This is a genomic window from Streptomyces griseorubiginosus, assembly GCF_017614965.1.
Lineage (GTDB): Bacteria > Actinomycetota > Actinomycetes > Streptomycetales > Streptomycetaceae > Streptomyces > Streptomyces griseorubiginosus_B.
In genome coordinates this window covers 1-57671 of sequence record NZ_WVUG01000017.1, presented here as the reverse complement: position 1 = coordinate 57671, position 57671 = coordinate 1, and the positions used below count along the sequence as shown (strand labels likewise).

Sequence of the window (57671 nt, the reverse complement as noted above, 5' to 3'; positions counted from 1 at the left end):
CTGACCGGGGTGGACGCCGCGTACTGGTGCGAGACGCCGGAGAAGAACCACCTGCGCTGGGTCATGCCGCACGAGGAGGAGCGGCTTCTGGACGCTCTCGCGCGGCTGCACGCGGCGGGCCGGTCGAACCTCGGTGACGGCACCCGCCTCGTGGGTTCCTTCCGCGCTCACGGGCTCACCGTGCCGGTCTGGGACCTGCCGAGTTCGGTCACCGCTGAGGACATCGAGAAGCCGGCCGCGGAGTTCGCCGAGCGGCTCGCCGGTGCCCTGGCCTCGGACGCGCCGCTGACCGCCGACGAGCGCCGCGCGCGCGGCGGCCTCACCAACCGGCAGGTCACGCTCAGTTGACAGGCGGTGACGAAATCGGACGGGGCTGAACGGCGGATCAGCCCCGCCGGGTCGCGGCGACCGGCGACCGTGCGCACAAGTCCCGCCAGGGGCAAGGCACATGGGTGACCGGAAAGCCCGGATCGAATTTGCGAACCGCCGATCTCTTGTTACCGTTCGAGTAGCCCGGTTGCTGGTGCATCCCCCGTCGCCAGCAACCGGGTCTTTTTCATGCCGCGCTTCCTTTACGGAATGCGGCCGCTCGTCAACTTCCCGCGGTGTCCCCGGAGTTGCTCCCGGACCGCAGCAGCAGCGGCCCGCTCCCGGCGCGCTCAGCGAATTCCGACACGGCCGTGTAGCCGTCCAGTGGGCCCCGGGTGCGCTCCCGTGGCGTCTCACAGGTCCCCGGCTCGTCCCCGCCGTCCACGGCGCAGTTCGTCTGCACGGTGCGGCCGCCGGGGCCCATGAGGCTCAGGACGGAGTCCAGGGCCCGGCCGGTGGCGTTGCGGTAGTAGGTGCGCGCCCAGGTGTCCTGACCCTGCGTGAGCACACAGGTCTGCGCCTCGACGCCCTCGGGGGAGGTGAGCTGGGGACCGCAGCGGGCCGCGGTGGCCAGGCCCAGGCCGAGCAGGAAGGGGGAGCGGCTGGGCTCGGCGGCGGGCAGCTTGGGGTCGTCGTGGGTCAGGGTGCGTACGACGGCCCGGCCCTGGTCGCCCACCGGGCCCGCGGACGCCACGGCCAGCGGCAGCGCGACCGCGCACACCACGACGGCGGTGAGGGCGAGCAGACGGGTTCGGGGGTCCGTGGGGTGCCCACCAGAATGACGCGGCATAGAGCGGAAGATAACGACCACGCGCGCGTGTGCCGTCCCACGCGCGCTCGACACCCCTACAACTCGGGCGCGCTCACACCCGTACGAGTGAGGACCTCCACCGCCGCGTCCACCACGGGCGCGACGTCCGGGACCCAGGGGGAGGCGGAACCGGGCAGCGGCGCGCGCTCCCAGCGGATCTCGCCCTCACCGGTCTCGGACGGCGGCAGCGCGAGGTAGCCGCCCTCGCCGTGGAAGCGCAGGGAGCCGGGGACGAAGTCCTTGGCGTAGAGCAGTTCTCCCAGTTGCTCCAGGGAGTACGGCTTCACCAGGATCGCCCAGCGGCCGGGCGAGGCCACGACCGGGCCCAGGCGCAGGCCCATGCGGTCCAGGGCGGTGAGGGTGTGCGCTGCGGCCAGGGCCGGCAGGCTCACCGCACAGGGCGCTGAGCCGCCGGTGGCCAGGACGATCGGCGCCGCGGGCCGGTTGGTCCACCACCAGCGCACCATCCGGGCGTCGGTGGTGGCGGCGAGGAGACCGGGGTCGAAGGGATGCGCGCCGGGCACCGTGCACTCGGGGTCGGGGCAGGCGCAGCGGGAACGTCCCTGCGGATCCGCCGCCACACCCGGGAGTACGGGCCACTGCCATTCCGTCGCGAAGGTCAGGGCCGCGCTGATCAACTCAGGCCTTCCGTCACTGCGCTGGGACAGGAGCCTGCGTCGCCTTCCGAGGATCTCGCGCATGAGCGCTCGTTCCTTTCCGTTGCACCGCTGGCAACACCGTGGGCCACATCACACCATGTGTCGATCACTTCACTGTGCGTACCTGTTGGCGCATCACACCCCTGCTGGAGGCAAGGGGAACCCCTATGGGTAGAACGTGGGCTGCTTCCGTGGCAGCCTCGCCACCCATACTGCGTCAGTCAAAAGCATGGGCATGGCGGGGGGTGGCGAAGTCTGGCGTTTTGCCGTCCCGCGTATTTCTCTTCGCCTCCGCCACGGGAGGATGGGGCACGGTCGTCGGTGGATAGGACGCCCGGGTCGGTCACCAGGTTCCGGGTGGCTGTCAACCGCCCCTGGTCTTCTCCGAGTACGTACCCATCACGACCGCTGTGACGCTCCGTGGAGCAAGGCCAGTCGACCGCAATACCCCGTTACCCGAGGCAGTTTTAGGCCAACTTTGCTTTATGGCAGGCGAGGCACTCGCTTACCACGGACACCAGGAATCCCAGCAGGACAATGCTGGACATCCCCTTACGAGTGCGTGTACATGTGGAGACACTGCTAGCGGCGCAGAATGACATGGGGGTTTGCGATGCTTTTGAGCAGTACGCACCGGTCGGAAAGCCGGACACCATGAACGCCCCTCACCCTCCGAAAGTGGCTGGAATCGATTCAACGGTTCCCGCGCCCGCACACACTGTCGCGCCCGCGCCCGTCGCCCCGGGAACCACTCCGGTCCCCTCGCCGAACGCACCGGGAGCACTGCTCCAGGACCGCCTCGCCGGCTGGGTCTCGGACCTCACGACCCTCCATGAACTGACCGAACGGCTGGTCCGCACGGACGCACTCGCGGACGCCCTGACCGAACTGCTGCGCGCCGGAGCCGCCCTGGTGGGCGCCCGGCGCGGTCTCGTCGTACTGGAGCCGGCCGACGGACTCGGCCCGGCCACGACGATCGGCCTGGGCCTCGGCCGGGCCGACCTCGGTCACATCGAGACCGTGCCGCGCAGCGCGATGCCGTACGGCCGCATCCTGGACGGACTGCCGGGCGCGGACGGCGAGATCGCCGAACCCGACCTGCTCTCCGAGGACGGCCTCGACCCGCGTCACCGCGAGGTGGCCGCCCGGCTCGGCTACGCCGCGAGCTACTCCCTCCCCCTGTCCGCCGAGGCCACGGGCCGCATGGGCGCCGCCGTGTGGCTGTACGACGAGCCCGCCGAGCCGGTCGAGCGCCAGCGCCACCTCGTCGGCCTGTACGCGCGGTACGCCGGTGAACATCTGGGCCGGCTGGTCGAAGTGGAGCGCACGCGCGCGTGCATGGCGACGATGACCGAGGAGCTGTTGCCGTCCCGGCTCCCCCGCGTCGCCGGCGTCCAGCTCGCCGCCCGGCACCGCACCGGCCCGCGTGGCGGCGGCGACTGGTACGACGCGCTGCCGCTGCCGGACGCCGCCCTCGGCCTCGCGGTCGGCTCGGTCACCGGTTCCGGGCCGAGCGCCGTCGCCGCGATGGGCCGGCTGCGGGCCTCCCTGCGCGCGTACGCCGTGATGGAGGGCGAGGACCCGGTGGCCGTCCTGTCGGACCTGGAGCTGCTGCTGCGGCTCACCGAGCCCGCCCGCTCCGCGACCGCCCTGTTCGCCTACTGCGAACCCGCGCTCCGCAAGGTCACCCTGGCCGGCGCCGGCCACTGCCCGCCGCTGCTGGTCGGCGAGCGGCGCACCGAGTACGTGGAGACGTCGGTGTCCGCGCCGCTGGGCATGCTCGCCTGCTGGGAGGCGCCCAGCGTGGAACTCGAGGCCCAGCCCGGCGAGACGGTGCTGCTCTACACCGACGGCCTGCTGCACCGCACCGGGGACCCCACCGACCGCGCCTTCGCCCGGCTGCACGCTGCGGCGGCCGGCGTGCCGAGGGCGCTGCGGCACGACCCTGACGCGATCGCCGACCACGTGCTGCGCACGGTGCTGCCGGAGGGGCTGGACGCGGCGGACGGCGAGGAGGACGTCGTCCTGCTGGCGGCGCGGTTCGAGTGAGCCGGAGGTGTGTTCTTCCGTACGCGCGCCGCTTCCCTCGGTAACAGGCCTTTCGTCCCTGGGCCCCCTTCCGTACGACCGTACGATGGAGGGGGTCCAGTGCCGTATCGAGGAGGATGACCGTGGCCGAAGAGCTCAATCCGGCTGAGACATCCGCTGCTGCCGCAGCGGACCCGGAGACTGAGTCTGAGGAGCCGATCAAGCAGCGCAAGAACGGCCTGTACCCGGGTGTGTCCGACGAGCTGGCCGAGAACATGAAGTCCGGCTGGGCCGACACGGAGCTGCGCGACCTGGAGCCGATCGCCCAGGCCGCCGAGACCGCGGCCCGCCGCGCGGCGCTGTCCGAGCGCTTCCCGGGCGAGCGTCTGGTGATCCCCGCGGGCAACCTGAAGACCCGTTCGAACGACACGGACTACCCCTTCCGGGCTTCGGTCGAGTACGCGTACCTCACGGGCAACCAGACCGAGGACGGCGTGCTCGTGCTCGAGCCGACCGCCGAGGGCCACCGGGCGACGATCTACCTCCTGCCGCGCTCCGACCGCGAGAACGGCGAGTTCTGGCTCTCCGGCCAGGGCGAGCTGTGGGTCGGCCGCCGGCACTCGCTGACCGAGGCGGAGAAGCTGTACGGCATCCCGGCCTCCGACGTGCGCGAGCTGCCCGACGCGCTGCGCGAGGCGACCGGCCCGGTGCGCGTCGTGCGCGGGTACGACGCCGGGATCGAGGCGGCGCTGACCGACAAGGTCACCGCCGAGCGCGACGAGGAGCTGCGGGTCTTCCTCTCCGAGGCGCGGCTGGTCAAGGACGAGTTCGAGATCGGCGAGCTGCAGAAGGCCGTCGACTCGACGGTGCGCGGCTTCGAGGACGTCGTACGCGTGCTCGACAAGGCCGAGGCGACCAGCGAGCGGTACATCGAGGGCACGTTCTTCCTCCGCGCTCGGGTGGAGGGCAACGACGTCGGCTACGGCACGATCGCCGCGGCCGGGCCGCACGCGTGCACGCTGCACTGGGTGCGCAACGACGGTCCCGTGCGCTCCGGTGACCTGCTGCTGCTGGACGCGGGCGTCGAGACGCACACGTACTACACCGCCGACGTCACGCGGACGCTGCCGGTGCGCGGGCGGTTCAGCGAGATCCAGAAGAAGATCTACGACGCCGTGTACGACGCCCAGGAGGCCGGTATCGCGGCCGTGCAGCCGGGCGGCAAGTACCGGGACTTCCACGACGCCGCGCAGCGCGTGCTCGCCGAGCGGCTCGTCGAGTGGGGGCTGGTCGAGGGCCCCGTGGAGCGGGTGCTGGAGCTGGGGCTGCAGCGGCGCTGGACGCTGCACGGGACGGGCCACATGCTCGGCATGGACGTGCACGACTGCGCCGCCGCGCGCGTGGAGTCGTACGTCGACGGCACGCTGGAGCCGGGCATGTGCCTCACCGTCGAGCCGGGGCTGTACTTCCAGGCCGACGACCTGACGGTGCCCGAGGAGTACCGGGGCATCGGTGTCCGCATCGAGGACGACATCCTGGTGACCGAGGACGGGAACCGGAACCTGTCGGCGGGCCTGCCCCGGCGATCGGACGAGGTCGAGGCCTGGATGGCTTCGCTCAAGGGCTGATACGGGACGGATGGCCGGGTACCAGTGAGGTGCCCGGCCATCGACGTGCCCGGACACACGTACCTAGGGGGAGGGTTTTCGTGAACGACTTCTTGGCCGGTGTCGGGGTCGACCTGCATCTGGAGCCCGATGCCGGTGACGGCCGGCGGGTCGGGCTGGAGCGGGCCCTGCGGGACGCCGTGCGGGACGGGCGGCTGGCGCCCGGCACACGGCTGCCCGCCACCCGGCGGCTCGCGAGTGAGCTCGGGATCTCCCGGGGGACCGCGAAGGCGGCTTACGACCAGTTGGTCGCCGAGGGGTATCTGACCGCTCGGCAGGGGTCGGGGACGCAGGTCGCGCAGCTGCCCTCGGCCGACCAGGAGGCGCCCGACGCGGCCACGCACGCGCGTACCCCGCGTTTCGATCTGCGGCCGGGCAGCCCGGACGTCGGGGCGTTCCCGGCGGCGGCCTGGCTGCGGGCGCTCAGGCGCGCCATCGCCACGGCTCCCCTGCTGGCGTACGACTACGGGGACCCGCGCGGCCGCACGGAGCTGCGGCAGGCGCTGTCGGGATACCTGGGGCGCGCGCGAGGGGTCATCGCGCCCCCGGAGCGCATCGTGATCACCTCCGGGTACGTGCAGGGGCTCGCGCTCCTCACGCGCGTGCTGGAAGGCGGCGAGATCGCCATGGAGGATCCGGGGCTGCCGTTCCACCGGGAGGTGGTACGGCACAACGGCGGCACCGTGGTGCCGGTGCCGGTCGACGAGCGCGGGGTGTGCGCCGACGCGTTGGCGGACGCGAAGGCCGTCGTCGTCACCCCCGCCCACCAGTACCCGACCGGCGTCACACTGCGCCCCGAGCGGCGGCGGGCGCTGACGGACTGGGCACGCGCGCGTGGCGGGCTGATCGTCGAGGACGACTACGACGGGGAGTTCCGCTACGACCGCCAGCCGGTGGGCGCGTTGCAGGGGATGGCTCCCGGGCAGGTCGTCTATCTGGGCACCGCCTCCAAGACGCTCGGGCCGGCGCTGCGGCTCGGCTGGATGGTGCTGCCGCCGCACCTGGTCGACGCGGTCGCCGACGCCAAGCTGCACAGCGACCACCACACCGAGTCCATCGGCCAGCTGGCGCTCGCGGAGCTCATCGACAGCCATGCCTACGACCGGCACGTACGCGCGTGCCGGCTCAGATACCGCAGGCGCAGGGACCAGCTCCTGGACCGGCTCGGCGGGCGACGGAACGTCCGCGGGATCGCCGCCGGGCTGCACGCGCTCGTGGAGGTCGCCGACGAGGCGGAGGTACTGAAGCGCGCCGAGGCGGAGGGGCTCGCGCTGGGGCGGCTCGGCGACCACTGGCACACGCCGGGCGAGGACCGGGCCCAGGGCGTGATCGTGGGGTACGGGACGCCTCGGGAGCGGGTGTATCCGGAGGCGTTGGAGGTGCTGGGCAAGGTACTGGACGGCGGCTGAATTGGGCCAGCGAGACGGCGGGCGATTGGGCCTGTCCGAGGGTCCATTGGCTTCGTAGTGTCGCTGGCATGACCTCTCGACTCGTTCCGCCCGCCGGTCCGCGGCGCGTGCTGGCGCTGGCCCAGCTGGCCAACTCGATCGGCGACGGCGCCTACTACGTGACCTCCGCGCTGTACTTCACGCATGTCGTCGGTCTGGCGCCCGCGCGCGTGGGGCTCGGGCTGACCGTCGCCTGGGCGGTCGGGTCGCTGGCCGGGGTGCCGCTCGGGAGGGTCGCCGACCGGCGCGGGGCGCGGGGTGCGGCCGTGCTGCTGGCGGTGGGAACCGCGGCCGCTGTCGGTTCGTTCCTGGTGGTGCGGGGGTTCCTTCCGTTCGTCCTCGCCGCCTGTGCGTACGCGACGGCGCAGTCGGGCATGGCGGCGGCCCGGCAGGCGCTGCTCGCGGGACTGGTGACGGCCGGGGAGCGGACGGGGCTGCTCGCGCACCTGCAGGCGACGCTGAACGCCGGGCTGGCGGTGGGCGCGGGGCTGGGCGGACTGGCGTTGCAGGCGGGGACCCGGGCGGCGTACCTCGGGGTGTTCGCCCTGGACGCGGCGAGCTTCCTGGTGTGCGCGGCCCTTCTGCTCCGGCTGCCGACCGTGGCACCGGTCACGGTGGGCGAGGGGCGGGAGCAGGGCGTGCTCCGGGGGCGGCCGACGCGGGAACGGGACGGGCTCGGTGTGGTGCGGGACCGGCCGTATGTGGTGGTCGCGTTGCTCAACACCGTGCTGCTGTTGCGGATGCCGCTGCTCAGTCTGGGGCTGCCGCTGTGGATCGCCGAGCGGACGACCGCGCCCGCCTGGCTGGTCTCGGCGCTGTTCGTGCTCAACACCGGCGCGGTGATGGCGTTCCAGGTACGGATGGCGCGCGGTGTCACGGGGCTCGGGTCCGCCACGCGCGCGGTGCGGCGCTCGGGCTGGGTGATGCTGGCGGCGTGCGCGGTGTTCGCGCTCTCGGCAGGGGTGCCGCGCCGGCCGGCGGTGGGGTTCCTGGCCGTCGGGGCCGTGCTGCAGGTCGTCGCCGAGATGGGGCAGTCGGCCGGTTCCTGGCAGCTGTCCTTCGATCTCGCGCCGGTGGACCGGGTCGGCGAGTACCAGGGCTTCTTCGGCACCGGCGTGACGGTGGCCCGCACCCTGGGCCCACTGGTGCTGACCTCGCTGCTGGTGGGGTGGGGCACGCCCGGGTGGCTGCTGCTGGGCGGGGCTACGGTGGTGGCGTCGCACGCGATGGGGCCGGCTGCACGGTGGGCCGCCGACCGGATGACACGGCCGGGTGTGGACGCGGGGCGCGAGGGTGCACGGACCGGGTGGGTGACGGGCCCAGTGCGCCGGGGCCAATGGATCTCAAACTCACCCCCCAAGTAAATCCTTGGTAAAAAATCGCCGAGGTCGGAGCTGGTCAGGTATTCCTTGGACTCCTATCGGAGGAGCCGTCGAGCGCGTTTCCGCCACTCCGACCCTTCTGAGGCGGGGGTCTGAATGGGATTTTCTTACTGCTCAACTCCATTACAGGTGCTGGCAGTTGGGGCGCGACCAGGCGCGTCGCGATCCTTTCCGGCCGTATGGTTTCATGGCTCCCCCAGACTCACGAGCGTGTTCGCCAAGCGGTGCGCTCCAGGTATCCGTAATATCCGCTTCGTGTGGATTGTGTCTTCTGGCCGGTCCAGCGGACACACGGAAGATCGAGGTTCGCCCATGAGCACGTCCACCAACGCCTCGGCCGAAGAGCCGGGGAAGCCGTCGACCGACGGGCCCGAGCGGGTCCCGCTGGTACGGCTCGCCGCCCGCCCGGACGGTGTCGCGTCCGGTGCCCTGACCCGGGTGGTGTCGCACGGTGCTCCTGAGCGAGGTCCCGCCCGCGTCTCGGTCGCGGCGTTCCAGTCGGCCGTCTGACCCCCCGCCCCTCGGGCAGGAATCGAACAGTGCGCTCATGGACCCCTCGCCTCACCCCCTGAGCCAGTTCGTGCTGAAGATGCACAGCCGCTGCGATCTCGCATGCGATCACTGCTACGTCTTCGAACACGCGGACCAGAGTTGGCGAGGTCGCCCCAAGGTGATCTCCGACGCGGTACTGGACATCACCGCCGAGCGCATCGCCGAGCACGCCCGAACCCATCGGCTCGACACCGTCCACGTGGTCCTGCACGGCGGGGAACCCCTCCTCGCCGGCCGGGCCAGACTGCGTCGTGCGGCGGAGGGGTTACGCGCCGCCCTCGCCGACGTCTGCGGCCTCGACCTGCGCATCCACACGAACGGCGTCACACTCGACGAGAAGTTCTGCGACCTGTTCGCCGAGCTCGACATCAAGGTCGGTGTCTCGCTCGACGGCGACAGGGCCGCCAACGATCTGCATCGCCGCTACCGCGACGGACGCAGCAGCCACGACCGTGTCCTGCGCGCGATCGCCCTTCTGCGGCAGCCGCGCTACCGGCACCTCTTCGCCGGCATTCTCTGCACGATCGACCTGCGCAACGATCCGGACACCGTCTACAGCGCCCTCGCCGCACTCTCGCCGCCCCGCATCGACTTCCTGCTCCCGCACGCCACCTGGGACGACCCCCCGCCGCGTCCGTCCGCATCCGCGACGGCGTACGGCGACTGGCTGCTCCGGATCTTCGAACGCTGGACGGCCGACGGCCGCCCGATGGGCGTGCGTGTGCTCGACTCCGTCCTGCGCACACTGCGCGGAGCGAGCAGCCTCACCGAGTCCCTGGGGCTGGCGCCCGTGGAACTGGCGGTGATCGAGACGGACGGGGCGCTGGAGCTGGCGGACAGCCTCAAGACGGCGTACGACGGCGCTCCCGCGACCGGAATGCGCGTGCAGGCCAACTCACTGGACGAGATGGCGACGCATCCCGGCATCGTCGCCCGGCAGCGGGGGCTGGACGGGCTGAGCGACACCTGCCGCGCCTGTCCGGTCGTCCGTTCCTGCGGCGGCGGTCTGTACGCGCACCGCTACCGCACCGGGAGCGACGCGAACGGGTTCATGAACCCGTCGGTGTTCTGCGCCGACCTCAAGCAGCTGATCCTCGGCGTCCGCGACAGGGAAACCCAGAAGATGTCCATGCCACCCTCGCTCAGGAACGGCGTGCACCTCGCCGAGCTCGCCTCCGGCTTCGGTGGCCACGAGGCCGTCGAACTGCTGGCCCGGCACGAACTCACCGTCAACCGTGAGCTCCTGGCCGCCGTCTGGCACGAGGTCCCGCACAGTGCGACGGGGACGGCCGCCTGGGAGACCTTGACGGTCCTCGACGCGGAGGCTCCCGGATCGGTCGACGCCGTGCTGGCCCACCCTTATCTCAGGCCCTGGGCGCTGCGCTCCCTCGGGGGTGACGAGGAGGCCGGCCCGGTCGCGATGCGCGGCGTCGCCGAACTGGCCGCCGCGGCGCTGGTGCGAGCCGGCCGGCCGGGCACGGTGACGGTTCCCGCCCACTCCGGGGTGCTGCGGCTGCCGACCCTCGGGGCACTCAGGGTGGGCGACGCCGCCGAGGGACGGGTGACCGGGAACATCGACGACGGTTTCGCCGTGCGTGTCGGGAGCCGGGAGCATCGGATCGGGCACAAGCAGGGGACGGATCCCTCGTGGCTCGACCGGCACCTCTTCGAACTGCCCGACTGGACGATCGCTTTGGAGGACACCGACCCCTGGCGCGACGTCCACGGGTACGCCGTGCAACCGCGGCTGTCCGACGCGGCGGCCGAGAAGTGGCGCGCCCGGCTCACGGCCGCCTGGGAGTGGATCCGGCGTGAACTGCCCGCCTACGCCCCCGGACTCGCCGCGGGGCTGAGCGTTGTCACCCCGTTGCGGGCGGGCGTCTCCGGCGCGGACATCAGTTCGGCCGCGCGAGACGCCTTCGGTGCGGTCGCCGTCGCCCGACCCGATGCGCCGGAGACCCTGGCCTGTCTGCTGGTGCACGAGTTCCAGCACGTCAAGCTGGGCGCCCTCCTCGATCTGACCGACCTCTACGACCCCACGTGCGAGCAGTTGTTCTACGCGCCCTGGCGCCCCGATCCGCGCCCCCTGGAAGGGCTGCTGCAGGGGACGTACGCGCACATCGCCGTCGTCGACTTCTGGCGCGCGCGTCACAGGACCACGGACGGTGCCGAGGCGCGCGCCGCCGAAGCGCAGTTCGCGCGGTGGCGCGAGCAGACCGCGCAGGCCGTGGACACACTGGCCGCCTCGGGAGCCCTGACGGAAGAGGGCGAGCGGTTCGTGACGGCCATGGGGGAGACCCTGGCGAGCAGGCTGACGGCGCCTCTGAGCCCGGACGCGCTGGCCGAGGCACGCAGGGCGGCGACGGACCACAAACGGCGCACGGCGTCCTGAGCGCACTGCCGCTTTCCTCGCCCTCCGCGCCGGAAGCCCTTCCGCCCTCGCACAACTCCCGGATTTCGCGGCCCCGTTCCGCGAAGGGAGCCTGGTTCCTACACTGAAGCTCCGTCGGCGGCTCATCGGGGGGCATTCGTGCGAGTGGACGCAGAGGACCCCAGGAACAGACGGCCGTACTTCTTCCTGAGCTACGCCCACACCCCGCGCAACGACTCCGAGGTCGCCGGTCCCAACGCATGGGTGAAGAAGCTCTACGACGGCCTGTGCGCCCACATCCTGGAGATGACGTCGTTACCGGTGGGGGCGAGGGCCGGGTTTCTGGACCAGGGAATGGCGCTGGGAACGCGGTGGACGGACGAGTTGTCGGAGAACCTGGCCCGGTGTCAGGTGTTCGTTCCGCTCTATTCGCCGCGCTACTTCATCAGCGAGCAGTGCGGCCGCGAGTGGTGGGCCTTCTCCCAGCGGGAGATATACCGCCACACCCGGCGCGGGGATTCCCGGGAGAGCGCCATCGTCCCCGCGTTATGGGTGCCCGTCGAAGTCGCGCAACTGCCCCAGGTGGCCAAGGACCTGCAGTTCCAGCACGCGGACTTCGGTGAGGACTATGCGGCCGAGGGGTTCTACGGACTGACCAAACTCAGCTATCTGAAGGACCAGTACGAACTCGCCGTCTACCGGCTGGCGCAGCGGATCGTGCGGGCGAGCCGGGCCGTGGATCTGGAAGAGGGGCAGATCTACCGGGACTACGAGTCGCTGCCCAGCGCGTTCGGCGACACCGCTCATCCACCCGGGTTCGACGTCACCGTGCTCGCCCGCTGCCGCGCGGACCTGCCGGACGGCCGGGTGCCGGACTACTACGGCGAGACCCCGACCGAATGGAACCCGTACTTCCCCGTCTCGACCCGTTCACTGGTGGAACACGCCGCCGATCTCGTCCGGGCCATGAACTTCCGCGTCACCGTGAGCGACTTCGAGAACGAGGCCGACCGTCTCCTGTCCTCCGGGCCGCCCACCGCGCCCGCCTTGCTGCTGCTCGACCGGTGGGCCCTTGACTCCCCGCGCGTCAAGGAGCTGATGGCACAGCTGGCCGAGCGCCGTCGGCCGTGGATCAGCGTCATGATCCCCCAGCACAGGGACGACACGATCCCGCCCGAGCGGGACCGGCAGCTGCAGGAGCTCACCGACCGGCTGCTGGCCACGCGACAGGCGGCGGGGTCGGGCCATCGGTCCCCGGGCGGCGGCATCCGAACCCTGGAGGGGTTCGCCGTCGAGTTGCAGAAGGCCGTACGACAGGCCGTCAGTTACTTCGAGGCCCACGCGATGACGTATCCGCCGAAGGGGCCGGCGGCCGATCCCCCCTGGCTGCCCAGGCAGGTGTACCCCGTCTAGGCGGGCGCCGAGCACCCGCGGGACGCACTCGGGCAGCACACGGACAGGCACGGCACAGGGAAGGGCAGGCCGAGACAGTGGAGGGCTCCATGACCGAGAACCGCAAGGGCTCAGTGATCACCTTCTACTCGTACAAGGGCGGGACCGGCCGCACGATGGCTCTCGCCAACGTGGCCTGGATCCTGGCCGCCAACGGCTATCGCGTCCTCGCCGTCGACTGGGACCTGGAGGCCCCGGGACTGCACAGGTTCTTCCACCCGTTCCTGAGGCCCTCCCTGCTGCGGGCCACGCCGGGCCTGATCAACCTGATCGACGACTACCGCCGCGAGGCGCTGCGCGACCTTCCCGACCGCGAGCCCGACTGGCACCGCCGCTACGCCCGGGTCCGGCCGCACGCCATCTCTCTGGACTGGCCGTTCCAGGCCCCCGGCAGCCTGGACTTCCTGTCGGCCGGCATGCGGCACCGCGACTATCCGATCGTCGGCAACATGGACTGGGACCGCTTCTACAGCAGTTATGGCGGCGGGCAGTTCTTCGACGCGATGCGCGCGGACATGGAGCGCTACTACGACTACACGCTGATCGACAGCCGCACCGGTCACAGCGATCTCGCCGACATCTGCACCGTCCAGATGCCCAGCACGCTGGTGGTCTGCTACACCCTCAGCGACCAGAGCATCGACGGTGCCGCCTCGGTCGCCCGGGACATCGAGGAGCGCTACGGCGAGAAGGGGATCCGCATCCTCCCGGTCGCCATGCGCATCGACGACGGCGAGAAGGACAAGGTCGACGCGGGCCGGGCCCTCGCCCGTGAGCGTTTCGACGGTCTGCCCAGTGGCATGAGCCCCGACGAACTCGTCGCCTACTGGGGTTCGGTGGAGATCCCGTACCGTCCGTACTACGCCTACGAGGAGATCCTCGCCCCCTTCGGCGACCCGCCCAAGGTGGCCAGTTCCATGCTGACAGCCTGCGAACGGCTGACCGCGGTCATCACCGAGAACCGGGTGACCGGCCTGCCGCCCATCAGCGAGGTCAAGCGCGCCCAGTACGTCGCGGCCTACACCCGCCGCCGCCCCCTGCCGCCCTCGAAGCTGCTGCTGCAGTACGTCTCCGAGGACCGGATGTGGGTGGACTGGCTGGAGACCGTGCTGCGCGAGTCCCGGTTCGACGTCTCCTCCCAGGACGTGCGGTCGATGACGACCCTGGAGGTCGGCGCCGGATCCACCGGTGGCTCTCAGCGAGTGCTCGCGGTCGTCTCCTCCGCGTTCCTCGGCTCACGGACGGCTCGCGCGGCCTGGGAGGCCGCGATGCACTCGGACGGTTCGCAGCAGCACCAGCCCGTCGCACTGCGCGTCGGGGACGTACCGCAGATTCCCCACGCCGGCCGGAACGGCACCATCGATCTGGTGCGGCTGGACGAGGACTCGGCGGCCGCCGCGCTGCTCATGGGTCTGGGCCGGCCGAGTTCGCCGGGAGCGGTCGGCAACATGCACGGCGTGCGGTTCCCGAACGCCAGCACGAGCGTGTCCAACGTCCAGCCCCGCTACCCGTTCTTCACGGGCCGCTCGTCGATCCTGGACCAGGTGCGGCGGCAGTTCGTCGCCGGCGCCTCCGGCCAGCGGCTGCCGCAGGTGCTGCACGGGCTCGGCGGGGTGGGCAAGACCCAGCTGGCACGCGAGTACGCCAACCGCTTCAAGGCCGACTACGACCTGGTGTGGTGGGTCGACGCCGAGCAGCCCGACCTGGTCCCGCCCAAGCTCGCCGACCTGGGCCGCCGGCTCGATCCCGGCATCGGCGACGACGTCAACGAGGCAGCCCTGGCCGCCCTGCAGGCGCTGCGGGCCGGACGGCCGTACAAGCGCTGGCTGCTGGTGTTCGACAACGTCGAGGACCTGGACCAGGTGCTGACCCGGTTCGCCGACCTGACCGCCCCGATCCCGGACGACCTCTACGGCCATCTCCTGGTCACCACCCGGACCAAGCCGACGTCGACCCAGGTGCAGCCGGTGGAGGTGGAGGTGTTCACGCGCGAGGAGAGCGTCGAGCACCTGTCCCGGCGGGTGCCGGGACTGCGCGACGAGGATGCGATCCGGGTCGCCGAGGCGGTCGGCGACCTTCCGCTGGCGATCGAGGTCGCCGCGGCCTGGCTGGAGACCACGGCGACACCGGTCGGCGAGTACATCGAACAACTCAGCGAGCAGAGCACCCGGGTGCTGTCGGTCCCGGCCGCCGTCGACGCCGTGGAGTACCCGTCCTCCGTGGGCGCCACCTGGAACATCTCCATCAACCGGCTGCGCCAGGAATCCCCCGCGGCCGCCCGGTTGCTCGAACTCTGCAGCTTCCTGTCCGCCGAACCGATCTCGATGACGCTGGTCGGCAGCGACGCGATGATCAGGGCGTTGCTGCCGTACGACAAGGATCTGCGTGCCCGGTACATGCTCGGCAAGGTCACCCAGGCGCTGAACAGGTTCGCGCTGGCCAAGGTCGACTCCACCGACAACTCCATCCAGGTGCACCGCCTGGTGCAGGCCGCGGTCCGCGACAGCATGGAGCCGGAGGCGTTCAACGACACCATTCACGAGGTGCACCGCATCCTCGCCGCGGCGCGGCCGCCCGAGGGCGCGGTGGACGACCCCGCCCAGTGGCCCGGGTTCGAGGTGATCTGGCCGCACCTCGTGCCCTCCCAGATCCGCGAGTGCGCGGAGGAGGAGCCGCGGCAGCTGATGGTGGACCGGATGCGCTACCTGTGGAAGCGCGGCGAACTGCACGTCGCCCGTACCCTCGGCACCCAGCTGAACGAGTTCTGGAGCACCGAGTTCCCCGACTCCAACGACGAGCAGATACTCAACCTCCGCTTCGAACTGGCCAACATCGTCCGCTCCCAGGGCGAGTACCAGACCGCCCGTGAGATGGACGAGGACACCCTGGAGCGGCAGCGCCGACTCCTCGGTGAGGGCCACCCGTCCCTGCTCATCACCTCCGGCAGCGTGGCCGCGGACCTGAGGGCGCTCGGCCGCTTCAACGAGGCGCTCGAACTGGACCAGCGCATCTACAGCGGCTTCCGCGAGATCTTCGGCGAGGACCACCCGCGCACCCTCAGCTCGGCCAACAACCTCGCCATCGACTACCGCCTGACCGGGGAGAGCAAGGCCGCCCGACGGCTGGACGAGGACACCGTCCGACGCCGTACCGCGCTCCTGGGTCCCCTGCACCCCTACACGCTGACCACGCGCAGCCACTACGCCCGCGACCTTCGGGAGCTCGGCGAGTACGACGAGTCCGTGCGGATCCTGCAGGAGGTGCGCGAGTTGTTCGGGCAGGTCCTCAACCCGTACGTGCCCGAGGTGCTGCGGGTCGACAAGAGCCTCGCCGTGTCCTTGCGCAGGGCCGGGCGGCACCAGGAGGCGCTGCGGCTGAGCGAGCAGACCTGGGAGACCCATGCCCGCTCCCGTGACCGGTACGGCCGCTCCATCCCCGAGGAACTCGCCTGCGGGCTCAACCTCGCCGCCGACTACCTGGCCACCGACCCGGGTCAGGGACCTGAGCGGGCCGTGCAGCAGGTCACGGACGTGCTGGAGGGATACCGGAACTCCTTCGGCGCCGATCATCCGTTCACGATGTTCTGCATCAACAACCTGGCCGTCTACCACCGGGCCAAGGGCGACGCGCGGACGGCCGCCGACCTGGCCGAACAGGCCCGCTCCGCGCTGGCGGGAGCCCTCGGCAACCTCCATCCGGCCGTCCTCAGCGCGGGGACCAGCCTGGCCAACACCCTGGCCGACCTCGGCCGGCACGAGGAGGCGGAACACTGGGAGCGACTGACCATGACCGGCCTGCGTAAACGGCTCGGTCCCACCCATCCCGACACCGTGAGCAGCATGGCCAACCTCGCGATCACGCTGCGCGACCTGGGCCGGGGAACGGAGGCCACGGAACTCCACCACGAGGCGGAGTCCGAACTGATCCAGCGTCTGGGTGAGACACACCCGCTGAGCGAGGCGGCGGTGGCCTGGCGGCGCATCGACCGGGACCTGGAGCCGCAGCAGGTGTGACAGGGCGCGCCGGCTGCCCCGCACGCCGGGCCTCGGCCACCCCCGAGCTACCCCCAGTGCCAGGCCCGCCGCTGTTCCTGCCCCTTGTGCTGCGAGGCCCAGCCGATGACGCGGGTCATCACACGCAGCGCGCCGAAGTGGGCCGCGTCGCGTTCGACCTCGACCCGCGCGCCGGGGATGTTGCGGCCGAGCCAGCGCGTGTGGGCCACCGGGGCGAAGATGTCCTCCTCCCCGTGCCAGAGGTAGACGGGGGCCGTGATGCCCGAGAGGTCGAAGCCCCAACTCGTGCTGAACGCCATGACGTCGTCCACCCAGCCGTCCGCGGAACTGCGCAGCCCCTCGGCGAAGTTGCGCTCCAGCATGGCCTGGATGCCGGCGTCCGCGACGATCCAGCGGTCGGACTCGGGCAGTTCGCTGCGCATCTCGGCGACGGAGGCCGCCGGGTCCGCGCGGATCGTCAGCGACCGGCGCCCCAGCGCGGCGGTGAGCCGCTGCCGGCCCGCGGCCGCGTTGACGTACGCGTGGACGTTGGCCTCGGTCATGCCGTCGAACCAGTCCAGGTCGGCGGCGTCCGGAGGTGCGAGGCCCACGAGCGCCCCGGCCCGTGCCGTACGGTCCGGGAGCAGGGCCGCGCAGGCGAGGGCGTGCGGGGCGCCGCCGGAGCGGCCCACGACGCCGAACCGGTCGATCCCCAGGGCGTCGGCGATCAGGCTCACGTCCTCGGCCGCGGCGCGTACGGTGCGTCCCGGCCTGCGGTCGGAGTCGCCGTATCCCGGCCGGTCGAACGTGATCAGGCGGACGCCCATGCGGTAGAGCACCGACGGCCGCGGCGCGGGCCCCAGCCTGCTGCCGGGAGTGCCGTGCAGCAGGAACACCGGGCGGCCCCGCGGATCACCGCGCTCCTCCACAGAGAGCCGCCGCCCGTCCCCCGCGCATACCGTCCACGCCATTGACAGTCCCCCCGCAGCCCGGCGTTGCCCTGACTCCGACAGCGGACCGACCGGCGTCGGCCCCGGTGGTGCGCGGCGCACCGCGGATGCCGTCAGCGCGGTACGTCCGCCCGTGCGAGGGCCGGGCCGGACCGTGTGTGCCGGACGGGCACCGACTCCGCCGTCTGGCCAGTATGCAGACCGGTCCCCCCGCAGTCATGCCGTCGGATGCTCACACCGCCATCAACGGCGCGTCCTCTCGCCACTTGAGGATCTTGTCGAAGCTCACCACCGTGCCCCCGCGGCCCGGCTTGTCGCCGATGTGGACGTGGTCGGCGAGTTCCTGGATGAGGCAGAGGCCCCGGCCGTGCTCGGCGTCGGTGCGGGCCGGACGGACGGGGACGGTGCCGGAGATGCCGGGCCCGGAGTCGGTGACCTCGATGCGGCACTTCTCGCCGTCGAGATAGGCGGTGACCCGGTACGCCTCCGAGGACGCGCCCCGGGCCGCGTCGCCGCCGTGCTCCACGGCGTTCGCGCAGGCCTCGCTCAGCGCGACCGAGAGGTCGTAGGAGACGTCCGGGTCGACGCCCGCCGTCTCCATCGTGCCGAGCAGCAGCCGTCGCGCGAGAGGAACGCTCGCAGCTTCCCGCCGCAAGTGGAGTGACCACCAGATGCTCATGCTCCAGCCTCCCGGCCGCGGCTCGACATACCGTTTCTTATTGCCGCGCGTGCCCGTGTGTAAGCACGGAGTTGACGTGATACCGCCCATATGGTCGATGCATCCAGGTCGGAATCGGTGTATGTGTGGGCAGCCCCCATCGACTAGCGCCAGAGGGTGATCTTCCCGGCCGGACACGACCTTGCGGACCTGCCGTACGGCGGCCGTACGGCCAATGGGATGATGAGCGCGCCATGACCGACCCCCACCAGCGCACGGCGCGCTCCGGACGAGACATCCGGATGCTGCGGGCCGCGGTGTTCGCCGCGGTCTGCGTCGTGCTGGCCGCGGGCGGTCACACGCTGGCCTCCTGCGCCACCGTTCCGCTGTGGACGCTGGGCGCGGGGTTCCTGGGGGTTCTCCTGGTCGCGGCGCCGCTCGCCGGACGCGAGCGCTCGCTGCCCGGCATCGCCGCGCTGCTGGCGCTCGGCCAGACCGTGCTGCACACGCTGTTCGGGCTGGGACAGAGCGCCTCGGCCGCCGGCGGGATGGCGATGACGTCGACCGACGCCTCGCTGGTCGAACGCGCGGCACGGCTGGTGTGCGGGACGACGACGGCGGCGATCACCCCGGAGCACGCCCGGCGGATCCTCGCCGACGCCCGGCTGTCCACCACTCCGGCCATGGACATGAGTTCCATGCGCCATCCGACGGACGCGCTGTCCGCGACGACTTCACTGCTGCCGTCCCTGCCGATGCTGCTCGGTCACGTCCTCGCGGCCGTCGCCGCCGGCTGGCTGCTGCGCCGCGGCGACCTCGCGCTGCTCCGGCTCATGGCCCTGTCCGCCGGCTCCCTGGCCGACGGGGCGCTCGTACGGTCGCTGCGCGCCGCCCTCGCCCTGGTGCGCGCCCTGCGCGCCGGGCTGCCGACCACACCCGGGGCGGGCCCGCGACCGCCACGCACCGCGCTGCTCGCGCCGTCGAAGCCCCGTACCACCGCACTCCAGCACTCGGTGATCCGGCGCGGCCCACCGGCCGTCGCGTACGCCCTCACCGCCTGACGCGACGCGACCGCCCTTCTGGTTTCGGGTTCCTGGTTCCTGGTCTCCGGTTTCGGTTTCCGTTTTCCGGTTTCCGTTCTTTCTCCGGTTTCCGTTTTCGGATGACGGGCCGCCGTCGCGCGGCGCACACGCGCGTGCCCGCGTTGCCGAGTTCTTCGACCACCGCGACGGCCACGCGCGCGTACCCCTCGTCATCACCGGAACCTCACTCGAAGTGGAGTGCTCCCTGCCATGAAGGCTTCTCGTCTCGCCGCCACCGGCGCCCTCGCCGGTGCCGCGGTGCTCGCCCTGTCCGCCCCCGCGTTCGCGCACGTCACCGTGCAGCCGGAGGGCACGGCCGCCAAGGGCGGCTACGCGGTGATCGACTTCAAGGTCCCCAACGAGCGCGACGACGCCTCGACCACCAGCCTCGAGGTCACCTTCCCGACCGACCACCCCCTGGCCTCCGCCCTGCCGCAGCCGATGGCCGGCTGGAAGATCCAGGTCACCAAGTCCAAGCTGGCCAAGCCGGTCGAGATGCACGGCGAGAAGATCAACGAAGCCGTCTCCAAGATCACCTGGACCGCCGAGGGCAAGGGCGTCGAGCCCGGCTACTTCCAGAAGTTCCCGGTCTCCGTGGGCGCCCTGCCCGAGGACACCGGCGAACTCGTCTTCAAGGCCCTGCAGACGTACTCCGACAACGAGGTCGTGCGCTGGATCGAGGTGCCGCAGGACGGCCAGAAGGAGCCCGAGAACCCGGCTCCCGTGCTCACCCTGTCCGCCGCCTCCGGGGACGGTCATCACGGCACGGCCACGGCCGAGGACGCCTCCGACAAGACCACCACGGCCGCTGCGGACTCCTCCGGCGACACGGACGACGGCACCGACACCACCGCGCGCGTGCTCGGCGTCGTCGGCATCGCCGTGGGTGCGCTGGGCGTCGCCTACGGCGTCCTCGCCGGCCGCCGGCGCACCGACGCCTGAAGCCCTCGATCCGCCGTGTGCACCGGGGGCGTACGACCCCCGGTGCACACCGGGACTCTCACATCTGGGACATTTTTCTATGCGCAAGAAGACGTTCGCCGCGGCCGCGCTGCTCGCCGCCGCCACCCTGACCCTCTCCGCCTGCGGCAGTGGTGACAGCGGCGACTCACCCGTCGCCGTGGTCTCCGAGGACTCCTCGCAGAAGGCCGCGACGGTCCTCGACCAGCCGTTCGAGAAGCCGGATCTGGTGCTCACCGACACCAAGGGGCAGAAGTACGACTTCCGCCAGGAGACGGCGGGCCGGCCCACGCTGATCTACTTCGGCTACACCCACTGCCCCGACATCTGCCCGCTGACGATGAACAACATCGCCGTCGCCAAGAAGCAGCTGCCCAAGGCCGAGCAGGACAAGCTGCGGGTCGTGTTCGTCACCACCGACCCGGCCCGCGACACCCCGTCGGAGCTGGGCAAGTGGCTCAAGGGCATCGACCCGCAGTTCATCGGCCTGACCGGCGACTTCGCCACCATCCAGGCCGGCGCCCGCACCCTCGGCATCTCGATCGAGCCGACCCACAAGGACAAGAAGACCGGCAAGGTCGTCTCGGTCCACGGCACCCAGGTCATCGCGTTCTCGCCGAAGACCGACGGCGGTTACGTCCTGTACGGCGAGGACGCCACCGTCGACGACTACACCAAGGACCTACCCAAGATCATCAAGGGGCAGAACCCGTGAACCGGCTCGCCCCCACGGCCCTGCTGATAACCGGGACGCTGGCCCTGGCCCTGGCCGGCTGCGGCGGCTCCGGCGACACCAAGCCCGAACTGTCCGTCGGCTCCGCCTACATGCCCCAGCCGGTCACCGGTGACATGGCCGCGGGCTACTTCACCGTCGTCAACAAGGGCGGCGCCAAGGACGAGCTGACCTCCGTCACCAGCGGCGCCTCCGCCCGTGTCACCCTCCACGAGACCGTGGGGCAGTCCATGGAGCAGGTCACGTCCCTGGATGTGCCCGCGCACGGTCAACTCGTGTTCAAGAGCGGCGGCAACCACCTGATGTTCGAGAACCTGAAGCGGAAGCCGGTGCAGGGCGAGAAGGTGACCGTCGAACTGCACTTCGCCACATCCGGTCCGATCACGATCGAGATGCCGGTGAAGTCGGCGACGTACAACCCTGCGACCGGCCACTGAGGGAAGGCACGACCGTGACACCGACCATCACCCCCCGCCGACTGCGGGCCCTGGTGCTGCTGTTCCTGGCCGTCGCCGGCGCGCTGCTCGCCGGTGCCGGACCGGCCTCGGCGCACGCCGCGCTGACCGGAAGCGACCCCGCGCAGGGGGTGGTGGTCGACAAGGCTCCCACCGAGGTCGCGTTGACCTTCTCCGAGAAGGTCGCCACCAACTCCGACTCGCTGCGCGTGCTCGATCCCAAGGGCAAGCGGGTCGACACCGCCAAGCCGTCGAACATCAGCGGCACCACGTACGCCGTGCCCCTGCACAGCGGACTGGCCGACGGCACCTACACGGTGTCCTGGCAGGTCGTGTCGGCGGACAGCCACCCCGTCGCCGGTGCCTTCACCTTCTCCATCGGCGCCCCGTCCAAGACCTCCGTCAAGGCGGTCGGCCAGGAGATCGGCGGTGGGGTCGTCGGCTGGCTGTACGGCTTCGGGCGGTACATGTCGTACGCCGGCTTCATCGTGATGGTCGGCGGCGCGGCCTTCGTCCTCGGCTGCTGGCAGCGCGGATCGGGCGTACGGCCGCTGCAGCGGCTCGTGGTCTCGGGGTGGCTCTCGCTCACCGCGGCGACCCTCCTGCTGCTGCTCCTGCGCGGCTCGTACACCAGCACCGGCAAGGTCGGCGACATCTTCGACCTGAGCCTGCTGGGGCAGGTGCTGCAGACCAAGACGGGCGCGGCGCTGGTGTCCCGGCTGCTGCTGCTCGCCGCGGCGGCCCTGTTCATCGCCGTGCTGTTCGGTGCGTACGACAAGCGCGAGGACGACGAGAAGCGGGACCTGACGTTCGGGCTCGCGATCGGCGGGGTCGTGGTGGCCGCCGGGCTCGCGGCGAGCTGGGCGATGGCCGAGCACGCCTCGACCGGACTGCAGCCGGGCATCGCCATGCCGGTCGACGTGGTCCATCTGCTGGCCGTCGCGGCCTGGCTGGGCGGGCTCACCGCCCTGCTGGTCGCCCTGTACCGCGCGGAGACTCCGATCGAGGCCTCCGCGGTACGGCGCTTCTCGACCGTCGCCTTCGGCAGTGTCCTCGCGCTGGTGGCGACCGGCGTCTACCAGTCCTGGCGCCAGCTCGGCTCCTGGTCGGCGTTCACCGACACCGCGTACGGACAGCTGCTGCTCGTCAAGATCGGGCTCGTGGCGCTGCTCGTCGGCATCGCCTCGATCTCGCGGCGCTGGACGGCCCGGCTGGTGGACACCGTGCCCGCCAAGGCGGGCAAGCGGGAGAAGGAGCACGTCAGCGCGGGCGCCGGAGGGAAGAAGGGGGCCGCGGGCGGGACGAAGGCCACCGGCGACTCCAAGCGGGCCGCTCAGCTCGCCCGCCAGCAGGCGGCCATGGACACGGCACGGCAGAAGCGGCAGCGCGACGCCGACCCCCACCGGTTCGGGCTGCGGCGCTCCGTGCTCGCCGAGGCGGGGGTGGCCGTCGTCCTGCTCGCCGTCACCACGGTGCTGACGCAGACCGAGCCGGGCCGTACCGAGCAGGACGCCAAGGCGGCCGCCGACTCCACGTCGGCCTCTTCCTCCGCGTCTGACGCCTCCTCCGGCGCGCTCACACTGACCATGCCCTTCGACACGGGCGGCACCGACGGCAAGGGCGTGGTGTCCGTCGACCTCGATCCCGCGGGCGTGGGCGCCAACGAGATGCACGTCTACGTCACCCGGCCCAACGGCCGCGCCTTCGACGTCCCCGAGGTGAAGGTCGCCTTCACCCTCGACGCCAAGAAGATCGGGCCGTTGCCCGTCTCTCCCGACCACATCACCACCGGGCACTGGGCGGCGGACGGGGTGCAGATCCCGATGGCCGGCGACTGGAAGGTCGCCGTCACCGTGCGCACCTCCGACATCGACCAGGTGACCGTCTCCAAGAACGCGCAGATCGGCTGAACCGCACCATGGCTGACCAGACCAGTCCGCAGGCCCGGACACCGCTCGACACGGGTGTCCCTCCGCAGACCCCCGCCCGGGACGGCATCTCGCGCCGCGCCCTGCTCGGCACGGCCGGCGCCACCGGGCTCGTGCTCGGCGCGGCAGGGGGTGCGGTGGGGTACGCAGCGGCACCCTCCGAGGCCACGCCGCTCACCTCCGTCGGCGCGAACATGGCAATGTTTCACGGGAAACATCAGCCCGGCATCACCGACGGTCTCCAGGCGCGCGGCCACCTCGTGGCCTTCGACCTGGCGGCGGGCGCCGGCCGCAAGGAGGCGGCCGCACTGCTGCGCCGCTGGTCGGCGACGGCCGAGCGGTTCATGGCGGGCGAACCGGCGGCGAGCGACGACACCGACGTGGCCCGCGACGCCGGGCCCTCGTCGCTGACGATCACCTTCGGCTTCGGGCACAGCTTCTTCGCCCGGACCGGCCTGGAGAAGCAGCGGCCCGTCTCCCTCGACCCGCTGCCCGACTTCTCCTCCGACCAGCTCGACAAGGCCCGCAGCGACGGCGATCTGTGGGTGCAGATCGGCGCCGACGACGCCCTGGTCGCCTTCCACGCCCTGCGCGCGATCCAGAAGGACGCCGGGAGCGCGGCGAAGGTCCGCTGGCAGATGAACGGCTTCAACCGCACCCCGGGCGCCACGGCCCACCCCATGACGGCACGCAACCTCATGGGCCAGCTCGACGGCACGCGCAATCCCAAGCCGACGGACGCCGACTTCGACCAGCGCGTCTTCGTGCCGGCGTCCGGCTCGAAGGACCCGTCCTGGATGGCGAACGGCTCCTACGCCGTCGTACGGCGCATCCGGATGCTGCTGGACGACTGGGAGAAGCTCTCGCTCGCCGCCCAGGAGAACGTCATCGGGCGCCGCAAGTCCAACGGTGCGCCGCTGTCGGGCGGCTCGGAGACGACGGCGATGGACCTGGAGAAGACGGACGCCAAGGGCGAGTACGTCGTCCCCGTCAACGCCCATGCCCGCATCACCCGGCCCGACCAGAACGGCGGGGCGGCGATCCTGCGGCGGCCGTTCTCCTACCACGACGGCATCGACGCCGACGGGGTGCCGGACGCGGGCCTGCTCTTCGTCTGCTGGCAGGCCGACCCGCTGCGCGGCTTCGTCACCATCCAGCGCAAGCTCGACCGCGGGGACGCCCTGTCGAAGTACATCCGCCACGAGTCCAGCGGCCTGTTCGCGGTGCCGGGCGGCGCGGCGAAGGGCGAGTACGTGGGTCAGGCGCTGCTGGAGGGCTGACGGGCCGGGGCCGTGTATGAAGGGCTTGGCGGAGACGCGTGAGCCGTACGGAGGGGCTTGGCGGAGACGCGTGAGCCGTCTTCCACAAGGGCCATTAGGGTGAGGTCATGCCTGCGAGCTACGCCTATCTCGGTCCTGAGGGCACCTTCACCGAGGCCGCCCTGCGCACGCTGCCCGAGGCGGCCACGCGGGAGCTGGTCCCGTACGTGTCCGTCCAGTCCGCGCTCGACGCGGTCCGCTCCGGCGAGGCCGAGGCCGCGTTCGTGCCGATCGAGAACTCCGTCGAGGGCGGGATCACCACCACCCTCGACGAGCTGGTGGCGGGCGCACCGCTGATGATCTACCGCGAGGTGCTGCTGTCGATCACCTTCGCGCTGCTGGTCAGGCCCGCCACGAAGCTGACGGACATCAAGACCGTCTCCGCGCACCCGGCCGCCCAGCCGCAGGTGCGCAACTGGCTGCGCGCGAACCTCCCGGACGCGCACTGGGAGTCGGCCGCCTCGAACGCGGACGCGGCCCGGCTGGTCCAGGAGGGTCAGTACGACGCCGCCTTCGCCGGTGAGTTCGCCGCCGCCCTGTACGGGCTGGACGCGCTGGAGACCGGCATCCACGACGCCGAGAACGCCCAGACCCGTTTCGTGCTGGTCGGCCGGCCCGCCCGTCCGGCGGCCCCGACCGGGGCGGACAAGACCTCGGTCGTGCTGTGGCAGCGCGACGACCACCCCGGCGGTCTGCGTGACCTGCTGGGCGAGTTCGCCACCCGCGGCATCAACCTGATGCTCCTCCAGTCCCGACCGACCGGCGCCGGCATCGGCAACTACTGCTTCTGCATCGACGCCGAGGGCCATATCTCCGACCGCCGGGTGGCCGAGGCCCTGATGGGGCTGAAGCGGATCTGCCTGGAGGTACGGTTCCTCGGGTCGTACCCGCGTGCGGACGTCCGCGTCGAGGACGTGAGCGCTCCGCGGGCCGGGACCTCGGACGAGGAGTTCGTGGCGGCTTCGGACTGGGTGGCGCGCTGTCAGGACGGACGTTTCTAGCGTGTTAACGGACGCTGTACACCGGTCCTACCTGCAGATTTTCGTTATCCACAGGGGTTATCCACAGGTCCGCTTCTCGACCTGGGGACAAGTCGACATCAAGAGGCGACCTTGTCGACAAATCCGCCCTCCGGTCACTGCCACGTCCACATGCGCGCACATCACCGTTCGTCCACTCGTTTCCTTTAGGCAATCCTTTGGGGCGACCCCTTTCCACTCGAAAGTGGCGGTAAGGGCGGGTTTGGGCAGGGAATCCTCAGCGTGATCCCCCGGTTTCGGAGTGATCAATTCCGAAATCCACAGATCCCCCGCACAGCCTGTGGATAACTCTTTCGAGGGTGTGGATCCCTGTGGACAACCGATGCCCAAGTCCCGTTCCGCACAAGGGATTCAGGTCAACCCGACGCCGGTGGCATGATCCGTCCCGGGGAGTGGGCACCTTTTATTGACACGCTGCGCATTTCACCCATAACGCCATGTAAAGGTCTTTTCGTGATCGTTGGAATGGTTGAGTCGTGAGCCGTATCCCCGCACCGGTAGCCTTGGCCACGTGATTGACCTTCGCCTGCTCCGTGAGGACCCCGACCGTGTGCGCGCGTCCCAGCGCGCCCGTGGAGAGGACGTCGCGCTCGTCGACGCTCTCCTGTCTGCCGACGAGCGGCGCAGGTCGTCCGGCGTCCGCTTCGACGAGCTGCGTGCCGAGCAGAAGCAGCTCGGCAAGCTCATCCCCAAGGCCACGGGTGACGAGAAGGCCGAGCTGCTGAAGAAGGCCGGCCAGCTCGCCGCCGACGTCAAGGCCGCCGACGCCGAGCGCGACGCGGCCGACGCCGAGACCCAGGAACTGCTGCTCCAGCTCGGCAACCTCGTCCACCCCGACGTGCCCGTCGGCGGCGAGGAGGACTTCGTCACCCTCGAGACGCACGGCACGATCCGCGACTTCGGCGCCGAGGGCTTCGAGCCCAAGGACCACCTGGAGCTCGGCACCCTGCTCGGCGCGATCGACGTGGAACGCGGCGCCAAGGTCTCCGGCTCCCGCTTCTACTTCCTCACCGGCGTCGGCGCCCTGCTCGAGCTGGCGCTCGTCAACGCCGCGATCGCCCAGGCCACGGCGGCCGGCTTCACGCCGATGCTGACGCCCGCCCTGGTGCGCCCCCAGTCGATGGCGGGCACGGGCTTCCTCGGCCAGGCGGCCCAGGACGTCTACCACCTCGACAACGACGACCTCTACCTGGTCGGCACCTCCGAGGTCCCCCTCGCCGCGTACCACATGGACGAGATCCTCGACGCCGACCGCCTCCCGCTGCGCTACGCCGGCTTCTCGCCGTGCTTCCGCCGCGAGGCCGGCTCGCACGGCAAGGACACCCGGGGCATCTTCCGCGTCCACCAGTTCGACAAGGTGGAGATGTTCTCCTACGTCGCCCCCGAGGACTCCGAGGCGGAGCACCGGCGGCTGCTGGAGTGGGAGAAGCAGTGGCTGAGCTCGCTGGAGCTGCCCTTCCGGGTCATCGACGTGGCCTCCGCCGACCTCGGCGCCTCGGCCGCCCGCAAGTTCGACTGCGAGGCGTGGATCCCGACCCAGGGCAAGTACCGCGAGCTGACCTCCACCTCGGACTGCACCGAGTTCCAGTCCCGGCGGCTGCAGATCCGCGTCCGTGACGGCAAGCAGGTCAAGCCGCTGGCGACGCTCAACGGCACACTGTGCGCCGTACCGCGCACGATCGTGGCGATCCTGGAGAACCACCAGCAGGCCGACGGCTCCGTGTACGTGCCGCCGGTGCTGCGCCCGTACCTGGGCGGCCGGGAGGTCCTGGAGCCGGTCGCCAAGTGAGCGACTTCCCCTATCGGCTGGTCGCGACCGACCTCGACGGAACGCTGCTGCGCTCCGACGAATCGGTCTCGCGCCGCACCCGTGACGCGCTCGCCGCAGCCGCCGCGGCGGGCGCCGCGCACATCGTCGTCACCGGTCGCGGAGCGCCGTGGACCCGGCACATCCTGGACGACCTCGGCTACGACGGCCTCGCCGTCTGCGGTCAGGGCGCCCAGGTCTACGACGCCAGGGAGCACCGGCTTCTGACGTCCGTGACGCTGGACCGGCAGCTGGCGGGCGTCGCCCTGGCCAAGATCGAGGCGGAGGTCGGCCCCCTGCACCTGGCGGCGAGCCGGGACGGGCTGGACGGCGACGTGCTGGTGGGGCCGGGGTACGCGGTCACCGGCTCGCTGCCCGCCGTTCCCTTCACGGACGCGGCCGACCTGTGGGCCGCCCCGCTGAACAAGATCTACATACAGCACCCGACGCTCGGCGACGACGAACTGGCCGAGGCGGCCCGCCAGGCCGCGGGTGGCTTCGTCACGGTCGCCATGGCGGGCGCGGGCATCGTGGAACTGCTGCCGCTGGGTCTGTCGAAGGCCACGGGACTGTCGCTGGCGGCCCGCAGGCTCGGGGTGAAGGCGGCGGAGACCATCGCCTTCGGCGACATGCCGAACGACATCCCGATGTTCGCCTGGGCGTCCCACGGGGTGGCCATGGCCAACGCCCACGAGGAGCTCAAGGCGGTGGCCGACGAGGTGACGGCCTCCAACGAGGAGGACGGGATCGCGGTGGTGCTGGAGCGGTTGCTGGGCTGAGTCGTCAGCCGCTGTCAGCCGGCTTCATGCGGAGGATGCACGGATCGAACGTGCGCGGGCTTTCCAGGCCCGACCATGGCTTAGCAAGCCAGTGCCTTACCGCTCGGCCAATCCTCCGGGTGGGCGGCCCACGCGAGAGCGACATCGCGTGCTCGAAGCGGCCGCCCCGGGCAGTTGCTGAAAAGGGACTCGACGGTGGGGTAACTACACCGGAGTCCTCCGTGAACTGCCCTGGCGGGAGCTCGACGGACTGTCGTGCATGGACATCGCCGGCTCCTCTCCCAGAACGTGGCGCCGGACTCGTCCTCCGGCGGTGTGGACACAACCACTGTGCCGGTCGGACGAGTTGGACGCCACCGAATAAAACGGCCGTACGACGTTCTACCGCCGGCGCCACTTCCGGCGGCGCCCCTTGCTGAAGAACCAGCCGGCGGGCGGCTCGTCGGAGCGCCAGGGCTGCGGCTCCGGTTCCTCGGTGCGCCAGCGGGCGGCGAGCATCCGGGCGCGGGCTGAGGGTTCGGTCGTCTCGGCGGACCGTATGAAGTTCTCGTCCAGGACGAGGTCGTCCCAGTTGTCTGCCATCCCCATTCCTCTCAGCCCACTCTTCCCTCTCAGCCCACTCTTCCCTTTTGCCCAGTGTGCCCGGACAGGGTTGAAGTCCCCGTCAATAAGGCCCGCGTCTACTCCTCGCCCGCCAGCGTCAGCGACCGCAGCTTCTGTCCCGCGTACCAGGTGGCCAGGACGGTCACCACGACCAGGAACACCGTCGCCGTGGTCAGACCGACGTCCGAGGTCACCAGGTCCCCGCCGGCCACCTTGTGGGCGACGGCCAGCGACCACTGCTGGACGCTGAGCGTGCGCGCGCCGGGCACCAGGGAGCCGAACAGGGCCTCCCAGACGAGGGCGTAGACGAGGCCGAAGACCACCGCGTGCCGGGACACCGTGCCCAGCAGCAGGAACAGCGCCGCGTACGCGATCGAGGAGACCAGGGCCGCGACCGTGTAGGCGACCGCGATCTGCTGGCCGTTGCCGTTGAGGATGAACCCGGCGATCAGGGTCGGCAGCGCCGAGAAGACCATGGTGACGGCGATCGCCACGATCAGCTTGGTGAAGATGATCGTCGGACGTTTGAGCGGCTTGGACAGCAGGTACACCACCGAGCCGTCGTCGATCTCCGGGCCGATCGCGCCCGTACCGGCGATGACACCGATGATGGGCACCATCGTGGCGAGCGCGAGCCCGCCCAGCAGGTCGGCGGCCGTCTGGTCGTCGGCTCCGGCGAGGGCGCGGACGACGACGGAGATGACGATGAGCAGCAGGGGCAGGGCCCCCAGGATGAGGGCCCGGCGGCGGCCGAGCAGGGCCCGGTAGGTGAGCCGGGCGACTGTGGGGTCGTACATCTTCGGCCTCCTACGCCGCGACCAGGTAAGAGAAGACGGACTCGAGGGACTCGTCGGACGGCGAGACCGTGAGCAGCCGGATGCCGTGGTCACGGGCGACCCGGGGCAGCAGGGCGGTGAAGCGGCCGAAGTCGACGGCCTGGACGCGCAACGCGCCCTCGGCGAGGTCGACCTCGATGCCGGACGTCGACGGGTCGGCGATCAGCGCGGCCGCGAGGGCGCGGTCGTCGCTGGAGCGGACCAGGTAGCGGTGCGGGCGGTCGGTCATCAGCCGGCGGATCTTTCGGAAGTCGCCGCTGGCCGCGTGCCGTCCGGCCACGACGACCTCGATGTGCCAGGCGAGCTGCTCGACCTCTTCGAGGATGTGGGACGAGAACAGCACCGTGCGGCCCTCGTCGCCCATGCGCCGCAGCAGGTCCATCAGCTGCATCCGCTGGCGCGGGTCCATGCCGTTGAAGGGCTCGTCCAGCAGGAGCAGCGAGGGGTCGTGGACCAGGGCGGACGCCATCTTCACGCGCTGGCGCATGCCCTTGGAGTAGGTGGAGATCTTGCGGTCCTGCGCGTACTCCATCTCGACCGTGGCGAGAGCCCGTTGGGCGGCCTTCTCGCCGAGGCCGTGCAACTCCGCGTTGGCGACGACGAACTCGCGTCCGGTGAGGAAGTCGTACATCGCCTCGCGCTCGGGGACGATGCCGATGTGCCGGTAGATCGCCTCGTTGCGCCACACCTGCTCGCCGTCGAGGGTGACGGTGCCGGTGGAGGGTGCGAGGAAGCCGGCCATCATGTTGATGAGGGTCGACTTCCCTGCGCCGTTGGGGCCGAGCAGGCCGGTGACGCCGGGGCCGATGGTCATGGTGATGTCGTTGACGGCGACCACGTTGCCGAACCAGCGGGAGACGTGGTCAATGGAGAGCGTGGTCACAGTCCCACCTTCTTGTAGCGGCGCATCAGGAGGCCGTAGCAGGCGGCGATCAGGCCCAGGACGACCAGCACGTAGACCGCGCCCTCGCCGTTGGTGGGGCCGACCGCGCCGGGGAACGCCGAACTCGCGCCGAGGAAGGCCGACTGGACTCCGTCGATGAGCGTGACGGGCGAGAACAGGCCGATCCAGGGGATGGCGCCGCTGCTGTTCTGCGCGTCGGCGATGGCCTGGAGCGTGGAGACGGCGCCGTAGGAGATGGTCAGTACGGCGATGACGGCCGCGATGCCGAAGCCGCGCCGGGGCGTCACCGAGGCGATGACCAGGCCGATGCCGGCGAAGAGCAGGGAGAGCAGTGCCACGGAGACCAGCCCCTGTGCGAACCCCTTGGTCTGGTGGGCGAAGTCGAGTTTGGCCAGCAGCGCGCCCACGTAGAGCACGATCAGCGGGGCCGCGGTGAGGACGAACATCGCGGAGGCCAGCGCCGCGTACTTCGCGCGGACGTAGTCGGCGGTCTCGATCGGCCGTGAGAAGTACAGCGGGACGGTCTTGAAGCGCAGGTCCCGGGAGACGGACTGGGGCGCCTGCGAGGCGACGTACAGGCTGATGACGGCCTGCATGATGATCGCGTAGCGCGTGTAGTCGACGGGCAGTTCCTTGGCCTTGGTGGCGACCGCGACGGCGACCATGATGGCCGCGGGCACGCACATCACCACGAACAGCAGCATCGGCAGCACCTTGGACTTGATGGAGCGTCCGAGGCCGTAGGCGCCGCGCAGCGACTGCGAGTAGAGGGAACGGGTGGCGTAGGAGCGGCCGAGGCGGGGGCCTTCGTAGTTGCGGTAGCCGATGTTGTGGATGCGGGTCTGGTCGCCCGGTACAGCGGCCGCGGGGTGCTCAACTGCCATTGACTGCCGCCTCCTTGCGCTGCTCGTCCTCGGCGGTGAAGACCTCCGAGATGTGGTGCCTGCGCTGCTCCATGCGCACGAGGCCCAGGCCCAGGTCGGCGACGACGTCACGGACCAGGTCGTAGGTCTCCTCGCCCTGCGCGGTCAGCAGCAGGATGTGGCCCGCGCCCGGCAGGCCGCTGCCCGCCTCGACGGTCACCCCGCGCGCGTGCAGCGCCTCGCGCATCGCGCGGGTGCCGTCGGGGTGCTCGTCGGTGTCGGTGACCTCGACCGCGAGGGTGGTCGTGGTCTGGGTGAAGTCCGTGGTGGAGCTGGAGCGCAGCAGCTTGCCGCCGTCGATGACGACGACGTGGTCGCAGGTGCGTTCGAGTTCGCCCAGGAGGTGGGAGGTGACCAGGACCGAGATGCCGAAGTCGGTGTGGATGCGGCGGATCAGGCCGAGCATCTCGTCGCGGCCGACCGGGTCGAGGCCGTTGGTCGGCTCGTCCAGGAAGACCAGCTGCGGGTCGTGCACCAGGGCCTGCGCGAGCTTCACGCGCTGCTTCATGCCGGTCGAGTAGCCGCCGATGGGGCGGTAGCGCTCCTCGTACAGGCCGACGTGGCGCAGGGTGTCGGCGGTGCGCTCGCGGGCGGCGGTCGGCGGCAGGCCCGACATACGGGCCATGTGCACGACGAACTCGGTCGCCGAGACGTCCGGCGGCAGGCAGTCGTGCTCCGGCATGTAGCCGACACGCTCGCGGATGGCGGCACCCTTGGTCGCGACGTCGAGCCCGAGCACTTCGGCTCGGCCCTCGGAGGCGGGGGACAGACCCAGCAGGATCTTGATCAGTGTGGACTTGCCGGCTCCGTTCGCTCCGACGAGTCCGGTCACACCGGGCCCGACGTCGACGGAGAGCCGGTCAAGCGCGGTCACCCGGGGGAACCGCTTGCTCAGGCTTTCGGTCGCGATCACAGTCACGCTTCGAAGGTAGTGACCTGGACCACCCCTGTAGTCAGACCCGAGGGCCGTCTTCGTCTCAGTCTCCAGATGTACGGGTCCGTAGGGGATTCCCCTACCTGAGAGCTACGCAGAGTTATCCACAGCCCGGAACCCGGCTGTTGACGCAGCCTCTAACAACTGTCACATTCACCGGTGTCACGTTACGGACACGTACCGCGGTCGAGGTACGACGAGGGGTGGGCGGTGGCATGAGGACGGCGGTGACGGGCGAACTCCCGGCGCAGCTGCGGGGGTTCAGAAAGGTGCAGCGCCTCGCCTACGAATGCGCCGAGGCGGTCGCCGCCCGGCTGCGACCGGGGGTGACCGAGCGGGAGGCGGCCCGCATGCAGCGGTCCTGGCTGCGCGAGCGTGGCGTGCGGGACTGGTTCCATCTGCCCTTCGCCTGGTTCGGCGACCGCACCGCGTTCGTGAACTTCCGCGTCCCCCTGCAGTTCTTCCCGACCGACCGGCGCCTGGAGCCCGGGATGCCGTTCATCCTCGACATGGCTCCCGTCCTCGACGGCCACACCGCCGACATCGGCTACTCCGGCTCCCTCGGCCTCAACCCGGTGCAGGACCGGCTCATGGCGGACCTGGAGGCGCACCGGGAGCTGATCCTGCGCGAGGTGCGCGGGCGGCGCCCGCTGCGCGAGATCCACGAGGACGTGGACCGCCTCATGGTCCGCCAGGGCTACGCCAACCGGCACCGCGCCTACCCCTTCGGGGTGATCGCCCACAAGGTCGACCGGGTGAGGCCGCGCCGCTGGTCACCGCACGTCTTCGGGTTCGGCACCCAGGCGCTCAAGGGCCTCGCCTCCGACGCGCTGCACGGTCACCGCGAGGGCTGGTCGCCGCTGTGGTCCCCGTACCGCTTCTCCGACCACCCGCCGCGGCCGGGGCTGTGGGCGGTCGAGCCCCATCTCGGATTCCGGGGCACCGGTGCGAAGTTCGAGGAGATCCTCGTCGTCACCGACTCGGAGGACCCCGAGGAGAGCGCCTTCTGGCTGGACGACGATCTGCCGCACGTGCGGCGTTGGGCGGAGGAGAAGTGACGGTACTGGAGGGCGCGCGCGAGCGCCGGGTGCACACCGGGGGCATCGAGCTGTGCGTCGCCGAGCTGGGCGAATCCGGGCGGCCGACGGTCGTGCTGGTGCACGGCTACCCGGACAGCAAGGAGGTGTGGTCCGAGGTGGCCCCACGACTGGCCGAACGCTTCCACGTCGTGCTGTACGACGTCCGCGGACACGGCCGGTCGACGGCGCCGCGTCCCCTGCGCGGCGGCTTCACCCTGGAGAAGCTGACGGACGACTTCCTGGCGGTGATCGACGCCGTCAGCCCGGACCGCCCGGTGCACGTCGTGGGGCACGACTGGGGCTCGGTGCAGTCCTGGGAGTTCGTCACCGTCCGGCGCACCGAGGGACGCATCGCCTCCTTCACCTCGATGTCCGGGCCGTCCCTGGACCACTTCGGCCACTGGATCGACGGTCGCCTGAAGCGGCCCACCCCGCGCCGCGTCGGCCAGCTGCTCGGCCAGGGCGCCAAGTCCTGGTACGTCTACGCCCTGCACACGCCCGTGCTGCCCGAACTCGCCTGGCGCGGCCCCCTCGGCAAACGCTGGCCGCGCATCCTGGAGCGCGTCGAGAAGGTCCCCGGTGGCGACTACCCGACCTCCTCGCTCCCCAGGGACGCGGCACACGGAGCGTGGCTGTACCGGGACAACGTCCGCGCCCGACTGCGCCGCCCGCGCCCCGACGCACACGCACACGCGCCCGTGCAGCTCATCACGCCCCTCGACGACGCCTTCCTCTCCGAGCGGCTCTACGACGACCTCGACCGGTGGGTTCCGCGGCTCACCCGCCGCACCATCCCGGCCAAGCACTGGATACCCCGCACCCGGCCCGACCAACTGACCGCCTGGATCACCGAGTTCGTGCGGACGGTCGAGGACGGCGGGCCCGAGAAGGTCAAGCCCACCGGCAGATACGCCGACCGGTTCGGCGGGCAGCTCGTGCTGGTCACCGGCGCGGGCAGCGGCATCGGCCGCGCCACGGCGTTCGCGTTCGCCGAGGCGGGCGCGCGCGTGGTCGCCGTCGACCGGGACGCGGAGGCCGCCGCGCGCACCGCGGAACTGTCCCGGCTGATCGGCGCCCCCGAGGCGTGGGCGGAGACGGTCGACGTCTCCGACGAGCAGGCCATGGAGAAGCTCGCCGACAAGGTCGCCGCCGAGTACGGCGTGGTGGACGTCCTCGTCAACAACGCGGGCATCGGCCTGGGCGGCTCCTTCCTCGACACGACCCCGGAGGACTGGCGGAAGGTCCTCGACGTCAACCTGTGGGGGGTCATCCACGGCTGCCGGCTCTTCGGGAGGCAGATGGCCGAGCGCGGCCAGGGCGGCCACATCGTCAACACCGCGTCGGCGGCGGCCTATCAGCCCTCCAGGGCGCTGCCCGCCTACAGCACCTCCAAGGCGGCGGTGCTGATGCTGAGCGAGTGCCTGCGCGCCGAACTCGCCGGCCAGGGGATCGGCGTGAGCGCCATATGCCCCGGCTTCGTCAACACGAACATCACCTCCACCGCGCGCTTCGCGGGCGTGGACGCGGAGGAGGAGAAGCGGCGCCAGAAGAGGACGGCACGGCTGTACGGCCTGCGGAACTACCCGCCGGAGAAGGTCGCCGACGCGATCCTGAAGGCGGTCGTGCGCAACCAGGCCGTCGTGCCCGTCACCCCCGAGGCGCGGGGCGCCCGGCTCTTGTCCCGCCTCGCCCCACGTGCGTTGCGGGCGATCGCGCGACTGGAGCCACCGCTGTGAGCGCGCCGATCGCGCCCCGGCGGGTGTCCTTCGACTGGTCGCGCACGCCGCTGCACTGGATACCGGGCGAGCCGACCGCGACGCACGTGATCAATGTGCTGCACCTGCTGCTGCCGGCCGGTGAGCGGTGGTTCGTGAAGGTGTTCAAGGAAGGGCTGCCGCTGGTCAGAGATCCCGAACTGCTCGCGGACGTCAAGGGGTTCATGGGCCAGGAGGCCACGCACAGCGTGCAGCACGCGTACGTGCTGGACCACCTGGCGACCCAGCGGCTCGACACCGCGGACTTCACCCGGTACGTCGACTTCCTCTTCGAGAGGCTGCTGGGTGAGCGGCCTCCGCTGAACGCGCCGCTGCCCGCGCGCGAGTGGCTGCGCTTCCGGCTCGCGGTCGTCGCCGCGATCGAGCAGTTCACGGCGGTGCTCGGCGACTGGATCCTGGCCGCCGACGGCCTCGACGCGGCCGGCGCCGACGAGGTCATGCTCGACCTGCTGCGCTGGCACGGCGCCGAGGAGGTCGAACACCGGGCGGTCGCCTTCGACATGTACCAGCACTGCGGTGGCACCGGCGCGGCCCGTTACGCCCGCCGCCTCGCCGCGATGGCCGTGACCGCGCCCGTGATGCTGTACCTGTGGGTATGGGGAACGGCGTACCTCATCCACCACGACCCGCAGCTCGCCGGCCGTGCCCGCTACTCCCTGGCGGAGCACAACAGGGCCGTGCGCAAAGGTCTGCTGCCGGCCTGGAAAGACCTCGGGGCCGCGATACCGCGGTACTTCCGGCGGTCCTACCACCCGTCGCAGGAAGGGTCGCTGAGCCGCGCGGTCGCGTACCTGCGCAGCTCACCCGCCGCGGGGACGGCGGCGTGAGCGGAACGGCCGGATACCGGATCGAGGACATGGCGCACCGCAGCGGCGCCACGGTCCGTACGATCCGCGCCTACCAGGACCGCGGGCGGCACCTCCGGCGGCAGTTGGAGAGGGGTGAGGTGCCGGAGGGGCGGGCGGTGTCACGCTCCGTGGTCCTTCCCGAGGAGACAATGCGGGCGGTGGAGAGACTGGTTGGGGCGGAGCGGGTGACTCGGTTCGTGGCGTTGGCGGCTGAACGGGAGGTGTGGGCGCGGGAGTTGGACGCGCTCACGTCAAGGCGTGGGCCCCCAGTCGATCTTGACGAAGAGGGCTGACATGTCGGGGAGTTGTCCACAGAACTGCCAAGTAGCCTGTGGATAACTACAGTTGGTTGTGGATCAAACCTCCGGGCGAAAATAATCTGCGTGATGCGCGTCTCTCCCGTCATGCTGAGCGGATGGATGAAAGACGCACCGTCAAGGTGTCCAAGTACCTCTCGAAGCACCTGCGCCACCAGCCCGCGCGGATCGGGCTCACGCTGGACGAGGCCGGCTGGGTCGAGATCGACGTGCTGATCGCCGCGGCCGCCGCCCACGGCTTCCGCTTCACGCGCGACGAACTCGACCATGTGGTCGCCCACAACGACAAGAAGCGCTTCGCGATCGACGGCACCCGCATCCGCGCCAGCCAGGGCCACAGCATCGAGGTCGAACTGGGCCTCCCCCCGGCGCCCCCGCCCCCGTACCTCTACCACGGCACCGTGGCCCGCAACCTGGACGCGATCCGTGCCGAGGGGCTGCGCCCCATGAACCGGCACGACGTCCATCTCTCCGCCGACCGCGAGACGGCGACCCGGGTCGGCGCGCGGCGCGGACGGCCCGTCGTGCTCTCCGTGGACGCGGGCGCCATGCACCGCGACGGCCATGTCTTCCACGTCAGCGCCAACGGCGTGTGGCTGACACAGGCCGTACCGCCGCGGTACCTGAGGTTTCCCGAAGCGCACTGAGCCCTGCATGATCCAAGGTATGGACCATCTCCCCACCACCCAGGCCGCCGTCAACGCCCTTCGCGCCATCGCGGCCGAGTACGGGCGCGAGATCGAGGTGAGCCACGACATCGGCGCCGACCAGACCTCCCGCCGCACCGCCGCGGGCATCGGCGTCACCACCGACCCGGACGGCTCGCTTCCGCACGATGCGTACGCCGAGTTCGGCGGACTGCCCCGGGTGAGTGTGCGGCTCTACCCGGACGACGACGCGCTGATCGAAGTCGAGGGCGTCCAGTGCCCCGATGTCGCCCGCGACGACGTCCCCGCCTTCCTCCGGTCCCTCTTCGCCGATCGCGCGCACGTCAAGAGCCGCCGTTTTCCGCCCGGCCACTTCCTGATCGTGCCGCTGCCCGGGGACCGTACGCATCGCGAGTACGTGCCGATGCTCTCCCTCACGCCTTGGCTCAGCGGCCGCGTGCGATGACCGTCGGTGACCGTTTCACGTGAAACCCTCTCTCCCGCTTACGCTCGACGCATGAGTCTGCGCTTGAGCACCGTGATCCTTCCGCACCGCCGCTGGCACGAGGGCGGCCGCATGGCATGGCAGCGGGCCGAGCAGCTCGGCTTCCACACCGCCTACACCTACGACCATCTCTCCTGGCGCGTCCCGTTCCGGGACGGCCCGTGGTTCGGGGCCCTGCCGACGCTGACCGCCGCCGCGGCCGTCACCGAACGACTGCGCCTGGGCACGCTGGTGACCTCGCCGAACTTCCGGCACCCGGTCACCCTCGCCAAGGAGCTGATCTCCCTCGACGACATCTCCGGCGGCCGGATCACCCTCGGCATCGGCGCGGGCGGCACCGGGTTCGACGCCACCGCGCTCGGCCAGGAGCCGTGGACCCCGCGCGAACGGGCGAACCGTCTCGCGGAGTTCGTGCCGCTGCTGGACCGGCTGCTGACCGAGGACGAGGTGTCGTACGGGGGCGACTTCTACTCGGCGCACGAGGCGCGCAACATCCCCGGCTGTGTGCAGCGGCCCCGGCTGCCCTTCGCCATCGCCGCCACCGGGCCCCGCGGGCTGAAGCTCGCCGCACGGTACGGACAGGCATGGGTGACCACGGGGGACCCCAGGCTGTACGAGAACGGCACTCCTGAACAGTCGGTTCACGCCATCCGCGGACAGGCCGAGAACCTCGCCGACGCGTGCGCCGCGATCGGCCGGAGCGCGGCGGACATGGACAAGATCCTGCTCACCGGCTTCACCCCGGACCGTGGCCGCCCGCTGGAGTCGCTGGACGCGTTCGTGGACTTCGCGGGCCGGCACCGGGAGCTCGGCTTCACCGAGATCGTGATCCACTGGCCCGTTCCCGACACCGTCTTCGCCGCCGACGAGAAGGTCTTCGAGCAGATCGCCATGGAGGCGCCCGCCCAGCTGGGCTGACCGCGACAGGATGTCGTCTGTGCACCGCCTGTGGGCACTCCCGCACGGTCGCGCGGGCATATGCGGGAGAATGGCCCGGTGACCTCAGCGACTCGACAGCCCGAGACCCCGGCCGCCGCCGTACCGCCGCGGCTCATAGCCACCGATCTCGACGGCACCCTGCTGCGGGACGACAAGTCGGTCTCCCCGCGCACGGTCGCCGCTCTCGCCGCCGCCGAGGACGCGGGCATCGAGGTCTTCTTCGTCACCGGCCGGCCGGCCCGCTGGATGGACGTCGTCAGCGACCATGTGCACGGCCACGGCCTCGCGATCTGCGGCAACGGTGCCGCCGTGGTCGACCTGCACGGCGGTCCCGGCGCCCACCGCTTCGTGAAGGTGCGCGAGCTGGCGCGGGAGAACGCGCTGGACGCGGCTGTGCTGCTGCGGGAGGCGGCACCGGGCACGGTGTACGCGATCGAGCAGACCTACGGCTTCCACCAGGAGCCGGACTATCCCGCCCTGCACATGGAGATCCCGGACAACCTCGCCCCCGCCGAGGACCTGCTCGCGCCGGACGGCCCGGGCGCCGAGGAGCCGGTCCTGAAGATCCTCGCCTTCCACCCCACGATCGACCCGGACGCCTTCCTCACCCTGGCCCGCCTCGCCATCGGCGACCGCGCCACCGTCACCCGCTCCAGCCCCAGCGCCCTGCTCGAGCTCAGCGGCCCCGGCGTCTCCAAGGCCAGCACCCTCGCCCTGTGCTGCGCCGAGCGCGGCATCTCGCACGAGGAGGTCGTCGCCTTCGGGGACATGCCGAACGACGTCGAGATGCTGACCTGGGCGGGCCGCTCGTACGCCATGGGCAACGCCCACCCCGACGTCATCGCGGCCGCGTCCGGCCGGACGGTCGCCAACAACGACGACGGGGTGGCGGTCGTGATCGAGCGGATGCTGGCGGAGCGGGCGTAGTCCGGCCGACGGGAACGTGCGGACCGTTCCGGTCCTACGCCGCTCCCAGCACCAGCGACTCCGTCTCCGCCTCCCGCTCCACCATCGCCCGCAACGGCCCGGGAACGGCGGCCAGTTCGGCGTACGTCCCACGCTGCACGACCCGTCCCCCGTCGAGTACGACGACCTCGTCCACCGCCTCCAGTCCGGCCAGCCGGTGCGTGATGAGCAGGGTCGTACGGCCCTCGGTGGCGGCCAGCAGATCGGCGGTGAGCGCGTCGGCCGTCGTCAGGTCGAGGTGCTCGGCGGGCTCGTCGAGCACCAGCACCGGGAAGTCGGCCAGTAGCGCGCGGGCCAGCGCGAGCCGCTGCCGCTGCCCGCCGGACAGCCGTGCCCCGTGCTCGCCGACGAGCGTGTCGAGCCCGTCGGGCAGACCGTCGGCCCAGTCCAGCAGCCGGGCACGCCGCAGGGCGTCCCGCAGTTCGTCCTCCGTGGCGTCCTTCTTCGCCAGCAGCAGGTTCTCGCGCACCGAGCTGTCGAAGAGGTGCGCGTCCTGCGCACACAGTCCGACGAGCTTGCGGACGTCGTCGCCGTCCAGGGCGTGCGCGTCCACGCCGGCCAGCGTGTAGGAGCCGGCGTCCGCGTCCAGGAACCGCAGCAGCACCTGGGCCAGCGTGGTCTTGCCGGAGCCGGAGGGGCCGACCACGGCGATCCGGCGCCCTTGGTCGAGGGTGAGGTCGAGGCCGGCGAGGGCGTCCCGTTCCTGGCCCGCGTACCGGGCGGTGAGCCCCCGGAGGGCGACCGGGAACGGGGCGGCGGGCGCCTGCCTGGGCTGCCGCGGCTCCCGTACCGGTTCGGGCGCGTCCAGGACCTCGTGGACCCGCTCCGCGCTCCTGCGCACCCGCTGGCGGTACTGCACGGCCAGGGGCAGTCCGAGGACGGCCTCGAAGGCCGCCAGCGGGGTGAGCACGACCACGGCCATCGCCACGCCGCTCAACCGGCCGTCGGCGACACCCTGGACGCCCGCGAGGGCGGCCGCGGCGACGGTCAGGCCGGAGATCAGCGCGGTGAGTCCGTCGCCGAGCGCGGTCGCGGTGGCCGCGCGGGAGGCGATCCGGGTGAGCGTGCCGTCGGCCCGCCGCGCCTCGGCGGTACGGGCGGGCAGGGCGCCCGCCACGGTCAGCTCGGCGGTGCCGGTGAGCAGGTCGGTGACGCGCGTCGCCAGGACCCCCCGGGCAGGAGCCAGTCGGCGCTCCGCACGCCGGGACACCATGGCGGTGACCAGCGGGACACCGACGCCTGCCGCCAGCAGGCCGACGGCGAGGACCGCGCCCGCCTCGGGGAGCAGCCATGCGGTGAAGCCCACGGAAGCGGCGGAGACGATCACCGCGGCACCGGCGGGCAGCAGCCAGCGCAGCCAGTAGTCCTGCAACGCGTCCACGTCGGCGACCAGCCGCGACAGCAGGTCGCCCCGGCGGGTGTCGCGCAGCCCGGCGGGCGCCAGCCGCTCCAGACGCCGGTAGACGGCGACCCGGGTGTCGGCGAGCATCCGCAGCACGGCGTCGTGCGACACCAGCCGCTCCGCGTACCGGAACACGGCCCGCCCGATGCCGAACGCCCGCGTCGCCGTCACCGCCACCATCAGATACAGCACCGGCGGCTGCTGCGAGGCCCGCGAGATGAGCCACCCGGAGGTCGCCATCAGTCCGACGGCACTGCCGAGGGCGAGGGAGCCGAGCAGGAGTGCGAGGACGAGACGGCTGCGGCGCGGGCCGGACATGGCACGGACACGGCCGAGGACACCGCCCTTGGTCTTCGGGGGCTCGGTGACTGCGGCGGCGTCGAGGGCGATGTCCTGGACCGTCTCCCGCTCGGCGCGGGGTGCCGTGGAAGCCCGGTTCTCCACAGGAACGGGGACCGACGGTTCCGCCAGCCGCACGACCCGGTCCGCCACCCCGAGCAGCGCCGGCCGATGCACCACCAGCAGCACCGTCCGCCCGACCGCGAGTCGCCGTACCGCCTCCACGACCTCGGCCTCGGTGGCACCGTCCAGCGCGGCCGTCGGCTCGTCGAGCAGCAGCACCGGCCGGTCCGCGAGGAACGCCCGGGCCAGGGCCAGCCGCTGCCGCTGACCGGCGGACAGGCCCGCACCCTCCTCACCGAGCACCGTCTCGGCACCGGCGGGCAGCGCGTCCACGAACTCCAGCGCACCGGCATCCGCCAGCGCCCTGCGTACGGCGGCCTCGTCGGCGTCGGGACGGGCCAGCCGTACGTTCTCGGCGATGGTCCCGGCGAACAGATGCGGCCGCTGCGGCACCCAGGCGACCCGTGAGCGCCACCGCTCCGGATCGACGTCCATGAGGTCGGTGCCGCCGATCCGCACCCGCCCCGCGCTGGCCGGCACGGACCCCAACAGCACGTTCAGCAGCGTCGACTTGCCCGCACCGCTCGGTCCGACCAGCGCGACCGTCTCTCCGGGACGCACCGAGAAGGACACGTCCGACACGGCGTCCTCGGCCCGGCCCGGGTAACGGACGGAAACCCCTTCGAACGCCACGGCGCCCGCCGGCACCGCTGCCGTGCCCGACGCCGGAACGGGCGTCTCCAGCACGGCGAAGATCTCCTCGGCGGCGGCCAGACCTTCCGCCGCGGCGTGGTACTGCGCTCCGACCTGCCGCAGCGGCAGATACGCCTCGGGGGCGAGCACCAGGATGACGAGACCGATGTACAGGTCCATCTCGCCGTGGACCAGCCGCATGCCGATCGTCACGGCGACCAGTGCCACCGAGAGCGTGGAGAGCAGTTCCAGGGCGAAGGAGGAGATGAAGGCGATGCGCAGGGTCCGCATGGTCGCCTGTCGGTACTCGCCGGTGATGCGCTTGATCGACTCGGCCTGCGCCTTGGCCCGCCCGAACACCTTCAGCGTCGGCAGCCCCGCCACGACGTCCAGGAAGTGCCCGGACAACCGGGAGAGCAGCTTCCACTGACGGTCCATCCGGGCCTGCGTCGCCCAGCCGATCAGCATCATGAAGACGGGGATGAGCGGCAGCGTGCCGATGATGATGGCCGCCGAGACCCAGTCCTCGGTGACGATCCGGGCCAGCACGGCCACCGGCACGACCACCGCCAGCCCCAGCTGCGGCAGATACCGCGAGAAGTAGTCGTCGAGGGCGTCGACTCCACGGGTGGCCAGAGCGACGAGCGAGCCGGTCCGCTGCCCGCTCAACCACCCCGGGCCCAGTGCGCCGGCCCGCTCCAGCAGCCTCCCCCGCAGTTCCGACTTCACCGCGGCGCTGGCCCGATGGGCGGCGAGTTCGGTGAGCCAGGAGACCAGCGCCCGGCCACAGGCGACGGCTGCCAACAACAGCAGGGGGGTGCGGAGTTCGGCGACCGACATCCCGTGCTGGAAGGCTCCGACCACCACTTCGGCGATGAGCATGGCCTGAGCGATGACCAGCACCGCACCGACCGCCCCCAGGCCCACGACGGCCACCATGAACAGGCGGGTGGCACGGGCATATCGGAGCAGGCGCGGGTCGACCGGTTTCACGTGAAACACACTCTCTTCTCAAGGGGCATGTTTCACGTGAAACATGCCTCAAACCGGAATCAGTGCGCGGCCTCGGCGAGGTGCTGCGTACCGATCCGCTTGCGGAACACCCAGTAGGTCCAGCCCTGGTAGAGCAGCACGATCGGCGTGGCGATCCCGGCGCACCAGGTCATGATCTTCAGGGTGTAGGGGCTCGACGAGGCGTTGGTGACCGTGAGACTCCAGTCGTCGTTGAGCGACGACGGCATGACGTTCGGGAAGAGGGAGAGGAAGAGCATCGCCACCGCGGCCACGATCGTGACCCCGGACAGTGCGAACGACCACCCCTCCCGCCCGGCCTGGTTCGCCACCAGCGCCGCGACCAGAGCGGCCACGGCCACGACGAGCGCGACCAGGCTCTTGGCATCGCCGCTGTCGACCTGCGTCCACAGCAGGAACACCAGCGCCAGCGCGGCGGTCACGAGCCCCACCTTGAGGGCCAGCTTCCGCGCCCGTTCCCGGATGTCACCGACGGTCTTGAGCGCGGTGAACACCGCTCCGTGGAAGGTGAACAGCGTCAGTGTCACCAGGCCACCGAGCAGGGCGTACGGGTTCAGCAGGTCCCAGACGCTGCCGACGTACTCGAAGTTCTTGTCGATCTTCACTCCCCGCACGATGTTGCCGAAGGCCACGCCCCAGAGGAACGCGGGGAGCAGCGATGTCCAGAAGATCGCGGTCTCCCAGTTGCGCTGCCAGTTCTCCTCGGGCCGCTTCGCGCGGTACTCGAAGGCGACTCCGCGCACGATCAGGCAGACCAGGATGACCAGCAGCGGCAGGTAGAACCCGGAGAAGAGGGTGGCGTACCACTCGGGGAAGGCGGCGAAGGTCGCGCCGCCCGCCGTGAGCAGCCACACCTCGTTGCCGTCCCAGACGGGGCCGATGGTGTTGATCAGCACCCGCTTCTCGGGCCGGTCGCGGGCCAGCAGCCTGGTGAGGATGCCGACCCCGAAGTCGAAGCCCTCCAGGAAGAAGTAGCCGGTCCACAGGACGGCGATGAGGACGAACCAGACGTCGTGAAGTTGCATGACTCGATCTCCCTGGGCCTAGTACGAGAAGGCCATCGGCTTGTCGGCGTCACGGGAGTCGCCGCCGATCTTCGTGGGCGGGTTGAGGTCGGCCTCGGTGAGCTCGGGCGGTCCCGCCTTGACGTACTTCACCAGCAGCTTCACCTCGACGACGGCGAGGATCGCGTACAGCGCGGTGAAGGTGATCATCGAGGTGAGAACCTCGGCCTGGGAGACACCGGGGGAGACCGCGTGGCGGGTCTGCAGGACGCCGTAGACGACCCACGGCTGCCGGCCCATCTCGGTGAAGATCCAGCCCCAGGAGTTGGCGATCAGCGGGAAGCCCAGGGTCCAGATGGCCACCAGCCAGTACAGCCTGCTGAGCTTCGGGTTGAGCGCCTTGTTCCGGAACAGGACCAGATGCGGCACCTCGTCCTCGCCCACCCTCAGATGCTGGGGCAGCATGAACTTCTTGCGGGTCAGCCAGAGCCCGAGCAGCCCGATCGCGAAGGACGCCATCCCGAAGCCGATCATCCAGCGGAACGCCCAGAAGGTGACGGGGATGATGGGCCGGTAGTCGCCGGGCCCGTACTTGGCCTGCTCCGCCTTGTTGGTGTCGTTGATGCCGGGGACATAGGAGTTGAAATCGTCGTCGGCGAGGAAGGACAGCACGCCCGGGACCGAGAGCTCGACCGTGTTGTGGCCCTTGCTGACATCGCCGTAGGCGAAGACCGAGAACGGTGCCGACTTCTGGCCGTCCCACAGGGCCTCGGCGGCGGCCATCTTCATCGGCTGCTGCTTGAACATGACCTTGCCGAGCGTGTCCCCGCTGATCGCGGTGAGCAGTCCGGCGATGACGACCGTGATCAGGCCCAGCCGCAGCGAGGTCTTCATCACGGGGACGTGCTTCTTGCGGAACAGATGGAAGGCCGCGATGCCGACCATGAACGCGCCGCCGGTCAGGAAGCACGCGGTGAGCGTGTGGAAGGCCTGCGCGAGCGCGGTGTTCTGGGTGAGGACGGCCCAGAAGTCGGTGAGCTCGGCGCGGCCCTTGGCCTTGTTGATCCGGTAGCCGACCGGGTGCTGCATCCAGGAGTTGGCCGCGAGGATGAAGTACGCCGACAGGATCGTGCCGAGCGAGACCATCCAGATACAGGCCAGATGGATCTTCTTCGGCAGCTTGTCCCAGCCGAAGATCCACAGACCGATGAAGGTCGACTCGAAGAAGAAGGCGATCAGGGCCTCGAAGGCGAGCGGGGCGCCGAAGATGTCACCGACGAAGCGCGAGTAGTCGGACCAGTTCATGCCGAACTGGAACTCCTGCACGATGCCCGTGACCACGCCCATCGCGATGTTGATCAGGAAGAGCTTGCCCCAGAACTTCGTCGCCCTGAGGTACTTCTCCTTCTCCGTGCGCACCCATGCGGTCTGAAGGCCGGCCGTCAGGGCGGCGAGCGAGATCGTCAGGGGGACGAACAGGAAGTGGTAGACGGTGGTGATGCCGAACTGCCATCGCGCCAGGGTCTCCGGCGCCAAAGCCAGGTCCACGTCGCCGCTCCTTACCTCACAGGCTGGTGGAACTTACGCTCGTACGAGCGCTTGTGAAAGCGTTCACATTCACAAGCAATTATGGCGCATGGAAGTTCGGCCTGGGATGGGCGGGGGGTCCTGAAGCGGGTCCGATAGGTCACACCTGGACAGGACCGGTCGGCACCTGGCGCTGGGCGCCCCGGTTCCACGTGAAACCAAGACGCCCCGCAGCTCACGACAGCCGTCACGGCCTGCCGATCACGACAGCCATCGCAGCATGACGACCGTCACAGCTCCTTGCGGAAGCCCTCCGTCACCTTCAGGAAGATGTCGTTCGCCTCGGTCTCCCCGACCGTCACCCGCACGCCTTCGCCCGGGAACGGCCGGACCACGACACCGTGCTGCTCGCAGGCGGCGGCGAAAGCGGCCGTCTGCTCCCCCAGCCGCAGCCACACGAAGTTGGCCTGCGTCTCGGGCACGGTCCAGCCCTGGGCACGCAGGGCGTCGACCACGCGCGTGCGCTCGCAGACCAGCGAGCCGACCCGTCCGATCAACTCGTCCTCGGCACGCAGCGAGGCGATCGCCGCCTCCTGCGCGATCTGGCTCACCCCGAACGGTACGGCCGTCTTGCGCAGCGCCGCCGCCACCGGGTCGTGGGCGATCGCGAAACCGACCCGCAGGCCGGCGAGGCCGTACGCCTTGGAGAACGTGCGCAGGACACAGACGTTGGGCCGCTCCCGGTAGATCTCCACCCCGTCCGGGACCTCCGGATCGCGGATGAACTCGCGGTAGGCCTCGTCCAGCACCACCAGTACATCGCCCGGCACCCGGTCCAGGAATCGATCGAGCTCGGCGCGCCTGACCACCGTGCTCGTCGGGTTGTTGGGGTTGCAGACGAAGATCAGCCGCGTGCGGTCGGTGATGGCGTCGGCCATGGCGTCCAGGTCGTGCACGTCCCCCGGTGTCAGCGGCACCTGGACCGAGGTCGCACCACTGATCTGCGTGATGATCGGGTACGCCTCGAAGGAGCGCCAGGCGTAGACGACCTCGTCGCCGGGGCCCGCGGTGGACTGGATCAGCTGCTGGGCGACGCCGACCGAACCGGTGCCGGTGGCCAGGTGGGAGAGCGGCACGCCGAAGCGCTCGGACAACTCCTGCATCAGCCCCAGGCAGGCCGGGTCCGGGTAGCGGTTCAGGGACGAGGCAGCGGCCGTCACGGTCTCCATCACACCGGGCAGCGGCGGGTAGGGGTTCTCGTTCGAGGACAGCTTGTAGGCCACCGGGCCACCGACCGGGGCAGCCTTGCCGGCCTTGTAGGTGGGGATCCCCTCCAGCTCGGCGCGCAGCTTGGGGCTCGTCTCGCTCACCGCAGTCCTCCTCGCGACCACCGGCGGCCCGTCCACGCCGCCGGCTTCCAATACTCCACACCTTATGAGGATTCGGCACCGCTGCGAACAGGTGCGGCCGGACCCGGTCCGACGGCTCGGCCGACCGCATCCGCCTCCACAGGCATCAGGGGCATCGCCGTACGAAGCCAGACGAATCGCGGACCGGTTCGGGGGCGCGGCCAGATATATCTGTGCGCCGGTGGCTCACGCCCTGGCGCGCATCACCCGTGCAGGTGAGTTGAGACCTCTTCGAGACATCGGGAAGTTGGCAGGCTCATGCGTGCCGACAAGTCACGTAGTGCCATTGGATCGTTCAACTGACTCTCTTTCAAAGGTAGTTGACGGTAAATGACCATGCAGAAACGTGCCTGTCAACGCGTGCATATGCGTCCGCCCTACCCCACCGCATGAGCCCTACTATCGGCTCGCCATGACAGCAGCAGGGAAGCACCAGGTGAGCCGCGCGGAAACCTCACGTCGAGGCAGTCGGCCGGGTCGGGCGGGCATCAGAGACGTGGCCGCCGCCGCCGGAGTCTCCATCACGACCGTCTCCGATGCCCTGAACGGCAAGGGCAGGCTCCCGGACGCCACCCGACGCCATGTCCGTGAGGTCGCCGACCGGCTGGGCTACCGTCCCTCAGCGGCGGCCCGGACCCTCCGTACCGGCAAGTCGGGACTCATCGGCCTGACCGTGACGACGTACGGGGATGAACCTTTCACCTTCACCGAGTTCGCGTACTTCGCCGAGATGGCGCGCGCCGCCACCTCCGCCGCGCTCGCCCGCGGCTACGCGCTGGTGATCCTGCCGGCGACCTCGCGCCACGACGTGTGGTCGAACGTCGCCCTGGACGGCACGGTCGTCATCGACCCGTCCGACCAGGACCCGGTGGTCAGCGAACTGGTCCGGCAGGGTTTACCGGTCGTCTCCGACGGCCGCCCGGCCGGCGCGCTGCCGGTCACCGCGTGGGTCGACAACGACCACGAGGCCGCCGTCCTCGGCATCCTCGACCATCTGGCCGACGCCGGCGCCCGCCGCATCGGTCTGCTGACGGGGACCACGACGGACACGTACACCCATCTGTCCACGACGGCGTACCTGCGCTGGTGCGAGCGCGTCGGCCAGGACCCGGTGTACGAGGCCTATCCGGCGCACGATCCGTGCGCGGGCGCCGTCGCCGCCGACCGGCTGCTCGCCCGCCCCGACCGCCCGGACGCCGTCTACGGGCTCTTCGACCCGAACGGCACCGATCTGCTCGCCGCCGCCCGTCGTTACGGCCTGCGCGTACCGGACGACCTGCTTCTGGTCTGCTGCAGCGAATCCACCGTGTACGCCAGCACCGAACCGCCGATCACCACACTCTCACTGAAGCCGCGCCGGATCGGCACGGCGGTGGTGCAGCTGCTCATCGACGCGATCGAGGGGGTCGAATCGGACCAACCGGTCGAGCAGGTGATACCGACCGAGCTGATCGTCCGTACCTCGTCCCAGCGACGTCCACCGCGCACGACCGTCAGCCCGCCACGTTCGCCCGAAGAGGAGTGAAACAAGCGCTGTCAGCAGCGGTCGAAGCCCTGCCCAATCGGGGCGAAAGCCGCGGTGAACTGGACTCTTGCTCCGATTCACCACCCCTGGGTCATCACATGGCGCGATCCGCATTCCTATGATGGGCCCACGACACCGCGGGCCGCTGCGACCAGGCAGTCCGAAGCGGTGCAGATGCGGCGCGATGGTGGAGGGGTCTGATGACTCAGGGGGTCGGTCAGGGACCCGAGGTGGAGCGGACGGCGACGTTGCGCGACTTCCGGGTGCCTGCGTACGTCCACGAGACCGGTCCGTACGGCCACAGCACGCACCCCGGCGACGTCGTACCGCCCCAGGAGGAGGCGTATCCCGACGGGTACACGCCCACCGAGCGCGATCTGCCGGTCGTCCACCCCGGTGACCCGCTCGGCGGGAACGTCGCCCCGGTGTCGGCGGGCATCCCGCAGCAGGCGGAGGGCGTGGGTCCGCTGTACGTCGTGGGGGACGTGCACGGCTATCTGGAGGAACTCCTGGCCGCCCTGCGGGAGCAGGGGCTGATCGACGTGGCGGGCAACTGGTGCGCGGGCACCGCCCGGCTGTGGTTCCTCGGCGACTTCACCGACCGCGGACCCGACGGCATCGGCGTCATCGAGCTGGTGATGCGGCTGTCCGCCGAGGCGGCCGCGGCCGGCGGCTACTGCAAGGCCCTCATGGGCAACCACGAGCTGCTGCTGCTCGGCGCCAAGCGCTTCGGCGACACCCCCGTCAACTCCGGCGCGGGCACCGCCACCTTCCAGGCGGCCTGGCTGCTCAACGGCGGGCAGAAGACCGACATGGACCGTCTGCAGGACCACCACCTGCAGTGGATGGCCCGCCTCGACGCGGTCGAGGAGGTCGACGGCTATCTGCTCGTCCACTCCGACACCACCGCCTACCTCGACTACGGCGACTCGATCGAGGCGGTCAACGACACGGTCCGCGAGACACTCACCCGTAACGACGCCGACGAGTGCTGGGACCTGTTCCGCAAGTTCACCAAGCGCTTCTCCTTCCGCGACGAGGGCGGTGCAGACGCCGTACGCTCCCTGCTGGATACGTACGGCGGCACCCGGATCGTTCACGGCCACAGCCCCATTCCCTATCTGCTGGGCGAGGTCGGCTCCGAGGACGGCGAGGAGCGCCCCGAGCCGGTGGTCGAGGGACCGCACGTCTACGCGGACGGCCTGGCCATCGCGATGGACGGCGGAGTGACCATGGCCGGAAAGCTGCTGGTCCAGCAACTTCCGCTGGATAACTGAACGTTCTCGGGGCAGGTGGGGCCACACGGAGGATCGTGGAGAACGGCCCTGGCCAGGGCCCAATTTCCGGAAACCCCCTGTCACCGCGTGCCGTCCCGGCTCTACCATCGGCGTATCCGTAGCAGGCTCCCCTCCGTTTCTGCCCGACGGCTCGTTGGCATGCGAGCCCCAAGCCCTACGGAGCATCGGGGGATGCACATGAACAGCGTTCCGCAGCACCTGCTGAGTGAGGACCGCCAGGAGTACGAGCGGGTCCTCGACGAGGCGCTGCGCTCCGCCCCACACCGCCCGGAACTGGCCGCTGTGGGACAGCGGCTGAATCCCGAACAGCTGCGCACCATGGCGCTGAACGCCACCGCCCTCATCACGGTGGCCGCCGCGACCGAGTACCAGCACTACGTGAAGGTCCGCGAGGAACTGCGCCAGCCGGCGTCGTCCACCCCGTCGTCCTCCCGTGAATCCGGCTCCGCGGAGCCGGGCGCGGGCGCGATGGGGCTCGCCACCACCCTCGGCGAGGCCGCCGAGCCGGCAGGCGCGGGCGCCGTCGCCGTCGCCGCCGTCCTCACCCCCGTCCTCGCCGGAACGGCCGCGGCGATATTCCTGCTCGTCGGCTACATCATCAGGTCCGTCGCCCCCGAACAGACATTTGGCAAAACCCTGCTGACGGCGGGTTGGGTGTTCGGCGCCCTGACCGCGGCCGCGATCCTCGTCGCCGCCGTCGGGCTTCTCCTGACGGCCCTGCGCAACAGCCCCTCCCTGGAGGCGGGTCCGTACGGCGAACTGAACGAGGAGGTGATCCGGGCCAGGGAGGCCTGGCGGGAGGCGCTGCTCGAACGCGGGATCCTGCCGTTCCTGCGCGACGCACTGGCCGACCCGGGCACGGCGGCGGCCCTGCACGATCCCGCCCCGCAGGCGCCGACCAGCCGCATCCCGCATCTGGGGTACGACCGCCCGGGCTTCACCAGCCCGGACGACGGACCGGCACGCGGTCACCGCCCGAGCTTCACCAGCCCGGACTACACCAGCCCGGACTTCGGAGGCCCGGAACACCAGCCGGAGTGACCACCGGCTTGCGCCTCCCACCGCCAAGGCCCCTCGGAGGAGCGCAAGCCGGACCGTCGGTCGCCGTCGGCGGCCTCACGGGCGACGAGTCGGGTCGCGACGTCACGGGCGACGCGTTCGTCGCATCGCGCGCGTGCGGCCTGTACGGACTCGGCGTCGCACAAGCGCGTTCCTGCGCCGGGGTATTGAGCGGGCCGAGCATGGACGCACCACGCCCACCTGACGAGGAGACCTGATGTCCGCCCGCATGCATGCCGTCGTCCAGTCCGCGTTCGGCGGCCCCGAGGCGCTCGTGTACACGGAGACCGACGTGCCCGAGCCCGGTCCGGATGAGGTGCTGCTCCGCGTCGCCGGTGCCGGGGTCAACCCGGGGGACGCGGTGCTGCGCTCCGGCCGGGTGCCGGAGCTGGTCACCCTGCCGTGGACGCCGGGCAACGACGTGGCCGGGGTCGTCGAGCGGGTCGGTGAGGGCGTGACGCGGTTCGCGCCCGGCGACGCGGTGTACGGCATGCTGGCCGTCGGCCGGCACGGAGCGTACGCCGAGTTCACCGTCGCCCCGGCCGGGGCGCTGGCCCTCGCGCCGAAGAACCTCGATCTGGTGCACGCGGGTGCCGTGCCGCTGGTGGCGGTGACCGCATGGCAGGCACTGGCCGTGCTGGCGGGGGTCCAGCCGGGCGACCGGGTGCTGATCCACGCGGCGGCAGGCGGCGTCGGGCATGTCGCGGTGCAACTGGCCAAGGAGTTGGGGGCGCACGTCATCGGCACCGCGCGGGCGGCCCGTCACGACCTGCTGCGCCGGCTGGGCGCCGACGAACTGGTCGACTACACCACCACCGACTTCCGGACCGCCGTGGCGCCCGTGGACGTGGTCCTCGACCTGGTGGGCGGTTCCTACGGTCCACACTCCCTCGACGTGCTGCGGCCGGGCGGTCTGCTCATCGGCGCGTCGATCGATCCGGGAACCGACGAGCGCCAGGCCGCCGACCGCGGTCTGCGTTATGTCTGGGTCACGGCCGAGCCCTCAGGGACGCTGCTGGATCACGTCACCGAGCGCATCGAGACGGGCCGGCTGCGGGTGATGGTCCAGGACACCTACCCGCTGTCCGAAGCGGCGGCGGCCCACCGCGCGATCGAGACCAGGCAGACGGCCGGCAAGATCGTCCTGGTGCCATGACGGCCCCCAGCAGAGCGTTCCTTGGAGACCGCGGATGATCGATGCAAGCGTGCGCGTGTGGCATGACGAAGAGGGCTGGGGGGTCCTCGACTCCCCGCAGACGCCCGGCGGTTGCTGGGCGCACTTCTCGGCGATCGAGATGGCGGGGTTCCGTTCTCTGTCCGTCGGCCAGGTCGTCGCCCTGGAGTGGGAGGCCGGCGAGCAGGACGGCTGGCACTATCGAGCCGTCCGCGTGGTACCCGCTGACACCGAGTCCGCGAACTGACGGACGCCGGTTCCGCGAACTGACGGACGCCGGGTCCCGGCGGAGGAAGCGCCGTCCCGGTCGGCGGCGGGACGGCGCATGCAGCGTGCGTCAGTCGGCGATCGGCAGGTACACCCTGTTGCCGCTCGCCGCGAACTCCTTGGACTTCTGCAGCATTCCCTCCGCGATCTCCTCCTGCGACGCCCCGTCGACCGCCTCACCGCCGAACCGCTCGGTGATGGTGTGGCTGATCTTCATGGAGCAGAACTTCGGCCCGCACATCGAGCAGAAGTGAGCCGTCTTGGCCGGCTCCGCGGGGAGGGTCTCGTCATGGAACTCACGGGCCGTGTCCGGGTCCAGGGCGAGGTTGAACTGGTCCTCCCACCGGAACTCGAAGCGGGCGTCGGAGAGCGCGTCGTCCCACTCCTGCGCCCCGGGATGGCCCTTGGCGAGGTCGGCCGCGTGGGCGGCGATCTTGTAGGTGATGACACCGGTCTTGACGTCGTCCCGGTTGGGCAGCCCCAAATGCTCCTTGGGAGTGACGTAGCAGAGCATCGCCGTGCCCCACCAGGCGATCATCGCGGCACCGATGCCGGAGGTGATGTGGTCGTACGCCGGCGCGACGTCCGTCGTCAGCGGGCCGAGGGTATAGAACGGAGCTTCATCGCAGATCTCCTGCTGAAGGTCGATGTTCTCCTTGATCTTGTGCATCGGGACATGCCCCGGGCCCTCGATCATGGTCTGTACGTTGAAACGCTTCGCGATCCGGTTGAGTTCCCCGAGCGTGCGCAACTCCGCGAACTGCGCCTCGTCGTTGGCGTCCGCGATCGAACCGGGACGCAGACCGTCGCCGAGCGAGTACGTGACGTCGTACGCGGCGAGGATCTCGCAGAGTTCCTCGAAGTTCTCGTACAGGAACGACTCCTTGTGGTGCGCCAGGCACCACGCCGCCATGATCGAGCCGCCGCGCGAGACGATGCCGGTCTTGCGGTTGGCGGTGAGCGGGACGAACGGGAGACGCACGCCCGCGTGGACGGTCATGTAGTCCACGCCCTGCTCGGCCTGCTCGATGACGGTGTCCTTGTAGATCTCCCAGGTCAGCTCCTCGGCCCGGCCGTCGACCTTCTCCAGCGCCTGATAGAGCGGCACCGTGCCGATGGGGACGGGGGAGTTGCGCAGCACCCACTCACGGGTGGTGTGAATGTTGCGGCCCGTGGACAGGTCCATGACCGTGTCGGCGCCCCAGCGGGTGGCCCAGGTCATCTTCTCGACCTCCTCCTCGATGGAGGAGGTGACCGCGGAGTTGCCGATGTTCGCGTTGACCTTCACCAGGAACCGCTTGCCGATGATCATCGGCTCGATCTCCGGGTGGTTGACGTTCGCGGGCAGAACCGCCCGGCCCTCCGCGATCTCCTCTCGGACGACTTCCGGTGAGACGTTCTCCCGGAGGGCCACGAACTCCATCTCGGGCGTGATCTCGCCGCGGCGCGCATACGCGAGCTGCGTGACCGCCTTGCCGTCGCGGCTGCGCCGCGGCTGGCGCGGCCGTCCCGGGAAGACGGCGTCGAGGTTGCGCAGACCGCCGCGGGGCGATGTGTGCCTGAGCCCGTCGTCCTCCGGACGGACGGGCCGGCCCGCGTACTCCTCGGTGTCGCCGCGGCCGACGATCCAGTTCTCGCGGAGGGGGGCGAGCCCCCTGCGGACATCCGTGTCGGTGAGCGGATCGGTGTACGGGCCCGAGGTGTCGTACAGCGTGACCGACTGCCCGTTGGTGAGGTGCACCTGACGGACCGGCACCCGCAGATCGGGGCGCGAACCCTCGATGTACGCCTTGTGCCAGCCGATGGACTTCCCGCTCTCCCCGTCGAACTGCGTGGAGGCAGGCGTGCGTGCGTCCTTGTTGGTCATGAGACCTACTCCCTACGCCGGCATTACCCGGTAACAGGTTCGGCGGTCGACGCAGCGGTTTCCGTCGGCGGACGTTTCGTGTGGAACATCACTCTTTGGGTGATGTTCCACGTGAAACATCGCTGGGACGGAGGTCAGCGCCCTCTCAGCCCGGTGCTCCGAGCTCCCGCGTGTGCAAAGGTGCCTCCACGCTAGCGCCATATGTGGCGCGGTCAACAGTGCCCCTCTGCCGTTGTTGGGATGATCTGCCGGTGACCACGACACACCAGCCCTCGTATCCGCCCCCGGAGCCGCCCCCTGGGCACGGCTCGGGATACGGCGGCGCTCATGGGGCCGACGGCCACCAACCCGGCCACGGTCCCGATGGCCCCGGCGGGCAGGGACACGGGCACGATTCGGGCGCCCATGGCGGACACGGGCCCGACACGGGTGGCCACAGCGGGCACGGCCACAGTCACAGCCATGGTCCGGCTGCCCCCGTCTCCCAGCATCTGCGGAAGGTCATCGCGGCCATCCTCATCCCGTTCGCCGCCGCCGTGGTCGTCGGGCTCGTGGTGCTGTGGCCGGGCGGTGCCCCGTCGCACCAGCGGACCGGGGTGGGCTTCGACCGGCAGACCCAGCAGGCGACGGTCACCAAGGTCGTCTCCGTGAGCTGCAAGTCGGTGAACGCCTCGGGCGGGAGCTCGCTCGGCGACACCTCGACCACCGGGGGTTCCTCCGCCCAGCAGCAGGAGAAGGGCACCTGCAAGAAGGCGACGATCCGGGTCGACACCGGCAAGGACAAGGGGCGTACGTTCACCGAGATCGTGCAGCCCGACCAGTCGCGGCAGCTGCACCAGGGCGAGAAGGTGGTGGCCGCCTACGAGCCCTCGGCACCCAGGGACCTGCAGTACTCCGTGGCCGACGTGAACCGACGGTTCCCGATGGCCCTGCTGGCCGGCATCTTCGCGCTCGCCGTCGTGATCGTCGGACGGCTGCGGGGCGTCATGGCGCTGGTCGCGCTGGCCATCAGCTTCCTGATCCTGAACTTCTTCATCCTGCCCGCGATCCTGCAGGGTTCGAATCCGCTTCTCGTGGCGGTGATCGGGTCGAGCGCGATCATGCTGATCGCGCTCTACGCGTGCCACGGGCTGTCGGCCCGTACGTCCGTGGCGGTGCTCGGCACGCTGATCTCGCTGGTGCTGATCGGTTTCCTGGGGTCGCTGTTCATCGGCTGGGCGGCGCTCACCGGGAACACCGACGACAACACCGGCCTGATCCACGGCCTGTATCCGTCGATCGACATGAGCGGTCTGCTGCTCGCGGGCGTCATCATCGGCTCGCTCGGTGTCCTCGACGACGTGACGGTCACTCAGACCTCGGCGGTCTGGGAACTGCACGAGGCCAACCCCTCGACGGGGTGGCGCGGGCTGTACCGCGCCGGCATCCGCATCGGCCGCGACCACATCGCGTCCGTCGTCAACACCCTGGTCCTCGCCTACGCCGGTGCCGCGCTGCCCCTGCTGCTGCTCTTCTCCATCGCGCAGAGCAGTGTGGGCACAGTGGCCAACAGCGAGTTGGTGGCGGAGGAGATCGTGCGCACGCTGGTGGGATCGATCGGGCTGGTCGCCTCGGTCCCGGTCACGACGTTGCTGGCGGCGCTGGTGGTCTCGGCCGACCGACCGTCACGGGAGACGGCACCGGGCGCGGCAACGGCCGGCATCGCACCGGCTGCGGCCCGCACCGGCAAGGGCCGACGACGCAAGCACTGAGGGACGAGGCGCAGGGGTGCACGCCCGGGCACACGTCGACGGAAGAAGCGTTACTGCGTTCCGTTCCGGCCGCCCCCCGCGCAAGGCTCACCCGGCGCTTTGCTCCTCCGCCAGGATGCGGTCCAGCGCCTCGTCCAGATGGGCGTCGAACTCGGCGAGCGCGCCCTCCTGGCCGAGCGGCACCAGTTTGTCGGTGCGGTCCAGGAACGCGATGAGCGGCGCGGTCGACGAACGGAACAACGCCTGGTCACCGCCCACCTGAAGCCGGATCAGCACCTCGCTCAGCGAGTCCACCTCGGCGGGCGACACCCGCACATCGCCCTCACCGCACGGCCTGCCCACCCCGTCGATCAGCAGCTCCCTGCCGAACGCCCAGGTCACCGGGGCATCGCCCGGCAGATGGAAGGTCAGCCGAACGGCATAGGGATCACACGTCTCGTACCCCAGCTCGACCGGGATACGGAAGGAGAGCTCCTCGGAGACGAGGAAGCTCATCATGACCTCTGCCTGTACGGACTCGCGCATCGCCTACCCCGTCATATGAAGCCGAATGGCTGGGAATGATCCCCTGACACTGCAGGCATCTTGCTGAAAGTGAGCGACAGATCACAAGGAGTGAGTTTTCAGATACTGATAGAGAGCGCCAGTGACCCCAGCAGGCGCCCGATCTCGTCCTGCAGTTGCCGTGCCGCCGCCGGCAGACGGTCGGCCTGATGCGCGGGCAGGGAGATGGCCATCGTCGCGGCTGTCGTACCGATGGTGATCGGGACCGCCGCGCACACCGTCCCGAGCGCGTACTCCTGTCGCTCGGTGACGGGCTCCATCCGACGTGTCCGCTCGAGCCGCCGCAGCAGGGTGTGACTGTCACGCACCGTGTACGGCGTGATGGCCTGCACGGGATAGCGGTCGAGATGATCGCGACGCGCCTCCTCGTCCAGCTGGGACAGCAGGCACTGTCCGATCGCGTGCGCGTGCCCGGTCTCACGGAAGTCGGCCCACTCCTCCACCGCAGGGTTGCCCGGGGTGTCGGAGACGCACATGACCTCGATCTCGCCGTCCCGGTACACCGCGTAGTACACCGGTACGCCGATCGCGTCCCGCCAGCTGGCGAGCGCGTCGACCATCGTGCTGCGACGTTTCTCCCGCGCTCCGCTGCTGCCCAGCCGCTCGGCCGCCTCGCCGAGGAAGAACAACCCCTTGTCCCGGCGCAGATAGCCCTCGTGCACCAGCGTGCGCAGCAGGTGGTACGCCGTGGGCAGCGCCAGACCGGTCTCGCGGGCCAGTTGTTTGGCGGGGGCTCCGTGCTCGTGACCGGCGACGCATTCCAGCAGGCGCATCGCACGCTGGACGGAGCCGATCAGGGTCGACTGCTGAGGTGGCGTGGTGGGGGACGGTGGTAGGCACCTCCCCGGCGGGGACGGCACCCGCTCCGGCGTCCGGGACCGTGGGCGCGTGGTGGCCGTCGACGCGGACGCCGTCGACGCCGGGGCTGCCGTCGCACGCTTCTGTGCGGCGGGGCCCGGCTGTTCGGGGGGCCTGAGGC

The 57671-nt window shown here is 70.7% G+C and carries 47 protein-coding genes and 1 tRNA gene (1 of these 48 running past the window's edge); 31 read left to right on the top strand and 17 right to left on the bottom strand.

Translation table 11 applies throughout. The features are described 5' to 3' along the window. On the top strand, positions 1 to 348 hold the 3' portion of the coding sequence (locus tag GRC12_RS05715; protein WP_208777977.1) for a DUF5926 family protein. 615 nt of this gene lie to the left of the window's left edge; only the last 348 of its 963 coding nucleotides appear in the window; the start codon falls outside the window, past its left edge; the stop codon is at positions 346 to 348. 244 nt (positions 349 to 592) lie between these two features. On the opposite strand, the gene GRC12_RS05710 is transcribed toward GRC12_RS05715, so the two are convergent. Continuing rightward, entirely contained in the window at positions 593 to 1159 is a 567-nt protein-coding gene (locus GRC12_RS05710; RefSeq protein ID WP_208777976.1) for a hypothetical protein, read from the bottom strand. A 56-nt stretch (positions 1160 to 1215) separates the two neighbouring features. Next, a complete protein-coding gene (locus tag GRC12_RS05705; RefSeq protein WP_208777975.1) occupies positions 1216 to 1881 on the bottom strand; it encodes a bifunctional DNA primase/polymerase in 666 nt (221 codons plus the stop codon). 495 nt (positions 1882 to 2376) lie between these two features. On the opposite strand from GRC12_RS05705, the gene GRC12_RS05700 reads away from it, so the two are divergent. The 8 genes from GRC12_RS05700 to fxsT all read left to right on the top strand — a co-directional run bounded on the left by GRC12_RS05700 (position 2377) and on the right by fxsT (position 16752). Further along, complete coding sequence (locus GRC12_RS05700; protein WP_208777974.1) at positions 2377 to 3888, top strand: PP2C family protein-serine/threonine phosphatase; 1512 nt, start codon at positions 2377 to 2379, stop codon at positions 3886 to 3888. Positions 3889 to 4004: 116 nt separating this feature from the next. Continuing rightward, entirely contained in the window at positions 4005 to 5495 is a 1491-nt protein-coding gene (locus GRC12_RS05695; RefSeq protein ID WP_208777973.1) for an aminopeptidase P family protein, read from the top strand. Between the two features lie 80 nt (positions 5496 to 5575). Next, positions 5576 to 6943 carry a MocR-like pyridoxine biosynthesis transcription factor PdxR gene (gene pdxR, locus GRC12_RS05690; RefSeq protein ID WP_208777972.1) on the top strand — a complete coding sequence of 456 codons (1368 nt, stop codon included), beginning with the start codon at positions 5576 to 5578 and terminating at the stop codon, positions 6941 to 6943. Positions 6944 to 7011: 68 nt separating this feature from the next. Beyond that, positions 7012 to 8346, top strand: a complete 1335-nt coding sequence (locus tag GRC12_RS05685; protein WP_208777971.1) for an MFS transporter — start codon at positions 7012 to 7014, stop codon at positions 8344 to 8346. 330 nt (positions 8347 to 8676) lie between these two features. Further along, the gene (locus GRC12_RS05680; protein ID WP_208777970.1) at positions 8677 to 8874 is read left to right on the top strand and encodes an FXSXX-COOH protein; all 198 of its coding nucleotides are present in this window, start codon (positions 8677 to 8679) and stop codon (positions 8872 to 8874) included. A gap of 37 nt (positions 8875 to 8911) precedes the next feature. Further along, positions 8912 to 11308: an FxsB family cyclophane-forming radical SAM/SPASM peptide maturase gene (locus tag GRC12_RS05675; protein ID WP_208777968.1), complete on the top strand. Its 2397-nt coding sequence runs from the start codon at positions 8912 to 8914 to the stop codon at positions 11306 to 11308. A gap of 138 nt (positions 11309 to 11446) precedes the next feature. Next, a complete protein-coding gene (locus GRC12_RS05670) occupies positions 11447 to 12700 on the top strand; it encodes a TIR-like protein FxsC (protein WP_308286483.1) in 1254 nt (417 codons plus the stop codon). Positions 12701 to 12789: 89 nt separating this feature from the next. Next, positions 12790 to 16752 carry an FxSxx-COOH system tetratricopeptide repeat protein gene (fxsT, locus tag GRC12_RS05665; RefSeq protein ID WP_208777966.1) on the top strand — a complete coding sequence of 1321 codons (3963 nt, stop codon included), beginning with the start codon at positions 12790 to 12792 and terminating at the stop codon, positions 16750 to 16752. A gap of 47 nt (positions 16753 to 16799) precedes the next feature. On the opposite strand, the gene GRC12_RS05660 is transcribed toward fxsT, so the two are convergent. Both GRC12_RS05660 and GRC12_RS05655 read right to left on the bottom strand, forming a co-directional pair. After that, positions 16800 to 17702 (bottom strand): alpha/beta fold hydrolase, encoded by a 903-nt coding sequence (locus GRC12_RS05660; RefSeq protein WP_208777963.1) that lies wholly within the window; start codon positions 17700 to 17702, stop codon positions 16800 to 16802. A 211-nt stretch (positions 17703 to 17913) separates the two neighbouring features. Beyond that, a complete protein-coding gene (locus GRC12_RS05655) occupies positions 17914 to 18360 on the bottom strand; it encodes an ATP-binding protein (RefSeq protein WP_208777961.1) in 447 nt (148 codons plus the stop codon). 233 nt (positions 18361 to 18593) lie between these two features. On the opposite strand from GRC12_RS05655, the gene GRC12_RS05650 reads away from it, so the two are divergent. The 9 genes from GRC12_RS05650 (at position 18594) to GRC12_RS05610 (ending at position 28442) form a co-directional block, all read left to right on the top strand. After that, positions 18594 to 19400, top strand: a complete 807-nt coding sequence (locus GRC12_RS05650) for a hypothetical protein (protein WP_208777959.1) — start codon at positions 18594 to 18596, stop codon at positions 19398 to 19400. 231 nt (positions 19401 to 19631) lie between these two features. After that, positions 19632 to 20363 (top strand): YcnI family copper-binding membrane protein, encoded by a 732-nt coding sequence (locus GRC12_RS05645; RefSeq protein WP_208777957.1) that lies wholly within the window; start codon positions 19632 to 19634, stop codon positions 20361 to 20363. 79 nt (positions 20364 to 20442) lie between these two features. Continuing rightward, entirely contained in the window at positions 20443 to 21096 is a 654-nt protein-coding gene (locus GRC12_RS05640; protein WP_208777955.1) for an SCO family protein, read from the top strand. Beyond that, positions 21093 to 21551 (top strand): copper chaperone PCu(A)C, encoded by a 459-nt coding sequence (locus GRC12_RS05635; protein WP_208777953.1) that lies wholly within the window; start codon positions 21093 to 21095, stop codon positions 21549 to 21551. The genes GRC12_RS05640 and GRC12_RS05635 overlap by 4 nt, the downstream gene beginning before the upstream one ends. A gap of 14 nt (positions 21552 to 21565) precedes the next feature. Beyond that, complete coding sequence (locus tag GRC12_RS05630; RefSeq protein WP_208777951.1) at positions 21566 to 23479, top strand: copper resistance CopC/CopD family protein; 1914 nt, start codon at positions 21566 to 21568, stop codon at positions 23477 to 23479. Between the two features lie 8 nt (positions 23480 to 23487). Beyond that, the gene (gene efeB / locus GRC12_RS05625) at positions 23488 to 24777 is read left to right on the top strand and encodes an iron uptake transporter deferrochelatase/peroxidase subunit (protein WP_208777949.1); all 1290 of its coding nucleotides are present in this window, start codon (positions 23488 to 23490) and stop codon (positions 24775 to 24777) included. A gap of 107 nt (positions 24778 to 24884) precedes the next feature. Next, entirely contained in the window at positions 24885 to 25817 is a 933-nt protein-coding gene (gene pheA / locus GRC12_RS05620) for a prephenate dehydratase (protein WP_208777947.1), read from the top strand. Between the two features lie 550 nt (positions 25818 to 26367). Further along, the gene (gene serS / locus GRC12_RS05615) at positions 26368 to 27645 is read left to right on the top strand and encodes a serine--tRNA ligase (protein WP_208777945.1); all 1278 of its coding nucleotides are present in this window, start codon (positions 26368 to 26370) and stop codon (positions 27643 to 27645) included. Next, on the top strand, positions 27642 to 28442 hold the full coding sequence (locus tag GRC12_RS05610) for an HAD family hydrolase (protein WP_208777943.1): 801 nt from the start codon (positions 27642 to 27644) through the stop codon (positions 28440 to 28442). Before serS ends, GRC12_RS05610 begins: the two co-directional genes overlap by 4 nt. Positions 28443 to 28471: 29 nt before the next feature. On the opposite strand, the gene GRC12_RS05605 is transcribed toward GRC12_RS05610, so the two are convergent. The 6 genes from GRC12_RS05605 to GRC12_RS05580 form a co-directional block, all read right to left on the bottom strand. Beyond that, positions 28472 to 28559 (bottom strand) — tRNA-Ser (locus tag GRC12_RS05605). 264 nt (positions 28560 to 28823) lie between these two features. Next, complete coding sequence (locus GRC12_RS05600; RefSeq protein WP_439959870.1) at positions 28824 to 29030, bottom strand: SGM_3592 family protein; 207 nt, start codon at positions 29028 to 29030, stop codon at positions 28824 to 28826. Positions 29031 to 29122: 92 nt separating this feature from the next. Further along, a complete protein-coding gene (locus GRC12_RS05595) occupies positions 29123 to 29842 on the bottom strand; it encodes an ABC transporter permease subunit (RefSeq protein ID WP_133048302.1) in 720 nt (239 codons plus the stop codon). 10 nt (positions 29843 to 29852) lie between these two features. Next, on the bottom strand, positions 29853 to 30764 hold the full coding sequence (locus GRC12_RS05590) for an ABC transporter ATP-binding protein (protein WP_133048303.1): 912 nt from the start codon (positions 30762 to 30764) through the stop codon (positions 29853 to 29855). Then, positions 30761 to 31669, bottom strand: a complete 909-nt coding sequence (locus GRC12_RS05585) for an ABC transporter permease (protein WP_208777939.1) — start codon at positions 31667 to 31669, stop codon at positions 30761 to 30763. Before GRC12_RS05585 ends, GRC12_RS05590 begins: the two co-directional genes overlap by 4 nt. Further along, positions 31659 to 32621 (bottom strand): ABC transporter ATP-binding protein, encoded by a 963-nt coding sequence (locus tag GRC12_RS05580; RefSeq protein WP_208777980.1) that lies wholly within the window; start codon positions 32619 to 32621, stop codon positions 31659 to 31661. The genes GRC12_RS05585 and GRC12_RS05580 overlap by 11 nt, the downstream gene beginning before the upstream one ends. A 236-nt stretch (positions 32622 to 32857) precedes the next feature. On the opposite strand from GRC12_RS05580, the gene GRC12_RS05575 reads away from it, so the two are divergent. The 7 genes from GRC12_RS05575 (at position 32858) to GRC12_RS05545 (ending at position 39679) form a co-directional block, all read left to right on the top strand. Then, positions 32858 to 33700, top strand: a complete 843-nt coding sequence (locus GRC12_RS05575; RefSeq protein WP_208777937.1) for a M24 family metallopeptidase — start codon at positions 32858 to 32860, stop codon at positions 33698 to 33700. Next, entirely contained in the window at positions 33697 to 35457 is a 1761-nt protein-coding gene (locus GRC12_RS05570; RefSeq protein WP_208777936.1) for an SDR family oxidoreductase, read from the top strand. The genes GRC12_RS05575 and GRC12_RS05570 overlap by 4 nt, the downstream gene beginning before the upstream one ends. Further along, positions 35454 to 36323: a metal-dependent hydrolase gene (locus tag GRC12_RS05565; protein WP_208777935.1), complete on the top strand. Its 870-nt coding sequence runs from the start codon at positions 35454 to 35456 to the stop codon at positions 36321 to 36323. The genes GRC12_RS05570 and GRC12_RS05565 overlap by 4 nt, the downstream gene beginning before the upstream one ends. A gap of 436 nt (positions 36324 to 36759) precedes the next feature. Next, positions 36760 to 37308, top strand: coding sequence for an RNA 2'-phosphotransferase (locus tag GRC12_RS05560; RefSeq protein ID WP_208777934.1), 549 nt, complete (start codon positions 36760 to 36762; stop codon positions 37306 to 37308). Between the two features lie 7 nt (positions 37309 to 37315). Beyond that, positions 37316 to 37774, top strand: a complete 459-nt coding sequence (locus GRC12_RS05555; protein ID WP_208777933.1) for a hypothetical protein — start codon at positions 37316 to 37318, stop codon at positions 37772 to 37774. Between the two features lie 51 nt (positions 37775 to 37825). Next, positions 37826 to 38731 (top strand): LLM class flavin-dependent oxidoreductase, encoded by a 906-nt coding sequence (locus GRC12_RS05550; RefSeq protein ID WP_208777932.1) that lies wholly within the window; start codon positions 37826 to 37828, stop codon positions 38729 to 38731. Positions 38732 to 38791: 60 nt separating this feature from the next. Next, positions 38792 to 39679 (top strand): HAD hydrolase family protein, encoded by an 888-nt coding sequence (locus tag GRC12_RS05545; protein WP_208777931.1) that lies wholly within the window; start codon positions 38792 to 38794, stop codon positions 39677 to 39679. Between the two features lie 34 nt (positions 39680 to 39713). On the opposite strand, the gene cydD is transcribed toward GRC12_RS05545, so the two are convergent. The 4 genes from cydD to hisC all read right to left on the bottom strand — a co-directional run bounded on the left by cydD (position 39714) and on the right by hisC (position 47148). After that, positions 39714 to 43208 carry a thiol reductant ABC exporter subunit CydD gene (gene cydD / locus GRC12_RS05540; protein ID WP_208777930.1) on the bottom strand — a complete coding sequence of 1165 codons (3495 nt, stop codon included), beginning with the start codon at positions 43206 to 43208 and terminating at the stop codon, positions 39714 to 39716. A gap of 59 nt (positions 43209 to 43267) precedes the next feature. Next, positions 43268 to 44272: a cytochrome d ubiquinol oxidase subunit II gene (gene cydB / locus GRC12_RS05535; protein ID WP_208777929.1), complete on the bottom strand. Its 1005-nt coding sequence runs from the start codon at positions 44270 to 44272 to the stop codon at positions 43268 to 43270. A gap of 18 nt (positions 44273 to 44290) precedes the next feature. Beyond that, positions 44291 to 45799, bottom strand: a complete 1509-nt coding sequence (locus GRC12_RS05530) for a cytochrome ubiquinol oxidase subunit I (protein ID WP_208777928.1) — start codon at positions 45797 to 45799, stop codon at positions 44291 to 44293. Between the two features lie 269 nt (positions 45800 to 46068). Next, positions 46069 to 47148, bottom strand: a complete 1080-nt coding sequence (gene hisC / locus GRC12_RS05525) for a histidinol-phosphate transaminase (RefSeq protein WP_208777927.1) — start codon at positions 47146 to 47148, stop codon at positions 46069 to 46071. Between the two features lie 451 nt (positions 47149 to 47599). Between hisC and GRC12_RS05520 the strand changes: the two genes are divergently transcribed. From GRC12_RS05520 to GRC12_RS05500, 5 genes are all read left to right on the top strand, one after another. Next, a complete protein-coding gene (locus GRC12_RS05520) occupies positions 47600 to 48712 on the top strand; it encodes a LacI family DNA-binding transcriptional regulator (RefSeq protein ID WP_208777926.1) in 1113 nt (370 codons plus the stop codon). Between the two features lie 200 nt (positions 48713 to 48912). Beyond that, complete coding sequence (locus tag GRC12_RS05515; protein ID WP_208777925.1) at positions 48913 to 49989, top strand: metallophosphoesterase; 1077 nt, start codon at positions 48913 to 48915, stop codon at positions 49987 to 49989. A gap of 192 nt (positions 49990 to 50181) precedes the next feature. Then, on the top strand, positions 50182 to 51051 hold the full coding sequence (locus tag GRC12_RS05510; RefSeq protein ID WP_208777924.1) for a hypothetical protein: 870 nt from the start codon (positions 50182 to 50184) through the stop codon (positions 51049 to 51051). Between the two features lie 235 nt (positions 51052 to 51286). Continuing rightward, the gene (locus GRC12_RS05505; RefSeq protein ID WP_208777922.1) at positions 51287 to 52225 is read left to right on the top strand and encodes an NADP-dependent oxidoreductase; all 939 of its coding nucleotides are present in this window, start codon (positions 51287 to 51289) and stop codon (positions 52223 to 52225) included. A 34-nt stretch (positions 52226 to 52259) separates the two neighbouring features. Next, positions 52260 to 52490, top strand: coding sequence for a cold-shock protein (locus GRC12_RS05500; protein ID WP_208777921.1), 231 nt, complete (start codon positions 52260 to 52262; stop codon positions 52488 to 52490). A gap of 90 nt (positions 52491 to 52580) precedes the next feature. On the opposite strand, the gene thiC is transcribed toward GRC12_RS05500, so the two are convergent. Then, on the bottom strand, positions 52581 to 54377 hold the full coding sequence (thiC, locus tag GRC12_RS05495; RefSeq protein WP_244372060.1) for a phosphomethylpyrimidine synthase ThiC: 1797 nt from the start codon (positions 54375 to 54377) through the stop codon (positions 52581 to 52583). A gap of 251 nt (positions 54378 to 54628) precedes the next feature. Between thiC and GRC12_RS05490 the strand changes: the two genes are divergently transcribed. Then, a complete protein-coding gene (locus tag GRC12_RS05490; RefSeq protein WP_208777919.1) occupies positions 54629 to 56128 on the top strand; it encodes a YibE/F family protein in 1500 nt (499 codons plus the stop codon). An 87-nt stretch (positions 56129 to 56215) separates the two neighbouring features. On the opposite strand, the gene GRC12_RS05485 is transcribed toward GRC12_RS05490, so the two are convergent. Both GRC12_RS05485 and GRC12_RS05480 read right to left on the bottom strand, forming a co-directional pair. Beyond that, positions 56216 to 56653 carry an SsgA family sporulation/cell division regulator gene (locus GRC12_RS05485; protein WP_133048323.1) on the bottom strand — a complete coding sequence of 146 codons (438 nt, stop codon included), beginning with the start codon at positions 56651 to 56653 and terminating at the stop codon, positions 56216 to 56218. A gap of 98 nt (positions 56654 to 56751) precedes the next feature. Further along, positions 56752 to 57552, bottom strand: coding sequence for an IclR family transcriptional regulator (locus GRC12_RS05480; RefSeq protein ID WP_308286484.1), 801 nt, complete (start codon positions 57550 to 57552; stop codon positions 56752 to 56754). Positions 57553 to 57671 lie beyond the last annotated feature (119 nt).

Coding starts and splice junctions, on each gene's coding strand:
- GRC12_RS05710 (WP_208777976.1), bottom strand. CDS start 1,159: ATGCCGCGTCATTCTGGTGGGCACCCCACGGACCCCCGAACCCGTCTG.
- GRC12_RS05705 (WP_208777975.1), bottom strand. CDS start 1,881: ATGCGCGAGATCCTCGGAAGGCGACGCAGGCTCCTGTCCCAGCGCAGT.
- GRC12_RS05700 (WP_208777974.1), top strand. CDS start 2,377: ATGCTGGACATCCCCTTACGAGTGCGTGTACATGTGGAGACACTGCTA.
- GRC12_RS05695 (WP_208777973.1), top strand. CDS start 4,005: ATGACCGTGGCCGAAGAGCTCAATCCGGCTGAGACATCCGCTGCTGCC.
- GRC12_RS05685 (WP_208777971.1), top strand. CDS start 7,012: ATGACCTCTCGACTCGTTCCGCCCGCCGGTCCGCGGCGCGTGCTGGCG.
- GRC12_RS05680 (WP_208777970.1), top strand. CDS start 8,677: ATGAGCACGTCCACCAACGCCTCGGCCGAAGAGCCGGGGAAGCCGTCG.
- GRC12_RS05675 (WP_208777968.1), top strand. CDS start 8,912: ATGGACCCCTCGCCTCACCCCCTGAGCCAGTTCGTGCTGAAGATGCAC.
- fxsT (WP_208777966.1), top strand. CDS start 12,790: ATGACCGAGAACCGCAAGGGCTCAGTGATCACCTTCTACTCGTACAAG.
- GRC12_RS05660 (WP_208777963.1), bottom strand. CDS start 17,702: ATGGCGTGGACGGTATGCGCGGGGGACGGGCGGCGGCTCTCTGTGGAG.
- GRC12_RS05655 (WP_208777961.1), bottom strand. CDS start 18,360: ATGAGCATCTGGTGGTCACTCCACTTGCGGCGGGAAGCTGCGAGCGTT.
- GRC12_RS05650 (WP_208777959.1), top strand. CDS start 18,594: ATGACCGACCCCCACCAGCGCACGGCGCGCTCCGGACGAGACATCCGG.
- GRC12_RS05645 (WP_208777957.1), top strand. CDS start 19,632: ATGAAGGCTTCTCGTCTCGCCGCCACCGGCGCCCTCGCCGGTGCCGCG.
- GRC12_RS05640 (WP_208777955.1), top strand. CDS start 20,443: ATGCGCAAGAAGACGTTCGCCGCGGCCGCGCTGCTCGCCGCCGCCACC.
- efeB (WP_208777949.1), top strand. CDS start 23,488: ATGGCTGACCAGACCAGTCCGCAGGCCCGGACACCGCTCGACACGGGT.
- pheA (WP_208777947.1), top strand. CDS start 24,885: ATGCCTGCGAGCTACGCCTATCTCGGTCCTGAGGGCACCTTCACCGAG.
- GRC12_RS05600 (WP_439959870.1), bottom strand. CDS start 29,030: ATGGGGATGGCAGACAACTGGGACGACCTCGTCCTGGACGAGAACTTC.
- GRC12_RS05595 (WP_133048302.1), bottom strand. CDS start 29,842: ATGTACGACCCCACAGTCGCCCGGCTCACCTACCGGGCCCTGCTCGGC.
- GRC12_RS05585 (WP_208777939.1), bottom strand. CDS start 31,669: ATGGCAGTTGAGCACCCCGCGGCCGCTGTACCGGGCGACCAGACCCGC.
- GRC12_RS05575 (WP_208777937.1), top strand. CDS start 32,858: ATGAGGACGGCGGTGACGGGCGAACTCCCGGCGCAGCTGCGGGGGTTC.
- GRC12_RS05560 (WP_208777934.1), top strand. CDS start 36,760: ATGGATGAAAGACGCACCGTCAAGGTGTCCAAGTACCTCTCGAAGCAC.
- GRC12_RS05555 (WP_208777933.1), top strand. CDS start 37,316: ATGATCCAAGGTATGGACCATCTCCCCACCACCCAGGCCGCCGTCAAC.
- GRC12_RS05550 (WP_208777932.1), top strand. CDS start 37,826: ATGAGTCTGCGCTTGAGCACCGTGATCCTTCCGCACCGCCGCTGGCAC.
- GRC12_RS05545 (WP_208777931.1), top strand. CDS start 38,792: ATGCGGGAGAATGGCCCGGTGACCTCAGCGACTCGACAGCCCGAGACC.
- cydB (WP_208777929.1), bottom strand. CDS start 44,272: ATGCAACTTCACGACGTCTGGTTCGTCCTCATCGCCGTCCTGTGGACC.
- GRC12_RS05520 (WP_208777926.1), top strand. CDS start 47,600: ATGACAGCAGCAGGGAAGCACCAGGTGAGCCGCGCGGAAACCTCACGT.
- GRC12_RS05515 (WP_208777925.1), top strand. CDS start 48,913: ATGACTCAGGGGGTCGGTCAGGGACCCGAGGTGGAGCGGACGGCGACG.
- GRC12_RS05510 (WP_208777924.1), top strand. CDS start 50,182: ATGCACATGAACAGCGTTCCGCAGCACCTGCTGAGTGAGGACCGCCAG.
- GRC12_RS05505 (WP_208777922.1), top strand. CDS start 51,287: ATGTCCGCCCGCATGCATGCCGTCGTCCAGTCCGCGTTCGGCGGCCCC.
- GRC12_RS05500 (WP_208777921.1), top strand. CDS start 52,260: ATGATCGATGCAAGCGTGCGCGTGTGGCATGACGAAGAGGGCTGGGGG.
- thiC (WP_244372060.1), bottom strand. CDS start 54,377: ATGACCAACAAGGACGCACGCACGCCTGCCTCCACGCAGTTCGACGGG.
- GRC12_RS05485 (WP_133048323.1), bottom strand. CDS start 56,653: ATGCGCGAGTCCGTACAGGCAGAGGTCATGATGAGCTTCCTCGTCTCC.